The sequence below is a fragment of the Rickettsia endosymbiont of Orchestes rusci genome (assembly GCF_964030945.1).
Taxonomy (GTDB): Bacteria; Pseudomonadota; Alphaproteobacteria; order Rickettsiales; family Rickettsiaceae; genus Rickettsia.
The window spans coordinates 230,686-287,519 of the sequence record NZ_CAXIQG010000004.1 but is presented as its reverse complement, the minus strand read 5'-3'; the positions used below and the strand labels follow the sequence as shown (position 1 = coordinate 287,519).

Here is a 56,834-nt window from a genome sequence, read left to right as displayed (position 1 = left end):
ATGACTAGTATACTCAGGGTAACTTTTATTTTTATCAATGATTGTTGAGCAATGCTAAAAACTTTTATTTTATTAATTATCATAGCGTTATCGTTTACGGCTAAGGCAGAGAATAAAAAATTACCTATCCCTCGTTTCGCTTCAATAAAGTCTAATGAAGTGAATGCGAGGAGCGGACCGACGACAAAATCCTTAATAGAATGGATTTTTATTAAAAAAGGTGAACCGGTAGAAATCATTGCAGAATATGAGCAATGGCGGCAAGTTCGTGATATTAACGGCGAAGGCGGTTGGATACATTCTAGCGTTTTATCGGGAAAAAGATCGGTAATTATTATCGGCGATAAAGAAGCAGAGTTTACTAGAACTGCTAATCCTAATAGTAAAATTATTGCTAAATTAATGCCGAATGTGCGTTGCGCTCTTGATAAATGTAAAGAAGATTATTGCCGGATTCGCTGCAAAGATTATATCGGCTGGGTGTCTAAAAAAGTAATCTGGGGAGTTTATAAGGATGAAAAGAATTATTAGATAATTATAATACGTAGCAACATTGTTTGCGTAGATGGTAAAAGCGTCTTCGATGTCATGCAACAATGCCGGCTTGCTAACTAGGTCCGGAAAAGTAAGAACTAGATACCGTGGGAGGGGCCTCGGTATGACACAACGGCAAAAAAATATAAATATATGATTTCTATATTTAGTAAATTAAAGCAAAGTTTATCTAAAACTTCTAATAAAATATCAGAAGGCGTAGATAAAATTTTTTATAAAAAGAAGTTAGATAAGGAAACATTAGAAGAATTAGAGGAATTGCTAATTGCTTCAGATATAGGAGCTTTAGTCGCAACTAAGATTATTGAAGATTTGAAATCCATAAAATTCGATAAAGCAGTAGATAGCAGTGTTATTAAAGAAACTTTAGCAAAACTAATTCGGCAATTACTCCTAAAATCCGAAATTCCTTTTACTTTAAACGAAAATAAATTAAACGTAATTTTAGTTTGCGGAGTTAACGGTGCCGGCAAAACTACAACTATCGGTAAACTTGCTTCGATTTATCAAGCACAAGGGAAAAAAGTAGCTATTGCCGCTTGCGATACTTTTAGAGCCGCCGCCGTAAATCAGCTAAGTAACTGGGCAGCTAAAGCCAAGGCTTTATTAATTACCGGTACCGAGGCGGCAGATCCTGCAAGCGTTGCTTACCTTGCTATGCAAGAATCGATAAAGCAAAACATCGATATACTTTTTATCGATACGGCCGGTAGGCTACATAACAAAAAAAATCTTATGGATGAATTAACTAAGATTATCAAGGTTATTAAAAAAGTAGATGAGAACGCTCCCGCTCATAGTATTTTAGTGATAGATGCCGTTACCGGTCAAAATGTTTATAATCAAGTAGAGCAATTTAATAGCAGTGCTAATTTAACCGGTCTTATTGTTACTAAATTAGACGGCAGTGCTAAAGCCGGCGTAATTGTCGGTATAGTTCAAAAATTTTCTTTGCCTATATATTTTATCGGCATAGGTGAGCAAATAGACGATTTGAAGATATTTGATCATAATGATTTTGTAAATAGTTTAGTCGGGCGATAAGAGATATATAGCGGCTTTGTATATCAATAATGCCTCCCTTCGCATCTATGGGGCTTTTTTTGTTGCATGGCTCGAAAATTAATAAAAAACTCGTCATTGTGAGGAGGCAATTCAGGAAAAAATAGCAAAAAATGCTATGAAACTTATTATTTTCTAGATTGCCGCGCTCCGCACAAATGCTCGCAATGACGATTCTGGTAGCCATGCAACAACGCCGAATCTATGCGGGAATAACATAAAACAATGCCAAATCAACTAACCCAAAATGCATATTATAAAAAAATCATTACAAATTTCCTCTAAAAGCTATAAAAGGATTTTAGCGCAGCTTCAGGCAGGCGGCGGGAAAGCTCGGCTTATCGGCGGATGCGTGCGCGATGCATTGCTTAATAAAGCTAGTTACGATATTGACATAGCAACTAGCTTGTTGCCTAACGAGGTAATTAATATTTTATCAAAAGCAGGCATAAAAGTTATACCTACCGGTATAAAATTCGGTACTGTCACGGCTATTTTGAATAAGGAGAAATTTGAAATTACTACCCTTAGGAAAGATATTGATTGTAACGGACGGCATGCAAAAGTGCTTTTTACCGATAATTTTGCCGAAGATGCCGCAAGGCGAGATTTTACTATTAACGCCTTAAGCTACTGCCCCTTTGAAAATAAAATATATGATTATTTTAACGGTCTACTAGATTTGAAGTTAAAAAAAGTAATATTTATCGGTCAAGCAAGCCAAAGAATTAAAGAGGATTATTTAAGGATTTTACGCTTCTTCCGCTTTTCTAGTTATTACGCCGACCATATCGACAATGAAGGGCTAAAGGCTTGTGAGAATTTGCAGGATGGTTTAAAGATACTTTCGCGGGAAAGGATAAAAAGTGAAATGGATAAAGTAATAATATCAACGAATGCTAGCAAAGTTTTGGAAAGAATGTTTACTTGCGGGATATTACCGCTAATATTTTCCGTAAAATATTATGAATCAAAACTTTTTGAACAAGCTAATTTTTTTAAACTGCAATTATCTACGCGCTATGCATTTTTATTTTATAAATTAGAAAATTTAAAGTTTAATACACTAATAAGCTGGAAATATTCAAAACAAGAAACAACGGCGATATTATCGATAATTAATTTTATTAATTTATATCAGATAACTGAATTTGATATGAAGAAAATTTGGTTAGAAAATACGGATTACAAAGAATATTTATTTGCTGCCCACATAATAGATAAGTTAGATTTACCGCACATACAAAGATTTATTGATAAATATGATAAGTTACAGCGTCTTAATTTTCCGGTAACCGGTCATGATTTACTAAGAATGAATATAGAAAATAAAGAAATCGGCAAACAATTAGAGCATTTAAAAAATATTTGGCTAGAAAATGATTTTGCTCAAACTAAATTAGAGTTATTGGATATTTTAAAAAAATAAAAAGCGTCATTGCAAGGAGGTACAGCTAAATTCAGAAAGCTTCAGACAAGATAAATTTAAAGACGAGCCTGCGCAGCGTACTAGAGTACGTGAGCACAGGCGAATGTCGAAAAATTTGCTTGTATCAAGCTTTCTGAATGACGCTGTATTGCCTGCGTGGATACCGAAATCGTCATTGCGAGGAGGGACGAAGTCCCGACGCGGCAATCTAGAAAAAAATAGCAAAAAATGCTATGAAACTTATTATTATCTAGATTGCCGCGCTCCACACAAATGCAGCGTTGTTGCATGGATGGTTAAAAACGCTTAAAACTTGTCATACCGTGGCTTGACCCACTACTGTACGAACGTTTAAATAAAGAGGTAAAAATTCTGTCATTCCGTGGCTACGACCACGGAATCCAGCTTATAATATCATAAAAAGATTCTAAAATAAGTCTAATATGGCTTTATTTTCCTGGATGCCGTGATCAAGTCACGGCATGACACAGCCTTTTTTCAACGTTCGTACAGTAGTGGGCTTGACCACGGTATCCAGAAAAAATTAAAAAGCCTGACTGGATGCCGTGGTCAAGCCACGGCATGACATCGCGGTACTTTTAAAGAATACCCAAAATATAGCAATTTCCGATCCATGCAACAACGCCGGTCGAGCCATGGAGTGACACTGTACAGTAGTTTTAAAGAATACTAAAAATGCAACATTATGAAAATTAAAATTTTCTTTCTGATATTTTTCTTACTATTAAATTCCGTTAGCTACGGTGAAATACATAAACCTAAAATAGTTACGAGTATTATGCCTATTGCTAGCATTGTTGCGATGTTAGTTAAAGACGAAGCCGTTATAGATAGCTTAGCCGTAAATAGCGGTTGCCCTCACCATTATCATCTAAAACCTAGTGACCTTGCAAAAGTAAAAAATGCCGATATAGCTATTTATATAGATGAACAGTTTGATAGTTTTGCCGAGAAATTAATGCAAGGTCATAGCAAAAATATTATCAAAATTAGCGATATTAAATCTTTAAAAATCATTGAAGATAATAACGAACCGAACTGGCATATTTGGTTAGACCTTGAGAATGTTAAAATTTTGTTACAAGAATTATCGTTAGTATTAGCACAAAAACTACCTCACTTACGTGCAGATATTAATAAAAATCTTCATATAGCGTTAAAGCAGCTAGAAGATTTAAACAAAATGAAAAACCGTAAATTTGAAGGATTGCAAGACGTGATTTTACTAAGCGATAGCGCAGAATATTTTTTTATTAATACAAAAATTAAAACTCAGAAATTATATAGCGTAAATCAAAAAAGTTTAAAATATGTAAGTAAATTGGAAAAGTTATTAAGCAAATCTACTAATAAATGCTTAATTTTGGATACGCAGCAAGATGCAAGACTTTATAAAAAACTAAATGCTAATATAGTGACGTTGGAAAGCGAAAATTGGTCGATAGTCGATATTAATCACCGGATATTTTACAAGCAATATTTACAAATGATTAATCAATTTGAGCCATGCAACAACACTCCGCCTTTAGCTAGAATGACATACGGCACTTTTTTAGAGCCATGCAACAATGCCGGTTTGAGCCACGGCATAACAGCAAGGCATTTTTAAAACCTTATCCTTGTAATTGATAAATGAGCGGTAGGTTGAAATTAAGCCGATTCAGATAAAGATTCAGTTTGTTCTGTTTTACTTTCCAGTAAAAAGCTTTGGGATTCGGATTCAGACCTTGCAACAATTACTTTAACCCATGTACTAAGCTCAGCATGTAGCCTTACCTCAATCGCAAAAACTCCCGTAGATTTTATTTGCTTATCAAGTATTACGTTTAAGTGCGAGATAGGATGAGCTGTAATTTCAGTCAATTTTTCTGCAATTTCTTTGTTACTAACTGATCCAAAAAGCTTCCCGTCATCCGATGACTGTCTTATAAAAATTAATTTTTGATCTTTTATAAGATTATTAACTTTTTCTACTTCTTCTTTTATTGTCTTATCTTTTTTTTCAAGCTCATGTTTTTGTTGAACAATTAACTCTTTATTGAGTTCAGTAGCTCTAACTGCCAATTTTTGCGGTAGAAGATAATTACGACCGAATCCATCGGCTACTTTAAGAATTTCACCGATTCTTCCTAATTTTCTTACCGGCTTAATTAAAATAATTTCCATTTAATACCTTTCAGTTACCCTATAGTTGTTCTTCAGCTATCCTGAAGAGTTTGGATCGATATCATTCCCGCGGTTGCTCATGAGTGTCTAAGAGATCGTCATTGCGAGCAACTGCAGACGTTGTTTCATGGCTAATAATTTACCGTATTATGGTTATTATAAGTACGGTGTCATACCGAAACACTTTGCAAAAATTCGAGCCACGCAACAAGGCCCGCCTTTAGCTAGAATGACATCGAAAAACAGTATATTTAAATTTGAAATACAAAAGGTAATAATGCTAAAATTCTTGCGACTTTAATAGCATTTTTTAATTTTCTTTGTTTTTTTGCACAAACATTTGTGATTCTACTCGGTAACATTCTTCCACCTTCAGACAAAAATTTTACGAGTAAATCAGGGTTTTTATAATCAATACTCGGTGTGCCGGGAACAGAAAGAGGACACCCTTTACGTCTTCTAAAAAATACTTTTTTAGCAGGTTTTTCACCAATTTTTCGATTTCTTGTTTCTCCTAGGTTATTTCCTAACATTCTTTACCTTAAGTAATTCTATGATATTTTAAAACTAATCCTTACTAACCGTTACGTCAATCACCGGTTCATTTTCTACATTGTGATTTTTTAATATCGGTGAAGATTCACTACTAATTGATTCCACTTTAATAGTAAGGAATCTAATAATATTTTCGTTAAGTCGCATTTTTCTTTCTAATTCTTTTATTACTTCCGAACTAGTGTCTAAACCTAAAAAGATATAATGTCCTTTTTTGTTATTACCTATTTTATAGGCCAAAGTTCTTAAATCCCAATATTCGGTTTTAACAACGGTACCTTTATTATCTTTAACAATTTTAACAAAATCATCGGTAATTTTATCTATATCATTTAGCGATACATCTTGACGTACTATAAAAATTGATTCGTAAAAGCTCATAATATATAAGAATCTCCAGCAAGCAAACTTAAAAATAAAGATTATTTATAACAATTAAAACTATTTAATTCAAGTATTATCTTTAACTAAAATAATATTTCTTGATTTCTTTTTGTATAAAATTTGCTATAAAGCCTTTATAATTTGCTATAATAACTTAAAAATGCCTAAATAAAATTTTCAATAAGGCAATTTTTGAGTATAATTAACTATATTTAATGGAGATTACTTTAAGTGCTTGATAAATTACTGCCTCAAGTTTTAATCATCGAACATAAAGAAAATATCAATATTTCTTTATATAATATTATCGAGAGAGCAGGATTTGATATAATAAAAGCTAATACTCTAGAAAAAGCACTTTCTCTTGCTATTACACCGGCTATAATTATAATCGGTATGCAATTGCAGGAGGAGCCGGCGGCGGTAATAACCGCAATTAGAAAAGTCGATAAATTATTAAAAATACCGATAATTTTTCTATCCGCCTCAAAAGAATCAAATTTAAGTCAGACTGAAATGGATAATCTTATTTCATTTTTGCACAAGCCTTTCTCTTCAGATCAATTAATAAATACGATAAAAAATTTATTAAGGCGTTCTAAAACGATTTTGCAAGATAATGTTGTTAAATTTAAAAATATAAATATCGATCTAAATACCCAAAAACTTTATAAAAACAGTAAGATTGTTCGGCTCGGTCCTACGGAATTTAAAATTTTGCAACTTTTCCTACAATTTCCAACGACTATTTTTTCTCGTCAAAAAATGATAACATATTTATGGGAAGACGATAAAGATTTTAATCCACGTGTTATAGACGTCCATATAAACAGGATCAGAGAGGCACTAGGTGATATCGGCGAGGAAAAAAAATTTATAAAAACGGTACGTTTTGTCGGTTATGGTCTTAACCTGCAAAATAGCGATAGCGAAGAAATATAACTATGCGCTAGGGCAATTAATTTACTAAATAATATATTGAAATTAAGAATTCCTTTGTGTCATGCCGATAAATATGTTAATATAACTTGATAAAAGAAACTTATTACTAAACTAATTTAGGTTGAGTTATGCTAAGTAAAATCAATAAGCCTGCGTTATTTGCTTTAATTTTTTACCCTCTTTTACTTATATTACTTTTGATAAAATACTGGACTAATTACGGAATAGGGTGGACTGAAATTACTTTAACGGTTAGTAGTTATTATATTTACAACATTACGGTAGGAGTCGGTTTACATCGATTATGGTCACATAACGCCTTTAAAATAAATAAATTTGTAGAGTTTATTTTAGTCATGCTGTCGGCAGGAACGCTGCAAGGACCGGCTTTATCGTGGGCATCAAATCATTACAAACATCATACTTATACCGATAAAGCTCAAGATCCTCATAGTCCTTCAAAATTTGATAGTAAGTTAATGGGGTTTTTATGGTCTCATCTCGGTTGGATGCTTATCGGAGAAGGTAGCTACAAATCTATTGATCGCATAACATGGGTAAAGCACGGTAGAAATAAACTATTAAAATGGCAATTAAAATATTATTGGCAAATAGCTGTTTTTATGAATGTTATTGTGCCTTTATTTATCGGTTACTTAATCGGCGGAACGCTTGCATCAGCCTATATGGCGTTTCTATTTATCGGGATAGGTAGAGCTTTGCAACAGCAAGCAACTTTCTGCGTTAATTCTTTATGCCATTTTGCCGGTAGTAAGAAATACTATAAAGGAACAGCCGGAGATGTTTGGTGGATGGCTTTATTCTTATTAGGAGAGAATTGGCATAATTACCATCATGCTTTTCCATCGGATTATCGTAACGGCGTAAAATGGTACCATTTTGACGTTCATAAGTGGATAATATACTTAATGAGTAAAGTAGGTTTAGTATGGGAGCTAGATCGTACGGCAAAAGTAAGAATACAGGCAAAAATGCAAGAAACTTTTAGCTATCTTGCCGACGGACGTAAGCAGCAGCTAAATTTAATGCAAAATAAAGTAGATCAATTAATAGAAAATCTTTGTTTAAAAATTAAAGAACTTGAAGAGTCTTCTATCTCAATTAAAGAGCAATTTAAAAAATCTTTTATTGAACTTCAAGATTCTCTTAAAAATTTAGCGGAGCAGCTACATTCATCAATTCAAGTGACCGAAAAATCTTCGGAAAAATTATTGAAAATGGTGAATAGAAAAATTAGTAGCACGGAGCAAGCTATTTATAAATTATGTAATAAGTTAAATTCTATGCAGGTTTCTAATTAATTTAAAAAACTTAACTCCTGATTGTTACCTTCAAATATTTTCTGGATTCCCGCTTTTAGCTAGAATGACATCAAAAATTCGAGCCATGCAACAACGCCTCTACGCGTATGGGTATCAACTTAAGCGATAAAAATCCATAAAGTCCGTCATTGCGAGGAGGGACGTAGTCCCGACGTGGCAATCCAGGCTATCCCGAATTACATTCGGGATTTAATTAGAATACTAAACAACTTTAGTATAAAAATATGTTTAACTAGATTGCCACGTCGGCACTTTGTGCCTCCTCGCAATGACGATTCCGGTAGCCATGCAACAAAGCCTTCAGTCGCTCGCAATGATGGACTTTATAGACCTTTATCGCTTAAGTTGACACTCATACACCTACGCAGGAATGACCATAAACCACAACTCTTCCCAACTATACCTTTCAATAAATATATTATAATAATTTATAATTGACGTTTTTTTGTAGACATACTTAAATAAAATATTACTATAAGTTTAACTATAGCTAATAAAGATAAATATGGCAGAAGTTAAAAAAAATCCGGAAGAAGTTAAAAAATTCGCTGACCAAATAAAAGAAGCTTTAGTAGGTATTAGCGATGAATATGAACTTGAATCCGAAGAAGCGGAAAAAATCTTTGAAGAACTTAGCGGGAATGAGCAATTTGAGCAAGATATCGAACAGATACTAGCACTTTTAAATGAACAAACTATGGATTTAACTAAATTACAATCACAAATTATTTTATTGATTCGTAAGTATTTTGGCGGGATGAAAAATTTCAACTTTAAAATTAATGAGAAAGTTATTAATAAAAATGTTGCCGATGTAAGTAATTATTTAATGCAACAACATTCTAAGCTTGTCAAGGATGCTACCAAAGGACTTGCTAATCCAAAAGATAAACTGCAAGGCATTAGCAAGGAATCTAGAATAAATTTAAAACGGTTGATGAAAAGTTTCGCTGTTTATCAAATTTATATGTTTATGAATCCCAAAAGAATAGCAGGCGAAACAAAAAAAATGAACTTTGCTTATAATATGATAAAGGGAGGAATGGATTTAGCTAAAAAATATGAAGGCGGTAAACCGCGTGATATAAAAACATATTCCCCCAAGCTGATTAAAAAACTTGAGCAAACTCATATCGGCTTTAGTAAAAAAGGCGGAAGATCGATTTTTTAAGCTAAGAATTAGCAATATTGAAACTATCGGGTTATTTACTTAAAACGGCATTTTAAAGCCGGGCGGCAAATTTAAGCCGTCTAAAGCGCCTGATAAAGAATTCTGAGAATCCTGATCACATTTTTGCTTTGCATCATTAATAGCAACCTTGATTAAATCCTCTAAAATTTCTTTTTCTTCTTCCTTTAATAAAGATGCATCTATTGAAACTTTTTCAATTTCCCCGCGCCCTGTTGCAACTATTTCTACAAGCCCGCCGCCTGCTTTACCGGTATATTTAGTATTTGCCATCTGCTCTTGAGCTTCCTGCATTTTCTTTTGCATTACTTGAGCTTGTTTAAAAAACTGATTAATATTTACCATAATTTTACCCTTTAATTTTTAAGCAATATATCCGAAATTATTGCACTTGGAAAATGTTTTTTAATTAATTCTAAGTCTTTACTTGCTTCTATTTTGTTAGTTAATTGACTTTTTAAATTTTGAATTTCTAACTGTTTAGTAACTAGCACCTCAAATTGTTCGTTGCTCCAACTAAATAGCAATTCGCTAATTTGTTGTTTTACTTTGCTAGTAATATTAGGACCGACGATTCTTAGTTTATTATTAGCAAAACTTTTTATTTCAACTTCATTTAATAATAAATAATAAATTTCCATTTCATTACTTTGATGGAGATATTTAAGGAAATCTATAATTTTATAATCTTCTTTAATCTGAAGTACCTGGTGAGTATTAACAGGGGTGCTAACACTTGCTAGCTCCTCCATAGACGGCAGAGATTGGGAATAAATAGATTTTATTACTAGCATCTCCGTTTCAGTTAATTGATTATAGGAAATTTTAACCTCCTGAATAGCTTTGCTATATATCTGCCAAAGAACCGATAAACGCGAGAAACTAATTTTAGCTAAAATATCTTTAATTTCGCTAAAAGATTCATATATCGGCAAACTATAATTAGGTAACATTTTTATCTTATTAAGATAAGCTATAAAATCCGCTACCGATTCAATAAAAATTTCAAGATTAGCGGAAGACATATAGAGTTTATCCACTAAGGTAATGGCGCTTGTTACGTCTCTATTAATTATGTAATTAAAAAATTCTATGATAACGGCAATATCGACTAACCCAAGTATTCGGTTAATCATTTGGCAAGTGATTAAACTGTCCGACTTTGCCGACATACCGGCAGCTTGATCTAAAATAGAAACCGCATCTCTTGCTGACCCATCGGATTTGGCGGCAATTATTTTTAAAGCTGCAGGCTCTACTTTTAAACCTTCCTTATCTGCAATAAAGGTAAGTAAATTGAAAATTTCCTCAAATGTTAGCCTTCTTAAATCATATCTTTGGCATCTTGAAATAATAGTAGAAGGAATTTTTTGTACTTCGGTGGTCGCAAAAATAAATATTATATGAGGCGGCGGCTCCTCTAAAGTTTTAAGTAGTGCGTTAAAAGCACCTTTAGAAAGCATATGCACTTCATCGATAATGAAGATTTTATATTGCGAGAGCAAAGGTTTATATTCAGCCGATTCTATTATTTTACGTATATCCTCAACGCTAGTGCGGCTTGCGGCATCAATCTCGATTATATCAGGATGGTTATGGTTATTAAAGCTGATGCAATTAGAACATAGCTCACATGTTCTAATATTTACGCCTTCGGTAATTAAGTCGGTGCAGTTAACGGTTTTGGCAATAATACGTGCCGAGCTAGTTTTACCGACTCCTCGAATACCTGTTAAAAGATAACCTTGAGCAAGCCGATTACTAAGAATAGTATGGCTTAAAATTTTTACTAATACTTCTTGCCCTTGCAGCTCAAAGAAGTTGCTAGGACGATATTTTCTAGCAAAAGGAATATATTGAACGGATGATTTCACAGTTAAAACTTTTTGGTATTGCGTACGCAACTTCATTGTGCGGATTACCCAAACGTCATTGCAAAGCCACGAAGTGGTTGCGGCAAGACCTTGTTGCATGGCTCTAAAAAAGTGCCGTATGTCATTCCCGCGAAAGCGGGAATCTAGAAAAATTATAGTCATCCTGAATTTATTTCAGGATCTATTAATGAGATGCTGAAACAAGTTCAGCATGACAAGACTGGATTCCCGCGAAAGCGGGAATGACATCAAAAATTATGAGCCATGCAACAAAGCCTATCCCACGCGGGAATGACATCCCGACCAATTCTTGAAAGGCGAGCAGTATACTACTAGCAGTGACCCACTAAATCTTACTTTGGCTGCTTTCTTCCGAACCTGACCACCTGAATAAAACCAATGCCCACCGCTAGCATAAATAACATAACTTGTTTGTTTTAAAGAAACAAGTATTAACTAACAACAGCATATTTTTTTTCTATCGCAGATTTATCTAATCGCTCCGGCGGACCGAATATTTCAGGGCTTCTTAGCTTAAATAAATCATCGACAAATTTTTGTACTTTAACGATTTTATTGAATGTAATAGTAATAATATTGCCGTCTTCAAATATTTTCATCATTTGCAGCTGTTTCGTAGACTTATTAAAAGTGATCTCGCTACGACGTTCCGTTAAACTATGATAAATGGTAATTTTAAAAATATTGTCTTTATCTATTGCCGATTTAAAAGTGAAATGCTTGTCAAACCCTTCTTTATCTTCTAACAAAAAATTAAATATATTTTCAGTCGTCTTAACTCGGCTTACTTGTTGCATATCATAATCATATACCGATACGTAATTTTTATTGCCGATAATAACAAGTGGAAAAGGTGGATAATAATTACAATGAAATTTATGAGGCTTATTTATTAATAATTTCCCGTCGGCTTTATTGCCGTGCGAATCTTCTTGAGTAAAATCTATGGCTACGGATTTTATTTCGCGTAAATATGTTTTAAATTGTGAAATAGCTTCGTTATTTACGGCACTTGCGGTAGATATATTCACCAAGAAACAAAGAATAATTAAAGAAAATAGTTTTTTCATTTTGATATTTAGGTGTTTTATTTTACAATGTAAAGAAATGCTTTAAAGTGCCGGCTTCCCGCCGCAGCGGCGGCATGGCTACCGGAATCGTCATTGCGAGGAGGGACGTAGTCCCGACGCGGCAATCCGGTATAAACATATTTTTATACTAAACTTGTTTAGTATTCTAATTAAATCCCGAATGTAATTCTGGATAGCCTGGATTGCCGCAGCCACTTCGTGGCTTCGCAATGACGGGTTTTTTATTAATTTTAGAGCCAAGCAGCAACGCCCGCCGCCGCTAGGAAGGACATAAATCTCAATTTCCTAGGTTAGCCTAGTATACACAATACCAATATATAATTCAAACTTAAATATTTTATGAAAATTACCGCCAAAATTGCTGCCTTAAAAGAAAGAGCCGAGAATGAAACGCGTACCGCTATTACCCCTGAAGTAGCAGGGCTTTTGGTTAAAAAAGGCTTTTTGGTTGTAGTGGAAAAGGAAATCGGCTTGCTTGCCGGTTTTTTAGATAAAGACTATAGCGATGTCGGAGCAAAAATTTCGGCAGTTCCTCTTGAGATTATTTCAGATGCCGACATTATATTAAAAGTACAGCCATCGCCTTTAACTGATAAATATAGTGAACTAGTATTTGCCAAACCAAACGCAATTATTATCGGACTATTATCTCCTTATTTAAATCATGATTATCTTGCGCAATTAGCCAAAAAAAATCTGATCGGTATTGCTATGGAGTTAGTACCGCGGATTACTAAAGCACAAAATATGGATGCTTTATCATCTCAAAGTAATTTAGCCGGTTACAGAGCCGTAATTGAAGCAAGTTATCATTTCACTAGGGGCTTCCCGATGATGATGACGGCAGCCGGCACAATCACACCGTGTAAAACGCTGGTGCTTGGCATCGGCGTTGCAGGATTGCAAGCTATTGCCACCGCTAAAAGGCTTGGTAGCGCCGTTGCCGGCTATGATGTACGAATAGCAACAAAAGAGCAGGTAGAAAGTTTGGGAGCAAAATTTGTCTCGCCGGAACTAAGTAATGATTTGCAAGATAAATCCGGTTATGCTTCGGAAGTGTCAAGTGATGACAAAGTTAAACAGGAAGAATTCTTAGCAAAAATAATTAAAAATTACGATATAGTTATTACTACGGCACAGATTCCGGGGAAAAAAGCACCTATATTAGTCACGGAGCAAATGGTTGCTTCCATGAAATACGGCACGGTAATTGTTGATATTGCAACTTCTACCGGCGGCAATGTTGAAGGTTCAAAATTCGACCAAATTATTGTTAAAAACGGCGTTACGATAATAGGATTGTCAAATTTAGCCGGCAAGATCGCGACTGACGCTTCTAAATTATATTCTAAAAATTTATATAATTTATTAATTTATGCATTTCAGAACGGTAAATTTAATATCGACGATGAATTAGTGCAACAAATGCTACTTACTAACGGCGGTCAAATCGTTCATGAAAAATTCCGTATATAAATTAACCACAACTATGGATAAGAATTATCCATAGTTCGCGTTAATTTAGTATATACTGCTTGCATTTATTCTAATTTTTGTAATTTTTCTTGTAAGGAATTTTGTTGCAATCGATTTTTTAGGCTTGGAAAATCAATTATCTCAGCATTTTGATCTTGGCAGCTACATACAAAAATATAACTTTTATCGCCTTTAACTTTTTGCACGCATTGCCCGCAAACTCCTTTCATCATACATTGCATTGAAGCATTAACGCTAACGATCAATTCGGCACTTTTACCGAATACTTCATCCTTTATATTACTTACCGCTTCCATCATCTCGGCAGAACCGATAGCTATTATCCTATCTATTTGAGGAAATTCCGCTTTTTGATTTTGCACATATTTAATGCCGTCTATCACGGTGCCTTTGATGCATAGATTCCCGCCTGCGCGGGAATGACATTTTTGTTCCTCCTCATAACACCAAATTACTCTGTCCGCTATTTCTTCAATTTTTTCTGCATAAAATCTATCGGCTAATTTCTTATAACCGGCAAAATAGGTAATTCGGCAATTATTTTTCTTCAAAGCTTGACCGATACTTAACAATACTGCATTACCAAGCCCGCCGCCGACTAGCACTATATTACTATCTTTTAATATTTCGGTCGGCGCGCCGGTCGGTCCCATCAAAGCAATAGATTCACCTATGGAAAGATGCCTACATAAATTACTAGACTGCCCACTTTCGAGAATTATTAAATGAATTAAATTTTTCTCCAAATCAACATACGCACCGGTAAGAGCTAACGGCTCCATTAATTTGGTTACGTCATCCGAATAATTTTGTAGGCGGAAAAATTGCCCCGGCTTAAAATTTTGTGCAGCTAGCGGCGAGTGGATTACTAACTCGACTATTTTATCCGATAAAATATTTATTTTTTCAATTTTACTATTTAATAAATAATCAAGCTTTCCAAAAAACTCCTTATAATCCCCTGTATACTCGGCTAACCTGAAAAGTTTGTCATTCCGTGACCCCGCCACGGCATCCAGTCTCTTATTTATATTTTCATATCCTTCTTTACTACTAGCAAGTGCCTTAACTACACTGCCGGCATATTTTCGATCACAATCACCAAAGTAACTATATCTTTCTTCTTGCGGTTCTATTTCTGCATTTTCAGTGCCGACTGCCATAATCACGGTTCTGGCTTGTACTTGTACAGCGTCATCTCGATCGCTTGATACAAGCGAATTTTTCTGGATTCGCCTGTGCTCACGTATTATTATACGCTGCGCAGGCTCACCTTTAAATTCACATTGTCTAAATCTTTCTGAATTTAGCTGTATAATGTCATTCCGGCAACGGCGGGAATCCATATACATTTTTTCCGGATTCCCGCCTTCGTGGGAATGACATTGAGGGCGGGTATGACATCGATATTCCACAGATTCAACATAATCATATTTATCAACGTTAATAGCGCGCAGCTGCATATTTTCGACAAAATTTATGCCTACCGCCATAGCATGCAGTAATTCCTCATGATTTAATTTATAAGCAGGAGAATTTTTTAACTCTCCGCGATAATAAATAGTAATTCCTCCGAGCTTAGTAAAAATTTCTCTTATCGCTTGGCGGCTATTTGCTTCTTTAAATAATTTTGCATGGCTAATAAATTCCTCGGCTATTTCTTTGTCCTCTAATGTCCAATCTTTTTCGACATAAGCTTTGCCGTGTTTTTTAACCGCTAACTCATAATTAGCAAAAAACTTTACTACTTGCATTTTATAGTAATAAAAACTTTCCGTTGCCGCATCGAGAGAAGTAAGCCCGCCGCCAATTATCACTATCGGCATCCTAATTACCATATTAGTAATAGATTTCTCTAAAAATGCTCCGCTACTTTGCAGCGTCATAAGAAAATCGGAAGCCGTTTTAACTCCCTTGGGCATAAAATTTGCGGTAAAATTATCCGTTTCCGGAATTTTAGGCTGTCCTGCTCCGCTGCAAAAAGCTATATGATCAAAACCGAGCTCAAACGCTTGGGAGGTAGTTATATTACTGCCAAGGCGCACCGCACCGTAATATTTAAAATTATTATTTCGTTCTAATATTAACCGTAATATATCCAAATTATTTTTATCCCACCGGCTAGTAATTCCGTATTCTGCTACTCCGCCGAAACCTTTCGGGATTCTTTCTGATAATCGCTGTTTATATTCAGCCCAATATTTTACAGGTTCATTAACATCAAAAGGCAGGGGGCTAATTTTTAAGCCGTCTATCGCGACCACATTATGACCGGAGCGTAATAAATAATAACTAAGGCTAAAGCCCGCCGGACCCAGCCCCGTGACTAAAACATTATAGCCGGTTGATTCTTGCGGCAAAGGAACAATAATATTCAGAGGATTCCAACGGGTAAGGAGTAAATATATCTCAAGCCCATAAGGTAAATTAAGCGTTTCTTCTAAAATATTTGACTCAATTAACGGAATATTTACCGGTTCTTGTTTTTGATAAATACAAGATTTTGCACAATCATTACAAATTTTATGACCCGTAGCTGCCACCATCGGGTTATCGATAACAATAATCGCCAGAGCCGCTAAATTAAAGCCTTGCGCTTTAACGTAATTCATCTCGGAAATTTTTTGTTTTAACGGGCAGCCTTGTTTTTGGATGTCATTCCTATCCCTTTTTATGCCATCCCCGCCTTCTCTTATGTCATTCCCGCGCAGGCGGGAATCCATCTCGTCATGCTGAAATCGTTTCAGCATCTCTTTATTAGCTCCTGAAACAAGTTCAGTATGACTATAATTTTCCTGAATTACCGCGTCGGCACTTTGTGCCTCCTCGCAATGACGATTGCGGACAAAACCTTTAGAACAGGAGTCTTTTTCTTGTTTATGGCAATAAATGCAATAATGAGCATGATTTAAAGCTGCATTTAAATTAATAGAAGGATCGAAATAATCAAAACCCTCTCTGACGTTTGTTTGATATTTCGCTATTTTTTTAGGGTCGATTAGGTTATCTTTATCGAGTTTTTGGGGGATGGTGAATAATACACTCTCGTCATTGCGAGGAGGTACGTAAGTACCGACGCGGCAATCTAAAGAGGACTTAACATTCCAAGTGGTGAAATTATTATTTTTCTGGATTGCCACGTCGATGCTATCGCATCTCCTCGCAATGACGGAGAATGATGAACCACTCTCCGATTCCTCACCATAAACCCTACACACCGCATACTGAGCTGCTACATCTAATTCTTTTGAAAACTTCTCTTCCTCTAATTGCCATTTAATTACTTGCTTGGCAAATTCTTTGGAAGTAAAATTTTCTCCTAAAAGCTTAGTTAATGCCGTAAAAATATTCTCAAAATTAATTTCTTTTATTTTTTCGATAGGATATTTCTTTAATGCATAACGTTGAATGAATTTCCTCTTACATTCATAAATTACGTCAAATTCTTTATGCTGCTGTCTTAATTCACTAACCGCTTTAGAAATATTAAATAATTCAGCTAAAAAATCGTCTAAAAAAGGTGCAATTTTTAATAAAAAATCTGAATAATGCTTTGTAGCTATACAATGAGAATTAGATCGCAAAAATAAAATATCGTTATATAGAGACTTATCACCTTCAAGAAGAAAACTTAAAAATATCTGATCTAATTTTTTAAGACCTTCTAAATCTAAATTGTTAAAATCTAGATTAAAACTGAGCTTCATAAGTAATAAATAACTTTTTTAGAAAAGCGTTTATAGATAAGATAGCTTATACAAACGGTAATAAATGCCACTATAATAGATTTAATAACTAGTATTAAATCCGGTAATCTTCCTTCACTTACTAAAGACTGCGCCGGTCTAATAACCAAAAAGAACGGATTAAGCTCAAAGAATATCTTTTTAGATTCCGGTATCATAGAATACGGATAGATGATCGGAATAGTCCAGTAAACTACACTTAAAATAACGTTTAATATCTGTGGAATATCTCGGATATAGGGAGTTAAAAACGCCACCGCAATAGAACCGCTAACTACGCAGACTATTAACGGTAATATAAGGATCGGCATAAAAATTATTTGCCAACTAAATTTTTCCGGAAATAATAAAATAAACGCAAAATACATCGCCGAGAATGAACAAATTAAATTGTAAACTTGCGCTAAACTATCAGCTACCGGAAAGAAAGTTTTTGAAATTCCGACCTTTTTAACTATTTGATCACGCGTTACTAGTGAATTTGATGAGATAGTTAGGCTACTTACTATAAAAGTCCATAAAGGGATACCTCCTACTAAATTCATTATCATGAATTCCCTTGGCTGTTTTAATAGAAAAGCAAAAAAGTAAGAAATTACCATTATATGGACAAAAGGCTGTATCAAACTCCATAAAGAACCCAAAAAAGAATCTTTATTTTGGCGGCTTATAGAAGTTTTAACTAATAATATTACTGATCGCCAGTATTTTTTGGAAAAAAAATACTTTATCATGTATGAGTTTCTCTATTAAAAATTTTAAATATTTCAGTCGGATCACCGTCACCGACAATACTACCCTCTTGTAATAAAATACATCTATTACAATTATCCTTAATAATATCTTCTTGATGACTGACGATTATTGAAATAGGCGTATTCTTAAATTTATTTTTCATCAAACTAAGTGACTTCTCTATAAAATAATTATCACCTGCCGCAAAAATTTCGTCAAGTAAAAGAATCTGAGGATTTTGAAATATTGATACCGAAAAAGCAAGGCGTGATAGCATTCCGGAACTATAATTTTTTATCGGTAAATCAATTTTACTACCAAGCTCGGAAAATTCTATAATTTCTTGCTCAACCTTTTTGCTATATTTATCTAACATGTTACTATATAGCATCAGCATTTTAATATTTTCGCGACCCGTTTGTTCAGGTTCAAAACCGACTCCCATATCAATAATTGCCGCAATATTTCCGTGAACTTTTATTTTACCGGATTTTAACGGGTAAATTCCCGCTATTACCTTTAGAAGAGAGCTTTTACCGGAACCGTTACTACCGATAAAAGCTATTTTTTCTCCTTGATAACAAGAAAAATTAATATCATGTAATATAGGAATATTTAAAGAAAATAATTCTCCTTTGCCTAAAAAAAAATGTTTTAACCCTTGTGCTCGTTTTCTGGTGTCAATCCCTTCAACGCAACCATCCGTTATTTCTATAAATACATTTGAATGTTTAGGTAACATAATAACGCTAATTAGTATTAAATAGATTTATTAATCCATTCTAAAATAGATTTTTTTTCTGACGCGCCTATTTTAATATCGGCTTGTTTACCTTCTTTAAACAGGATCAGCGTCGGGATACTACGTATTCCGTATTTTGAAGGTGTTTCCGGATTCTCTTCAATATCCATTTTTAGAATTTTTACCTTCCCCTGCAATTCTTGGCTTAATTGTTCTATTATCGGTGTTAGCATCTTACATGGACCGCACCATTCTGCCCAAAAATCAACCAATACCGGTAGATCGGATTTTAATACTTCTTCTTCAAAAGACTTGTCCGTTACGTTATTTGCCATAATTACCTTGATTTTTAAATTTTCGATATCGTTCTCGCACGTCCTTGTTGCATGGTTACCGGAATCGTCATGGCGAGCGACCGGAGGCTTTGTTGCCTGGCTCAAATTTTTGATGTCATTCCCGCGAAAGCGGGAATCCAGTCCTTGTCATGCTGAACTTGTTTCAGCATCTTTTTTTAGTATATCCTGAAATAAATTCAGGATGACAGAAAAGTGTTTTTTCTAGATTCCCGCCTGCGCGGGAATGACATCTTTACCTAAACTCAAATTATAAGGCACCCTTTCATAGTTGTAAATAATGAAAATTTTTTATTTTGCATAGATAGTTTTTTTTTGATTATAATATATCTTCATTATCAAGGCCGCTGTTTCTTCTATTGATTTTGTCGATACGTCTATTACAGGCCAATTTTTCTGCTGACAAATTCTTTTAACTTCTAAACATTCTTCTTGAACTATTTTAAAATCCGTATAGTTAGTATTTTCATTAATTTGTAATAGATTCATTCGTGCCTCACGTATTTGAATAAGTCTATTAGGATTAATAACAAGTCCTACTACTAATTGCTCGGTAACTTTTTCCAAAAAATCAGGAAAAGGGCAGTTATAAACATAAGGGATATTTGCCGTTTTTAAGCCGTTATAAGCTAAATATACGGAAGTAGGGGTTTTTGAAGTTCTCGAAGGTCCTATTAAAATAACATCGGCCTCTGCTAGTTCGCTAAGCATTTGCCCGTCGTCATGCCTAATAGCGTAATCAATAGCATTAACCGTATCAAAATAGGTCTTATCGAATTTATATCTATAACTTTGTTCTTTTTCTATTTCTATTCCTGAAAATGCCGACACTTCTTTAATAATTTTACCTATTATCGAAATACACGGAATTTTTAGCTCATAACAAAATTTCATTAATGTTTTACGTAATTCTTGATCTGCAATAGTGTACAAAACCATACCGTGCTTGGAGTCAATTTTATTTAATACCTCTTTCAATAATTCTAGATTTCTAATCATCGGCCAATGATATAATTTTGGTCTAATAGTAGCAAATTGAGCAAGAGCAGAATTTGCTGCATATTTAGCAGTTTGTACGGAAGAGTCTGAAACAAGGTGAATAATCAGCTTTGTCATGGGTTACATATGTTATTGTGGATAATTTTCTTAATAACTTCTTATTATTGTATTAATTTCCATCAAAATAAGCTCTAAACCCTTATTGGATAAAGCTTTTCAGTGCTAATTTTTCTTTAGTGGTTAATTTGTGGATAAAATTGTGAATAAATACCCAAATGCTTTGTAAAATACAGTTCTCAAGAGGTATAAACAAATCTTACACTTAGTTATCCACTATATAGAAGCTACTGTAAATTTATGTGAATAATTGTTATAATCACTAAATAACTTAAGGTAATTTGAAAAAGAATTTTGTTGATAACTATGTTGAAAAGAATTAATCTACATAATATCGTTCCCATATACAACTATAAAGAATATATTTAATATAGTTATTTAGTAGTAACATGAATCAAATTTTTGAGCTTCTGAAGAACAACAATACTAATACTCCTATTTGGCTCATGCGGCAGGCAGGTAGATACTTACCGGAATACATGAAAATCAGGAAAACGGTAGATAGTTTTCTTGAGTTATGCTACGATGTTAATAAAGCAACTGAGATAACCCTGCAGCCGATAAGACGTTACAATTTTGATGCGGCAATAATTTTTTCCGATATTTTAGTATTACCGCATGCACTTGGTTGGGATATAAGGTTTGAAGAAAATATAGGTCCTATATTACGCCGATTCAAATCGCACGATGATTTTAGATATTTAGAAAATGATCATAATAAAAAACTTTTTCCTATCTATGAGATAATCAGAAAAGTAAAAGCTGAGTTACCGAAACATACTTCTTTAATCGGTTTTACAGGTAGCCCGTGGACAGTGATGAGCTATATGTTAGAGGGAAAAGGCAAACAGGATTTTAAAATAAGCAAAAAATTTATTTACGAAAATAAACAATTAGCCAAAGAGCTTTTAGGTTTTATTACCGAAAAAACTGCTTATCACCTCATAAATCAAGCAAAAGCCGGAGCAGATATATTAAAGCTTTTTGATTCGTGGGCAGGAGTTTTGAGCAGCGAAGAATACGTAGATTTTGTATTACAACCTACAAAAAAAATAATAACGGAAATACGAAAATATTTTCCTAATATTCCGATTATCGGTTTTCCGAAAAACTCCGGGTGGCTATATGAAAAATACATAGCGGAAACAGCTATAGATATTATAGCTTGTGATCAGTATGTACCGCTTGAGATAATGAAATCGTGGAGCAATAAAATAATAGTACAAGGCAATTTAGACCCGATAGTGCTACTTACCGACAAGGATATAATTAAAGAAAAAGTGAATAAGATTTTATCGAATTTTAACGGTAAGAAGTTTATTTTTAATCTCGGACACGGTATTATGCCGGAAACCCCTCCTGAAAATGTTGAATTTTTAGTGAATTATGTTAGAGATTTTAAAGTAACATAGCGCCAACTATGGATAATTCTTATCTATAGTTCGGTTTAAAATATTATAGTCTAAAAGGTCTTGTTGTATGGCTCGAATTTTTGCAAAGCATTCGGTGTCATGCCGTGGCTTGACTGGCCTTGTTGCATGGCTCGAAAAGTAATAAAAATCCGTCATGGCGAAGCCACGAAGTGGCTGTGGCCATCCAGACTATCCCGAATTACATTCGGGATTTAATTAGAATACTAAACAAGTTTAGTATAAAAATATATTTATACTTAGATGGCCACGGCGCCAAGAGGCGCCTCGCCATGACGATTTGGGTATCCACACAACAATGCTGATCAAGCCACGGCATACACCATACTTATAATAACCATAATACGGTAAATTATGAGCCATGCAACAAAGCTTCATCAACTATGTATAGCAAAAAAATAAAATAAAATTCGTTTACTTTGACCTCTTATTTGTTATATCATATTTTAGACCTACAATTAACTATCTTTAAGGGAATTTAAAGTTAGGTAAAAATATGAATCAATTACCGATAATAGCAAGACAAGCTGCAGAAATAGCCGAGAAGACACAAAATTTATCGGATAAATTAAAAGATTTAGTAATAGACGGTAGTTGGCAGGCAAGCAGCGGAGGTATTGATCCGTTAGTTTTTGCTATAACAATTTTTGTATTAGCTTCTTTTGTGGGATATTATGTAGTTTGGAAAGTAACGCCGGCCTTACATACGCCCCTGATGTCAATTACTAATGCTATTTCAGGTATTATAGTTATTAGTTCGATGATCGCGGCAAGTAGTGCCGCTTTTAGCTTCTCTAGTTTACTTGGATATTTTGCAACTTTTCTTGCATCTATAAATATTTTCGGCGGTTTCATAGTTACAGAAAGAATGCTTGAGATGTTTAAGAAAAAATGAAATTGTTTATTTATTGGATCGAGCAACAGCGCCGTCTGCTTCACTCACCTATCATTTCCACAGATTCATTATTATCACTGAATTTATTTCAGGATATATTAAAAAAGATGCGCAAAACTTGTTCAGCATGACAAAGATTAGATTGCCGCGTCGGCATAAATGCCTCCTTGCAATGACGATTCTGGGGTTACTTAAAGACGTTGCAAGCTAAAATTTATGATAAAGTTTTTAAAAGCTTTATCATAAACCGGTTAAATAAAATAATAAAAAATTAGCTATTAATTTTGTGATAATAAAACTTTATTTCATTATTTTTAAATACATCCTTTTTATTTTTAAAGCCCTTCTTTAATGAACCGCAGGAAAAATTATTTATACCGGCTTGCGCAGTATCAGGTCCTTCTTGTTTAATTTTTTCCACATCTTTATTACTCGGTATAACTATAGAAGTATGACCGGGTCTTTTAGGATTGATATTTTTATATATTGCGACAACTAAATATCCTTGGTTAGCTAATTTTTGTGCTTGGATAAAATTATTGTCCTTATCTTTATTTTTAATATAATTCCATCCTTGTTTACTTCCTTCTCTCTCATACCAATCGGCTTGTTTATTTGCAAGGAACGGAATAAAATCCGTATCGGTCTTAGGGTGAGGAGGTAAAGAATCTTTTGCTATATTAAGAGAAGATGCTACAGCATAAACAAAACAACTATCATGTGTAATACGACTACCGGTTTTTTTATGCTCACCGGTATATCCTTCTATAATTTCACCGGTTTTGCAATTAATAGTTTCCCCTTTTTGCCATTTTTCTTCAACTTTTAAGGAATTAACTATTTCTAAAATTTTTTTAGCCGGCTCTGCTATAGTTTCAGCTTGAGCTAAGCTACTAATAAAAAATAAGCAAGTTATTATAAATTTAAAAAGTTTAGTCATTATCTCTCTCATATTAATTTTATGCACACTATATATATTTTATTTATTTAAAATATTCAACTATTAATTGTATATATTTGTAATAATTTTAGTGATTTCTTTAAAAAGCATGTTTCCTTGACAAGTGCCGAGCTTTTAGATATGCTGCAAAGCGATAATAGTGTATATTATTAAGTAAATTATACTATTAATCCGCTCTTAAATATTAAATTGTTATTTTCATTTACCCGTGGTTTTTGGGCTTTGCTCATTACACATTTCACTTGAAAATACATTTGCACCCGTAGCTCAATTGGATAGAGTATATGACTACGGATCATAAGGTTAGGGGTTCGACTCCTCTCGGGTGCGCCCCATTACTATCAGGTTTTCAGGGCTTTTCTAAATTTTCTAAAAACTCCGTATGTTCCTTTTATTCGCCTTTTGACTTAATTTTCGAGCGGTGTAATAGCTCGCCAAGCCTCTTCTTAACTGGGTTTCAGAGGGAGGGCGTATGCAAAAAATAGTTACACCTTTTCCTACTTCCACAACTGTAAATGATACTATTTTTTATAATTTAGTCGGTAATTTCATCCCTCCTGAGTGGCGTAATTTGACCTCTAGCGACGGTAAAGTTTTAAGTAAAACCGCACGGCAAGTTTTATCATTGATAGTTTCACGATTACAAAATGATAAGATTCTAGAGGGGGCAAATGATGAATTAAATGAATTGCAGGAAAGTTATTATTATTTTGAGCAACTACTCGGAGTTTGTCAGCGTCGTATTAGGCAGTGCTTGCTTGAATTGTGTGACGGCGGTTTTATTCAGCTTACTTTAAATACGGTGATAAAAAATTACGTAAAATGCCGTAACGTGCCGTGTATAAAACTTGTAAAAAAATTTGAGCCTTACCGGCAAAATTTTTCAGCTGAACCTGAAAAAAATTGCAGCTGTGCTTGTAAAAATTTTCACCTAGACAATATAATAGATAATAGTATATCTATAAATAAATCTAGATATCTCGACGAATCTAATTTTATAAATAAAAATTTAGAAATAAATAATAAAAATGACCTTGCCGAGAACCTGCGGTTAATCCTCATTCAGCCGATTCGGCTGTTTCCTCTAATCCCATTTCTACGCTTATCGATAAGGCAAAACAATGGTGCGGCGGTAAGAAATTATCCGAATTCCATCCGTTAACTGAGGAAGACGGCATTTGGCTAAGAAATAAATCAGGACGTGAGTTTAACCTGCGATATATCAATAATCTACTGATGAGACTAGCCGAAAAACTCCCCGATAATCGATTTTACGGCAAAAAGGCGGTATTAAACTATATGGCTATGGCATTGCTGTATGAAAAGCGTACGGTAGAAGTTGCCAATAACGAAAGCTTTAATTTTGGGCTTGAAGCTGCCGTTAAGAATAGGGAAGAATATTTAAAGAAAAAAGAATATAGCCAAGAGACAACACCGCAAGCACAATTAGAGCGAAAGATAGCGGCAGTTTTTGAACCGGATATCGCTGAGCCTTTATTACGCTCTTGTGAGTTTTCTAAAATTGCCTCGGAGGCTTATCAACTAAAATTAACAAAAAATATTACTTTGTCCGATTATGTTAAAACTCGATTGCTTCAAGAAATACAAGCGGTGTATGGGCAGGAAATACAGCGTTTGGAAATCTTACCTTTTACCGGCAATGCGCCTAAACAAACAGCAAAAACGCTTAGCAACGGCTATATCGGGCTTGCGGGGTTAAATCCTAATTCGATATGGTATAAAGTAAGGCAATATTTGATAGCACATTACGGCGAGGCTGTGGATAAATCTTGGTTTAGTAGATTAGAAGCGGTTGAAGAAAATAACGATTCAAAACAAATAAAACTTAAACCGGAAACACCTTTTATCGGTAGCTGGATTACAGGCAACTACGCCCAAGCACTAAGGGCGGCTTGCGAAAGTTATAATTTTACTTTTGAATTGGTAAGGGCTTAAGAATAATTTAAAAGATACGCTAAAAACTTAACGTATCACCTAAAAATATTTTTAAGCAAAGAGCCTTTAATTTTTTAATTTTAAAAATTCTCTTTAGTTTTATTGTTAAGGGTTTTTGATACTTTTAAATATATTTTTAGGATTTTCTCGGCTAGGTTTTTGTCCATAAGATTTTTGAAATTCTTAGAAATTTTACCGGTAGAGGTAAAAAAGTTACCCCGGTTATTAATTATAATATTCGCTAATAATTCATAATTTCCTAGCCAAGCGATTAACTCCATTCCGTAACAGGGCGAAGCTAACATACCCTTTTTATTATATTTAATAGGTATTAAGCCACATTCTAAGGCTATTATTTCGTTGAAAATTAAAGGTTCAAAACATATTTGATAATCTAAGTTATTATTACAAAATATTAAATCAAGCCTATCCTCCGGCGAATTATTCTTATTAGTTATTTCCGGTTTATTTTTATAATACGTTGTAATTAATTCGTCGTTATATTCTAACGCCTCAGCCTCGCCATTAGTCGTAAAGTCTATTTTACGTATAATATAAAATTTTTTGTTAAGTCGGCTCAAATAGTTAGTAATCATATTAACCTCGTTGTTTGTTATTAGTTTATTAAAAAAGTAAAATACCTTCGGTTTAAGAGCTAGTTTTTGGAAGTTGATAGTCTTGAATTTTATCGCCGGAGACTAAGTGGTTATACTTTAATGCTCGTGTATATGCTCTTTGAATCATATCAAGCATATCCTTTTCTATAAAAGTTTCAGCGTAATCATGAAATTTACCTTCGGAGGTAAAATAGTATATATTATTAGTAATTATAACATCCGTTAATAATTTATATGCCCTTAGCCGAGCAGTATAATGACCTTTCTCTCGATTCTGCAAAGCTAACATATTTTTACCTTGATATTTAAAAGGCATTAAAGTGCATTCCAAAGCTATTGCTTCATTGAAAGTTTTAGGTTCATAATACGTGCCTTGGCAACCTATTTCGCTCCAAAACATTTCGTTGATTTGATCAGCCCAGTCGTTATAGTCATTGGTCGGCTCTAATTCATCTTGATAATATTCGCCGATTAATTCCTCGTTATATTCTACTGTTTCAAAATCATCATTAACCGTAAAGTCTATTTTGTGTACTATAAGTTTGTTATAATCATTTTCATTAGTCATATTAACCTCGTTTTTTATTGTTAATTGTTTATTAAAAAAGTTACGAAGGTACGCTAAATAAATAATTTAGCGTAGCTTAAGCCGGTTTAAATAGGTGCAATCTGTTCAAATATAAGTTCTTCACCCCGGCTATCAGTAATAGCCCCACCTATTGCTAATGCTTTATTAGTAATTTTATGTTTAAATACTCCCTTAAAACAGTCATAAGGTAACCAAAAGTCAGCGTGGTCTTCGTCATCGTCGGATTCTTGTCTTACACGATTGATTTTTAATTGAAAATTACTGCACTTGTTGCCGTACTTGCCGCTTGCTTCTCTCGATATTTTGTTGTTATTTAAATAAATATTAAAACGTTCGCTTAAATTTTCCGACGTTCTTGCTATCACTATGCACGTTATTAGCGTTTCAAATATATCTGACAATTCTTTTACTTCTTTTTCCGTACAACCATTATTATTAGAGTAAATAATTTTGGTTTTAATATCATCGATGTTTAATTTAGTATTAGTAATTTTATATTTAGCCATATTAACCTCGTATTTTATTATTATTATTTATAAGACCTTATCTATAGTGGTTGGCTTTTTGGTAATTGTGTCCACAAGCATAGCTTCTATTTTAATATTTATATTTTCCCGCTTATGGTTAAACGTACCGATAAACAAATCAAAATTTTTAGTTTCTAATTGCTTGCCTTGATAATCGTCGGGGGTGATAGAAAAGTTTTTACGTTCAATAGTAAGGATAAATTCGCCTCCTCCCTGTGAGCATAGGTATTGGTCATTTTCTATATCAACTTGTACTTCGCTAGCTAGTGTTATTCCGGTTACGTATCTTATAATCGCTTCAAATTCCTCCGCAAATAATCCGACTAGCACTTTGTTACAATTGTACTCGGTAACTTTTATTAATTTTAAATTAGCCGGCACTGTCCACTCTTTAGAAATAATCATAAATTAACCTCGTTTTTTATTGTTAATTATTAATTGTTAAGTTTATTAAAGTTTTAAATTTCACAATTTATTAATAGTTAAGTTGTTATTGTGATCTATTTACTTCATAACGATAAAAAAATATTTATTTATAAATTTATTTATTACTATTGTTAGTGTAAATTTTTTACTTATATATAATTATTAGTTTTTTTGTCGTTATCCTATCGATGTCATGAAGTAATTTTGAAGTCAAGGCGGGAAATCATTATTTTTATTATTATTGTAATTATTTTTACTACTGTCTCTTTTTGGCGGTAAAAGGGTAAAAACCTGATAAGAATAAGGATTTGTAAGTTTGTTACAAACTTTATAAAATAGCAAAACAAGTAAAAAATAACTATTTATGATTTTTTATTGTTATTGGTAATAATTATTACTACCGTCTCTTTTTTGCGGTAAAGCAGGGGAATTTAAATATTTGGGCTATATTTTATTATAAAAACTATAAAATAATAAATTTGCTATTTTTCGTTAGCAATTAAATATAGCTAGCAATTATTAATTACTAGCTATATTAATACTAATTATTATTTAACTTATAATTTTTTATTTTTAAAAGAAGGATTAGAAGAATTTTATTAAGAAATACTTAATATTTAATTACTAAACATAATAAAGATATTATTTATATTAATAGTTAGTAATAAGTAATTTATGAATTATCTATATATTGATAGACCAACCGTATTACTTAAGTAAAAAAATAATTAGGTTACTACCCCGGGAAACAATAACGACGCTTATATAATATTTTGTGCTAATTAAATTATTATTATTAAATAAAGCTTAAATTAAACTTATATAGTGTTTATAAAAGAAAAGTTAAGCTTATAAATTAGCTTAACTTTAGGCTTTTTTATCAACGATAGCTATTTAAATAAAATACTTTATCATTGTAAACTTCGGTACTTTTTTTAGTTACTTGTTGAGCGTATTTTTCTAATTGCGTTTCGTAACAGTGAAACCAACCATCATTTAAATCTCTACATAAAGCGATCAAGTTTTTACCCTCATAACTAAAAGGAAGAAAACCTTGTTTCGTAATTAATTCTTCTTTAAAAGTTTGGGTTTCATGTGGTTCATAATATATATTCCAAGCGGTCAAATCCTCATAAATTTTTTGGTATATATTATTAAAATGTTTATTTTTTCTGTAATATTCTATTATTAATTTAAAATTAAATTCTACTTCGCCTTGAAAAAAAGCTCTAGTCAAATCATGTTTGTCAATATTATGAAGCTTATAAAAATTAGTACCGTTAATTTTAACGTTAAACATAAAAAACCTTTTTATTAATTATTAAGTTTATAGTTAGTAATTATTAATATATAAAACGTTATTAGTTAATTAACGCTTTAGACCACCATTACCGTGGGAAATTTTGGAAGTACAGCGGATAAAATAATAATTTTTATAATTTTTTTAATATTTACCAAAATTATAAAAATTTTGTGACTTTTCAGCGGCAATAAGGGGGAAATTGAACAAAACAACGAAATAATAAAGAATAATACTAATTATTATTAACTTATAATTTTTTATTTTTTGAAAGAAAATTAGAAGAGCTTTATTAAGAAATATTTAATATTTAATTATTAAATATAATAAAGATATTATTTATATAAATAGTTAATAATAAGAAAGTAGTTATTTATATATTTATAGATTAATTGTATGAGCAGGAAGAAATTATAGTAATTATAATATTTATTTTCCCCGTTATTCGTTGCCCGGAACATATAAGGAGCATATGAAACTAAAAGCCTAATCAAATCCTTATAGTTATTAGGGTTCTAAGTGTTTAACCCTCTGATGGGATAGCAGAGGGCTAAGGATAATTTAACAAATTAAGGCAAATATTGTTGTTTTTTAGCCACTTTTTGCCGTTTTTTCTTATTTTTTTGCCGGATATGAGACTTAAATCTACGGTAGGGGGTAGTTTGGCTTTAGGAAGGGGGTTGGGGGGAGTTTGAAAAAATTTTTGCGGAGGGAATTAATCGGTTAATAAAAAAAAATTTTCCGTTTTTTGATAAATTTATATTTTTGTAAATAGCTAATCTATTCAAATAATAATTTAACATTCAACCTTGCTATAAAACAGATAATTAACAGCTAAAATTGCTTGGATAAGGTTATGTTTATTTAAAGCAAAATTCCGATGGTTAATTTCAGTAAATAATTCGTTCTTATTCTTTTGTATTCCAAAGCCGTTAAGTGTCGTTTCTAAAAATTTTTGTCTAGCAGGAGAGTCCAATGCATATCCTGATTGCTCTAAATCTTCAAGAGTATAACTATCATCAGTCAGGATATAATAGTCTTTTTCCTGCTTTAGATAAATTTGGATATAATCATTATGTCGATCAAGGTAGGGAGTAGTGATCTCTATGCAATTTGTTAATTGCTGCCAATCTGTTTTATCTTTTAACCATGTATGATAATCATCTATAAAAAATTGAGGCGTTTCAATCACGTAAATAATCCCTTTCTAAAGTTTAGTAGTTTAATCATTAATCAATAACCTACATTAATCAACAGCTGTCTTTATCATAAGTTGAAAGTATTTTATAACAAAAATATTGATCTTCAGCATCTTCTATTTGCTTATTAATATCTTGAATATCAGATTTTAAAAAATCTCTTTGGTTTCTTTTTAGTAATAACTTATCGAAGAAAAATTAAAAAATATTCAAGCTAGTAAGATATTATTATAAGCTTGGGTTAAACTGTTTCTTCTGAATTATTATTAGAATCTATGGCGTGATTAATACGTTAATTTTTTGTTTTACAGCTTTAGCATATCTTTGGATACTTAGAAAATTAGGGATATGATGTCCGCTTTCCATTCTTGCTATTTGAGCTTGAGAAGTAGACATTTTTTTAGCAACATCGTTTTGAGTCATATGAGAGGCAATACGTGCTCTTATTAAAGTTTCTGCTATCTCAAATTCTATTTTCCGTTCTTCATAAGCTTTTGCTACTTTAGGGTTCAATAATAACTCTTTTTTAAATTCCTCAAAGTTTTTCATAACAACCTTCCTTTAATCTAGTTTTAGCTATTAAAATGGCAGCTTTAGGGGTTTTTTCCGTTTTTTTGATAAATGTGTGCAATATAACTATTTTCTTATCTATAGCTAAATAATATATTGATCTTGCTATATTATCTTTACCACGTAACCTTAATTCCCAAAATTTGCCTTCTATATTTCTTGTATGTGGCATCCCTACATTATGTGGGCTAAATTCAATAAGCAATTTGCATACATATAAAAAATCGGCTTGCAGATCGTAAGTAAGCTTCTTTACTTCTTTTTCTGCAACTTTATTTATAAATTCTATAGTCCATTTTTTCATATAGGTAATATATCAAGTTTGATATATTACTCAATAACTTTTTATTAATATTTAATGTATGATGCAAGTATAGCTTCTTTTAAATTCTAAATAATAATCTTATATGAGTATTTTATCATATAAATAGAAAAGCTTAACAATGATTAAGATATATTTTATGATCTCTTCCATTTGTAATCCATGGTAAAAACCTCTATAATACAGGGATTGGAGGTATTTTTGTGATTAAAAATTATAGCTCAAAAAATTACAAATTATTTGATAAATATTTAAATAAAATATCGGCTAGCACGATTAATAAATTCGGCTCTAAGGATAATATTATAATTTTTCTGCAAGAACTTTGCGAAATAGGCAATATCGGTCTTGCAGCTAAGAAGGTAATAGTAGGATCTCCTATACATTTACACAAACTAATTCATGATGACAAATATTTAACTAAATGCGTCAGTCTTGCGCTTAGATACGCATCCGAAAGAGCTGAAGCCGTACTCTATGATCGGGCTATTAACGGCTATGAAGAGGTAACCTATAACCAAGACGGCGAATGTATAGTCCGCAAAAAGAAATATTGCTCCAAGAGCTTACTTGAATATTTAAAAGCTAATTCGCCTAAATATAAAAGCAGCGGTAAGAACGGCAACGCAGTTGAGAATAAGAAACACGATAACGATAAGACACAACAATTAAGCGAAATCGGTAATTTTGAAGTAGAATCTTACGGAGCGGATAGTGACAACGATACAAAAACAAACACGGACTAATAAAGAAGAAAATAAGCAAAGCTTAAAGAATAATAAAAGCTTAAAATTTCCGGTTGATTGGTCGCCCTATCCGTTTCAATTGCCTTTATGGCGTTATTTATATAAGGGAGGTAAGAAGGCAATAGCCATCTGGCATAGAAGAGCCGGTAAGGATATTATGGGCATTAACTGGATAACAGCTAGCGCATTGCGGGAAGTCGGCATATACTGGTATGTTTACCCGACCTATAACCAGGCTAAAATGTCGGTCTGGGACGGCATGACCTTAGCGGGACGCTCTTATATGTCATTTATTCCGGAGGCAGCTATTGCTAAATCACAGCAATATAAACAGCGAATAGTATTTAAAAACGGTTCGGTAATTCAGTTTGTCGGTAGTGATCGCTATAGTAGTATTAGAGGAAGCGGTATTAAAGGAGCAGTGATTTCCGAATATTCTTATCACGACCCAAGGGCGATGAGTTCGGTAATAGAGCCGATGGTAATACGCAATAATTCGTGGCTGCTTTATTTATATACGCCTGCCGATGATCCGAAACTAACACACGGCGAAGAATTATATTTAAAATATAAAGATGATGAAAACGCTTTTTGTGAGATTAAAACCATTGAAGATACTACGGATCATGATAGCAAGCCTTTAGTGGCGGTTGCAAGCCTTAAATCAGTAGACATGACAACTGAAGAAATCCGCCGAGAATTTTATTGCGACTTTGAAGCCTATCGTTACAAACGCGCCGATCAAGGCGGCACTTTTGTTGAGCAGTTAAGACTTGCCGAAGCGGAAGGACGCATAACTCAGCTGCCTTACGATCCGGCTTACAAGGTGAATACTTATTGGGATATCGGCATAGTTGATTACACTAGTATTTGGTTTGTACAGGAAAAGAAAAAGGGTGTAGATATTATAGATTTCTATATTAACAGAGGCAAAGGCTTAGAGTTTTATTTAAATCATTTAAGGCTTCGCCCCTATCAATACGGGCGTAATATACTGCCGCATGATATGAGTAGAAGGCAAATGCCGACCTTAGATACACGATTACAACAAGCAAACGAGATAGCGGAAAAGCTAGGCTTTGTACCTTTTGAGCTAGGACGAAAATACTTACGGGAAGAAATGATAAACAAAGCCCGTAATTTACTTACGGCGAGCTATTTACGAATAGACGAGAGAAAATGCCGAGAAGGGTTAAACGGCTTATATGAGTTTGATGCAAGTAAGCGTGGTACTCATTCAAGCTCGACTAGATGTACCGATATAGTAGAGAGTTTTTGTTATCTGGCAATGGATGCTAAAACCGGCGCGCAGCAGGAAAGCTTTAGTATTAATTATTTACGTTATAATAAAGTTATTAGTGATTATAACGCTTTAGAAAGATAAAAAATAATAAATAAAAGGGATTAAAAAAATGGGAGGATTATTTAAAAAGCCGTTTAAGGCAATTACCGGAGCGATAAGTAAATACGTACCGGGCGGCAAGTACTTAACCGGTAGAGAAACCGAGAGGCAAAAATTCCATTATAACAATGCCTTAAATGAATATAACAGCTATGCCTCGGAAGCACAAACGGCTATTGATAATTTAAGCAACCAATTATACGAATCGGCACAGAGATTGCAAAGTATCGAGCAACAAAAATATCAGCATGGACAAAGTAGCGGGCATTTACACCGGCAGGCGGAGCAATATCAACGAGGCTTACAAAATCTAGAGCAACAAAAGGCAAGTTTAGGATCGGAAGCAAACGAATTGCAGGCAGCCTTTGAAGCTTTTAAAAGTAAAGCTCCGTCGCTTGCCGGTAAAATAAGCGAAATGCAGAAGCTGCCGGGTAATTTCCAATCAATGTTCGAGTCGGTTATGCAGCAAAAGGATAGGCTTAGAGGCTTAACCGAAGAGGAAGCCGGCGGAGAGATAAATAAATATCACGCTAGCGTGGATAATTTAAAGAAGCAGCGAGAGCAAGCAGAGAATAATATCAGGCGGCAAATGGAGGAAATAACAAAGCAGCATACAGGGCTTGAGAGTGAAAAAGCTAATTTAGAAAATAGGTTGTCCTCCTATAGCTCGCAGCAAAATAGGCTATTGCAAGATACCGGCAATTTTAATAATGCCCGTACTCAATTAGCGAGTGTTATACGCAATTATCAGAATGAACAGCAGAGGCTAGAAAATGAATATAACAGCCATAAGTCACAGACTGAAAACCTACATAGTCAGCTAGATAATTACAGCAATAGCGCCCAAGCACATTTAGATAATTTGGGAAATGCGGTAGGTTTTCGGGCAAATAAACTTAAAAAAGCTAACAGGTTAACCGGTTTGACCCAAGGAGCAGCACTTGCTGCTTTAACATTTGGTGCGGGTATGTATCTCGCTCCTGCCGCTGTCGCCGGTAGTGCGACCGGAGCAGCAGCAACAACCGGAGCTACGGCAGGTGCAGCCGCTACATCCGGGTCTTTCGGTGCTTCTATGCTTGGCTCACTCGGAACGGGCTTACAATATGCCGCGCCTTTGCTTGGTATCGGTCATTATATGAATATGATGAATAAAGGCAAAAGTCTTGGAGGACTTGAGAGAGCAACGTTTGAGAGAGGAGCAAGAGGATACGGTAATACGCCTTTCTCACAGCAGCAGGATTTATTCGGTAACAAAACCGCAATTCCGGAGCTTGGCGGCTTAAAACAATCACTATCGCATTTTAATATGCCGACAATACCGAAATTACAGGATTTGCCGCAGCTTGGGGAGTCGTTAGGTAAAATTGCCTCGCTCGGAGATATTGAGTCTTTAAGTTTAGGGCTACCGCAAATGACTTCAGCAGACGGCAAAAAATACAGCTCGGAAGTATTATATGATATGAATTTTTTGAAGAAACTTAAAAAAGTATCGAGAAGTTTAGGAACACCTTATTTAAGAGCAAATACAAATTATCCCTATTCCCAAAGAGTAAATAGTTATGCGTGATGAATTAAGTAATAAAATAGAATATTTTGAGACTTTAAAAACTAAGCGAGAGAAATGGAACGCCGTGTGGGACGAATTAAAAAAATATGTCTGTCCGCAAACCACCGGCAATAAGGAAATATTTGATTCAACTTCCATCTGGTCAAGGGAGCAATTAGCTTCAGGCTTACAAAGTTTAATGGTTAATCGAGCTATTAAATGGTTTAATATTAATTTGTTAGAGCAAGAAGGTAGCGAGGATGAACAACCATTAAATGAGCTGCCGGAAGTTAAATTATGGTTGGAGACGATAGAAAATACTATCTTAAATATTTTTAATAATCCGGGATCGAATTTTTATAATCAAATACACGAGTTTTTTTTAAATCTTGCGGCATTCGGCACTAGTATATTTTACGTCGAAGAAGAACCGGATTTGCGGTCAGGGCTATTTTTTCGCAATATTAGTTTAACAGAATGTTATTTTGAAGAAGATAAATACGGCTTTGTTAACTCGATGTATCGACTTTTTACGGTGAACGTCAAGACAGCGGCAAACAAATGGTCTGACTTTGCGCCGTTTAAAGAGAAGCTACTAAAAGACCCCGATGAACAAATAGAGATATTACATATCGTAGCTCCTGCCAATGAGAAGAGCAAAACTAATCGTAAAACCACCCAACACGGCTATAGCTCGGAATATATTTATTTAGCTGAGCAAAAAATTATATCCGAATCAGGATATTCATATTTTCCTTTCTTTGTAACCCGCTGGATTAAAGAAGAAGGTGAAGTATACGGCTATGCGCCTGCTCATCACGTTTTACCGGATATTAAGCTGTTAAATTCCTTTAGAAAAACCGGTATACAAGTTGTACAAAAACAGGAGCAACCTTCTTGGTTAATACCGAAGGACGGTTATCACTTGCCGCTTCGTGATACGCCGGGAGCAAGTAATTTTTTTCGCAACGGCACGCTTGACAAGATAAGCCCGCTAAATAGAGTGGAAAATCCTATGTGTACGGAGCTGCAACAAGATAAATGCCGAGATGCGATATTTAAGGCTTCTTATATTGATATATTTCGCATGCAGAAAGAAAATAAAGAAATGACGGCGACGGAGGTGCAAATAAGAAATGAGGAGCAAATGCGGATGATGTCGCCGATGGTCGGCAGAATTGAAACGGAGTTTTTAAATCCGCTAATTAGAGCTATCTACGGAATCTTAGCCAAGTATAACAAATTACCGATATTAGAAGGAATAAATGCTCTACCCGACATTGAAGTTAGTTATGTCTCACCTTTAACTAGGGCGCAAAAATCATCGGCGGTTAATAGTATTGAGCAAGTAATAGGATTCTTCCAACGTAGCGGTATTAGTAATTTCTGCCCGGAGATTTACGACAATATCAACTGGGATTTATGTTTTAAACTACTTGCCGAACATAGAGGGATACCGCAATCAATCCTTAGACCGGACAAAGAAGTAATGCAAATCAGACAGCAGAGAAAAGCAGCGCAAATGCAACAACAGCAGATGCAACAAATGGGAGCGGGAAATGAAAATTTTAATTGAAGCAGGTAAAGCAAACGAACTAGAGGAAACCGATATTAACCTTACTATAAAAAAGGCTAATGATTTAATTAAAATTTATAGTAGAATATTTACCTCAAATGATGGTAAAATGATCTTAGAAGATCTAGCGAATATGAGCGGCATGTATCGCAGTAACTTTATAGCCGATAATGATAGGCACACCGCTTATTTAGAAGGACAGAGGGCTTTGTTTTTATATATCTGTTCGCAGTTGGAAAATAACATTAATAATATGGAAGAAAATTTATGAGTAATATAGTCAGTTTTGATTACGCTATTAAAAATTTATTAAGAAATAAAGGCGATTATGACATAGTCGAGGGGTTTATTTCGATTATTCTTAAAGATGCAGGATATAGTGCAGTAAAAATAAAAGCAGTACTTGAAAGTGCAAGTAATAAGGAAAAAGAAACATTAAAGTCTAGTGTAGCAGACGTCGTAGTTGAAGACGAACAAGGACATAAATATATAGTGGAAATAGATCGCTCACATACTGATCTTTTCCTCAAAAAAGCTTGTTTTAACAGCAGCCGTTTAATCGTCGATAGTATTTCTAAAGGTGAGGATTACGCTACTATCAAAAAAGTATTCCATATTAATTTATTATACTTTCCGTTTGCTAATATGAAAGTACCGTTATATCACGGTAAAACTATTTTTAGAGAGGTAGACCGTGAGCATCCTATGCACTTGCACTTAGCCGACATGGGCGGTAGAATATTTGACAATTATAATTTGTTTCCGGAGTATTTTGTAATATCTGTACCTTTATTTGATGATGTTGTAAAAGATGAAATGGATGAATGGCTATATATGACCAAACATTCAGAAGTAAGAGAAGATTTTAAATCACCTTACATGAAGAAAATAGCCGAGAAGCTTAGCATACTTAAGATGACTCCTAAAGAATTAAAAGCTTATCGAGACTATATGAACAAAACCTTAAAAGAACGTGATTATATTGTCTCTGCTGAAGAAAAAGGTAAAGCTGAAGGTAAAGCTGAAGGTAAAGCTGAAGGTAAAGCTGAATTACTAAAAATGATGATAAAACAAGGCAAGTCTGTTAAACAAGTAGCAGAATTTACAGGGTTATCTGAGGAAGAAATAGAGAAGCTAAAAGAGGAAAAAGATGAGTGAAAACCAAGATACTATACAAAACGATTTTGAGGCGGAGGGTGTTACGTCCTGGCTTTCCACTTTACCGGAAGATCTGCAAAAAGCAGAATCGTTGAGTAAGTTTAAAGATGTTTCGTCGTTGGCGAGTAGTTATTTGGAAGCCGAGAAGGGCTTAAATAGTCGTGTTGCTATTCCAAAGAATGATGCAGCTGATGAAGAATGGAATAAGTTTTATGCTCGTTTAGGTTTGCCTGAAGATAAAAAATATACTGATAAAAGAACTACGGAAGATGAAGAGTATTTAAAGCAATATGAAGAGATGTTTTACCAAAGCGGTCTGAGCAAAAGGCAGGGAGAGAAGCTGCTCGGCAGCTTGTATAATTTCTCGATGGATCTACAAAAAAAGCAGCAAGAGGAAATAGAGGGATTGCGCCGTTCAAATATAGATTGGTTAAAAAAGCATTATAATGACGGTTTTGATAGTAAAATGCAGGTGATGCAGGCGGCTTTGTCTAAATTCGGCACGAAAGAATTGGCGGGATTAATAGAAGAATCAAGCTACTCTCCTGCCCTGGTAGACTTGCTCGTTAAAGTCGGCGAAACGTTAAAATCCGACTCACTTATAACAGGAGCAGAGAAGCCTACAATTACAGGAGCGGAATCGGCATTAAAAGAGATTAAAAGACTTGAATCCGATGAGGGTTTTATGGTAAAATTTAAAGATAAAAATCATACCGGTCACACTGAAGCAGTGAATCAGATGGAGCAATTATACGATATTGCTTATAACAAGAAGTGATAAATCACGAGTGATAACTTTTTTTAAGGTCGCAAGCTAAATAAGCCATGCGGTAACCTCTTATAAAGAAAGCCACAAATAATTATCAACGATATTAATATCCAGATATTTAATTATTTAGGTTTAACAATTTTAAGAGGTTACAAACATGGAACAAATCACCGATGGTCTAAAAGAGCAATTCGCTCGCAATATCGGACTCGTTATTCAACAAGAAGGCTCAAAACTCCGTAAGTTCGTTACAAATGAAACTCAAGAGACGGAAGTAATATATTTTGAGACGATGCACACCCACGAAGCTTTGCCAAGGCATAGAACGGCAGCAGGCTATCATGAACCCGGTGACGGTAATGAGAATAAACTTGAAAAACTAACCGAATTTAAAACTCCAAGAATTACTAGACGCCAAGCAACAGCGCAAGCCTATTATTGGACGGCTGCCATGGATAGAAACGATAAGCTTAATTTGCTAAGTGACCCGACGTCTAAATTCCCAAAACTTGCAGGCTGGGCAATAGGTAGGAAACAAGATCAAATTATTATCAATAGCTTTGCCTCGCCTGTTAACGGCGGTAGAACGGGGCAAAATCTCATCTACTTTGATGTAGCAAATAACGTTATTCCGGTAGGAGTAAAACTTGTTGATGCGACGCTTGCACTGCATGCAAATAGCTTAGCAGGCGTTCATAACGGGCAGCAAGGAGCAAACGCCAAGGAAGCAATGCGAACCGGCGGATTAACAGTCGAGAAACTACTTAAAACTCAACAATTACTTAAAAAACACAGTTTCGGTGCAGATGAAAAATATTATTTAGTTTGCTCCTCTCATCAAATCGGCAATTTACTCCGAGATAGCCAAGTAACAAGCTACGATTATAACAGCGTTAAAGCCTTAGTAAGCGGGGAAATAAACTCATTTGTCGGCTTTAATTTTATCATTACCGAGATGCTAGGAGGCATAAGAGGTACGACCAACTCCATAAGAGATTGTTACGCCTTTACGGAAAGTTCTATAAGATTCGGTAGTGTTACCGGTTCAGTTGAGCGGCAAATAGATAGGTTAGTGCAATATCACTATGCACCGAGTTTATACTATTCCGAAAGCTTTGGGGCTACTCGTACGGAAGAGGGGCAAATAGTTTGCATTAAATGCTTAGAGCCGGCTGATGTTGCAGGACATACGGGAGAACATTGGCAGGCAGCAGCAGATGATGCGCATTTTAACGGCGCAGTGCATGCAAGTATCGTCCCACGGCAGATGATTGGAGCGCAATGTCGTAATGTCGATAATACGGCAAATATTGTAGTTGATGCATTAGAGCCGTTACTATTGAAATAAAAAGCCGTAAATTATGAAAGAAGAAATAATCCGCAAAGCATTAGTATTGTTAGGTTCAAATAGTAATATTCAGGGTAATATTTCCGGCGGCAATGCTGCTAATAAAGCCGAGAATCTTTGTGAAGAGTTTGTAGAAGCTTCTATTGAGGAAAATGTCTTGTCGGTTAAATGGGGATTTGCATTAAAACGTATTGATAACATCGAAGGGGAAGAAAGTAGCTTTAAGCCGATACCGGGGATAAATGACTGTGTAAAAGTAGCAGTGATAGTTCCTTCTAACTTAGAGTTTTATATTGAGAGTGGAAGAGTATATTTTAAAGGCGGCAAATTGACTTCGATTTTTTATTACTCGCAGCAGAGCATAGAGCTTTTACTTGATAATGATAAAACGGCTTGGCGTCAGATACCGCAAAGCTTCAAATTGCTTTGTAGTTTAGGACTTGCCTCGCAAGTAGCTTTTGCGATGTATTCAGATAGTTTATTTGCCGACGGCTTAAAAAGACAATATTTAATCAGGCTTGAGGAAGCAAGACGTATCCACTCTATCGGTTACAATTTAATCAATTCCGGTGAAATATAAAACCGTATTTCATGGATAATTTCAAACTATCAATATTCTTATTTGCGTAACTGATAAATAACTTTTATGCCTGAGCAATTCATCTATTCACAAAAAAATAACTTTTCAGGCGGTGAGCTAACGCCGACTATTGAAGGACGCACCGAGCTTGGACTATATCAAAACGGCGTGAAGAAATTAATTAACTTCATGCTGTTACCTTCAGGCGGTATTATGCGCCGGCACGGTACGCAGTTTGTACATTTATTTAAGGATAATGTACCACGGAAAATAATAAGTATAATGTTCTCAAGGAAGTTATCTTATTTGCTGATTTTTGAGGCTCATCGAGATAAAACGATCTGCTCGTTTTTTGTCGGCGGTGAACTGTTTTTAACAACTAAAATACTTAAAGATAACGGCGTAGATTTTACCTTCCGAATTAAAGATTTTTCCTATTGCTGTTTTCAAGGGATAGCATATATAAGTTTCGGTATTAACAGACCGATATTTAAATTCTCAGTCGATCCGGCAATTGTTGAAAAGTTTTATACTCATATTCAAAATTCAAATCAAGCAACGCAGGAAACGGGTTATAACAGTAGCATAGATAGAGCTATAAATTTCCCCGATAAAGAGAAGATGTTTATAATCGAACCGCTAAAATGTCATGTGAATTATTATAAGCAAAATAACCAAGCAATACAAAAACCGTTTAACGAAGTAATATATAATGCTGAAATTGATAAAATAAACGATGAACTAAAAAAGCTGCATACTCAAAGTGCCGCTAATATCTATGAACAACAGCAAGCACAAATATATGCCACTCACCTAGTAACATTTGAGAATCGCTTATGGTGCTTTGGCGTTAATAAAAATATTCACTCGATTTGGGCAAGCTATAAGGGCGACTTTAGCGATTTCCGTATGGCGTATAAAACTTTGCTAGAAGCCCGTAATCCGTTAACAGCCTTCTCTGCAACATTCCCTTCAGCTACTTTTGATAATGTTTTATGGTCAATTCCTTTTTCTTCGGAGTTATTGCTTGGTACTACGGACGGCATATATTTAGTAAAAGAAGGGGATCGAGCTAAAGGCGAGTTTATCAAAATCAACAAAGAGCTAGACATACCCGTCTCACCTATAAAACCGATAGTGGTAGGCAAGACTATATTTTTTGTCGAAGGCAGTAATTGTAAAATTAACAGCTTGTATTATTCTCAAGAAAAAGGCGGCTTTCAACTATCCGATATTACCGCTTATGCCGAGCATATATTTAGTAGCGGTATCAGGCAAATAATAGGAATTAACAGCCCGTTTTCAATGATTTTCGCAGTACTTAAAAACGGCTCATTTGCTAGTTTCACCTATTCGCAAGATTTAAAAATAATGGGCTGGAGTCAGCACTTTTTGGGAGGTAACGGCATAGTACTTGGGATTACCCCGATATATGCCGATAATGAAGATAAGTTATATTTCCATGTTCGGAGACACGATGATATAGGTACGGATTCAAAAGAATATCTAGAAGCGTTACATACTAAATATTTTACTGCTAAAAATAATGAGATGCATAAGCCCGTATATGCAGACTGTCACATTAATATTAGCAGGCCGGGCGAGCAATTAATAGATCATAGTATCATGCAAGCTTTAAAGGATGATAGTAGTGTAGAATTTAGAGGCGGCATTACTAAGCTGGAAACTATAGTGCAATCTCAAGCAGCAAATATTTTAAAGCTAAATATTGATAATATCGATATCGGTAATAATTTTAAATATAGTGATAGATTAGTTAAAGATTTAGGAGCAGATTATGAACCGGTAAAGCTCTTCCTAACGAAATACTACAAAGAGCAAATGCCGGCAATTATGGAGCTGCTTGGCGTTTCTTTTGCCTTTTATCGTATTTTCTCAAAAATCTATGCCGGCTTAGAAAATGTTTTTAGCGGTGAGCCTGCAAGCTTAGCTGAAGCCGAGCAATTACTTTATGAAGGGGAAAAACTTGTCGGTGATATAATCCAAACTATAAATAATATAACACAACAAAATTGGCAAGTTCCAACAAGTTTGAGTAATAACGAATTAATCGAATATCTACCCAATAGTGCATTTTCATTTTATCCTGCCATCTGTCTAAAAATCAAACAATTAAATCTTGATTCTATAAAAACTACTTTACGACTTGCGAAAGAAATAATTAAAGCCGCAAAAAACGTTATTGATTTACAGTTTGAGCAGGAACACGAATTAAACGAGCTACAGCATAATCCATTAAGATATGGACAGATTATAACAAACAGCATCAAAAAAATGTTCGAAGTCTTTTGCAGTTTTTCTAATTTGATTTTTTAATTTAAACCAATAATGCTCAATTGGATTTAAATCAGGAGAGTAAGTAGGTAAAAATAAAATACTACAACCTACAGATTCTATTAGCTCTTTGACCTTGGAATTCTTATGGAAATTAATATTATCCATAACAACCACTTGACCTTGTTTTAATTCTTTGATCAAAAAATCTTCAACATAACTCTTAAAAATTAGTGTATCACAAGTCCCTTCAAAAACTATTGGAGCTATTATTTTACCATTGCAAAGCCCTGCTATCATACTTACTCTTGTTTTATGTTGGTAAATTTTCTTATCGTAATATCTTTTACCTTTTAGGCTATAACCGTACTCCAAGCATGCATTATCTTCTATTCCGGATTCATCCATAAACACTAAATCTTCTTTTGAAATAGTTTTGATTCTAGCTATAAAATCATTCCTTGCTCCATCGTCCCTTTTGGGGTGCGTAAAAGTTTTTTTTATAACTATATCCTAGTGCTTTTATACCTCGCCAAATTGTCGTTGCTGACCATTTATTTGATATTTTTGCTAATTCTTTTAGGCTTTTATCGGCATTATTATCTATAAATTCCTTAAACTCCGGCATATTTGTTAGCTTTTTATTATGACCTTTTTGATAGCCTACTCTCGGCTGAATATCTCCTTCTTTCTTTTGAATAGCTTGCCATTTGTATAATGTTTGCCTAGATATATTTAATAACTCCTTAACTTTACTTACTGACTTAACTTTATCTATTAACTCTAATGCTTTTGTTCTTAGTTCGTATGGATATGCTCGGACCATCTCTTTCCTTTTTCGCACATAGATTTACTTATTTTATGCTACTTGTCAATACCTTAATGGATTATGCTATACGTAGAAGCGTGGCAAAATTAAATAAAAAATTACTGCTATATTATGCAAACCGGGACAATGATAATAAGCAGGAGTTATCGATTAATATCAAGAAATTCTTTAAGCAAAAAACTATCGGTTTTTATAGTGAGTTATTAAATATCACTCATCCGACATTAACGGAGTATTTATTCGGTAATGATATTAAAAAGTTTATAACCGACCAACTAACATCTATTAATCAAAATACCGACGAAGAACAGTTAAAGGAAAAAATTACCGCAATAGTTAAACAGCTACTTAGCAGGCTTGAACAAGGATACGGCAATAGAAAATTTGAGGAAATAGTTTCCGATAAAAGACGGGAAGAGATTTGTAAGTTGCTGCAATCAATAATGCTAGAAAAAAACTTAAATGACAAAAATAAAGAGTTTTTACTTAATGATGAATTAAGCGAAATTATCGGTGCAATAGTTGAAAGTTATGAATTTGCCGAACCGGTTTACGGCAGCGAAAGAAGTGACGGCTCGGAAAATGCGCAAAGCGAAGATGATGAAGAGGAAAAAATAAGCGATGAAGTATATACTTTCATGCAAGAGCTAAAGGAAAATTTAAGTAATTTTCAGCGAAGTATCATTGAATATTGTGGGCTGATTATGCCAAATAACAATGCTGCTTTACTTAAAAATATCTTAGAAGATGAAAATAGCATCAAGCTTGAGAAGTATTTATTACTATCGAAAAAATATATGCCGTTATTTAAAAAGATGTTCCCACGCTTAGGACAACATGAAATAGGTGTAATAGCCAAGCACTGCCTGCCGTCTTTTCAGCAAGTTCAGCTTTCGGGTATTTTACAGATCTATCAAAATAACCTAGTTGCTATTATCGGTGATGAGGAATTACACGGCGTAAAGATTTTAGATAATGAACTAATTAAACTAAAATATCCTGTTAGATTTTTATCAGTGGGATTTAACTATTCTTCGGTGTTACAGACATTTCCGTTTATTTTCCCTGATGAGGTTGAGCATGCACCTAAAAGTAGCGTAGAGATCGGCTTGAAGCTATTTAACACTAAAGGCGGCTATATTGAGGAAAAACTACCTAACGGCGAGATTAATAAGCAGCATATTAACAGTAGCTACTTAGATACCGACAATTTAATCAGATTTGCGAGTGTTAAGAAATATTTAGCAACTAAGGAAGTATGTAACATACTAGCCACACCTTACAAATCGGGTTGGGTAAATTTTGTTTTAAATTCCGGAATTCAAACCGATGTAGATTTTACTTTTGTCGTCAATAAACCATATCCTGCCAGCATTCTAAAAATATATGCTAAAGCAAAGATACTCGCAAATTATAAGGGGTTATAAAGTGAGAAAAAAATAAAGAAGCCAAAAATAAAGAAATTATTAAAAGCAAAAAACCACCGCTAATTCACAGTGGTTAGATGCCGACCGGGTTAGCCCAATCCTTAAACATTATACTATAATTTATGGTATTAATTCAAATAAATAATAAAAAGATCGTTAAAACATTATGTTTAATTTTCTGGAATTTTTTGGCGGCGGTGCAGGGGTGTTTGCCACGGGAGCGTCTTTACTTAATAGCTATGCACAATTAAGGGCTAATAAGGAACAGGCAGCAAATGCCTTGTACAGCCAAAGGCATGCTTTAAGAGCAGCGGGGGAACAAGAAAGGTTTGACTTTCGACAATTACAGGAACGCAAGGCAGAATATAGCGAGATCTGTAATTATCACGTTGATATGCTTCGGCAAAACCAATTATCGAATCGGCAGCAGCTAGGGTATAATATCCTCAAAAGCGGTATCGGTATTACTAGCACGGATTCGGCAGGTTTATTATAGCGTCATCAGGCTTATATGGACGAAATGAAAGCTCGGTCTGTCGAAGCTGAATATTATAGTGGCAGGCCAAGATCAAATATCAATTCAGCAATGTCAGATTTAAACAAAGAGTTAATAAACCGCAATATAAGCGGCATAAAATCAGCTGCACCTTGGCAAAATTTGGGTACACTTATTGGCGGTGTTAGGGATTTGGCGAGTATTGCTAGAACCGGAGAGTAGATCAATGAAATGGCAAGCAATAGCGGGTGTTACAAGTCAACTTAACGAGGAAGCCAGAGGCTATTTAGTCCGTAAGCTTGAGAAAGACGCCAGTGTTCAAATTCCGGATATTTGGTCGGATTTTATTAATGATACTACCAAACATTTACATCAATCACAAAGCAATCTTGAAATCGCTAATGATGAGAAGACAGGCAGTTTAACTGCTCTGACACAATTTGATGAGCTACATCCGGATTTTTTAGAAAATAACAAGCCGTTTTTGAAATATACTCTTGATAAATACGATCAAAGAGCGGCGGGGTATCTAGCGAATGTTAAAAATCCAATTACTAAGAAAATCCTACAAAGCAAAATCGGTGATTATCGAGTAAATTTGGCAGATAAGGTTAGCAATACCGAAGTAAGGTTAATTGACGGCAAACGTCATAATATGGCTATTGAAGCAATAGAGAAATCAAAAAGTGCTACTTACGATAATCCACAGCTTTACGAGAGTCACTTACAGGACTGCTCCATTGCCGTAAATTCATTATCCTTACTACCGCAAGAGAAAGAGCAGTTATTACACCAAGCCAAAGAAGAACTAGCGGGAGCGGCAGCAATGGGAGTAGTAGCACATTCACCGGAAGCTATATTAAATAATAATATAAATCCTCCTTGGAAAGAGCATCTGTCATTTGAGCAAAGAATAAGGCTAGAAAATCAAGCTAACAACTTAATTCATCATAAACAATTAATGATGCAACAGGAGGTAAAATCATCATGGAAGTCTCATTTAGCTAGCATCCTTGAAATCGGCCAAGGTATTAAAGCCATAGATAATCTGCTGCGAGTAGCTTTTAGTAACGATGATCCGAATCTTTATAAGCTAAAGCAGGATGAAGCAGTTCATAAAAAAGCCTTTTTTATAACGCAGCAATTAAAAACAGCTCCTTTAAATGAAGGAGATAACATTTTAGCAGCAATTGCACCTAAAGCTGGCGATCTTGATTATGATAGTAAAGAGAAAATATACCACACATTAGTAAACTACCATCATGAGCAGATAAGGTTAGCAAGTACTGATCCAGCTGCTTTTGTTGAGCAATTATTTAAAGATGAGATACCGCAAAATCTATCCATGGAACAGCGTTATATACTCCGCAAGCAGTTACAAGAGCAGAAAGGCATTCCCTCTTATGCGCAAAGATATTTGATGAATGTTGAAAGCAATGAGTTTTTAAGAAAGCTAAATAGTGGTGATATTAACGAAATTAAAAATACGGTAAATAGTATTATCGGGCTTTGTGATGGTAACGGCAATCGATACGGACTTGAGATTATGGATGAAATTTTAGCCACTAATAAAAATGATAAATTAGCATTATTAATCCATCATTATGCCGAGAATAGATTATATAACCGCGATACTGCTCAGGCATTTATGGAGATGGTAGGAGCAAATAATTTATTTAGTAAAATTGAAGAGAAAGAGTTTAACAAAATCATCGAAGAGGATGAGGATATAAACAAATGGGCTAATAATTTAAAATGGCAGAATATCCAAAGCGGTTCAGAAATAGAACAAATGAAACACGGCATTAAATATTTAGCAGCTTATTATCATTCACAACAAGGTTTATCACCGGAAGCAGCGGTAAATAAAGCGAGAGAAAAACTTATTGATGAAGTATATATGAATATCGAAAGCAAACAGTTACAGATCCCAAGGCAAATAATAGCCGGTAATATGATCCATAATTTGGATGAAGATTATATTGAAGCAAATCTTGTTGAGCTGCAAAAAGGCATTATTAACGGCACTGTGCCGTATGATTACCACACTAGCTTTGGAATATCCGGGGAGGATGCTATAGGTGAAGAGGCAGCTGCTCGCATAAGGGCAGAAGTGCTTAGGCACGGTAGATGGAAAATGACCCCTGACAAAAAAAGTGTCTATTATACTTATTTAACGAAAGAAGGCAGCTATTTACCGGTAATGGCAGGAAAGAATCAGTTATTAAAATTTGATTTAGTTGATTTAAATAATCCGGCTAGCTTAGAGAGACAAAAGCAAAATTTTTTAAACGCCATCTCCAATACCCCTTATGAAAATTAAAGGAAATAGCCATGTTTGGTAAGTACCCGCAAGTTTATATTCCTGATTTACCGGAGCATAAAAGCATAATTGATATTGCCGGCAGTAGCAAAATGGACGTCCTTAGAGCCGCAGCACATCAGGCTTACGATGATAGCCCGAGCTTAAGCAGTATATTTAATCCGGAAAATATAGAATATTTTACCGGTCTTCAGCTACGAAGTATGAGGATATTAGTTTCAGACGATTACTCTTATGAGAAAAAAATTACCCAAGAAGAATTTGAAGCAAAATATAAAGATACAAGATTAAAATACGATCCTAATTTTACTGAAGATGAAATAAAAAGTATTTTAGAGAAAGACAAGCAGCGAGAAATAAACGAATATATAATTTCCAAAGGCAAAGGCGGACTCGTTGAAGCAATTGGCAAGTTTGGCGTAGAAATAGTGGCAAGTAATTTATCGCCGATAAATATAGCGGCGTCTTTTGTGCCGATCGGCGGGCAAGCTAGATGGGCGGCAGCAGCCTTAAAATATGGAGCGTTAAAAACAACCCTCACTAAGGGTTTTGTAGGCGGAGCGGCAGGACAAGTATTTCTTGAACCTATTACCCATTATGAGCGAAATCGCGAGCAAAGAGAATATGGCTTAAAGGATAGTGTCGTTAATATTCTGCAAAGTGGTTTATTCGGCGGGGCATTACATGGTCTAGGCTATTCGGCTAAATATTTAAAAAACCGTTATTTTGTCACGAGCGAAACTTTAGCTCCGGAAGTTAAAACCGATCATCCCATAGTAGATAGTCAATTTAAAGAAAATACTTTAGCAGTACTTGCAGAAACCGATCCACAACAATTAGCTACCGAACCCCACAATACTGAATCTTATAACCTTGATTCCAATAATTCTGCTTTAAATGATTCTACTACTCTTTCACCCGTTCCTATTCTTGCAAAATTACAGGCGGCAAAATTAAAATTAATAGGCAAAGTCGAACAACTATTTCCGCAGTATTTTAATCAATATAAAAAATTAGCTACCCTAGAGCAATCATTACATGAACAGTTTTATACCGGCAATAAGACAGAGGAGTTGCCGAAACATTTAAAGAAGAGTTTACAACAGGAAAAGGCAAAGTTGAAAACATTGAAGGAGCAATATATTAACCGGCCTGAATTTCAGAAATATTTAACTGAAGAAAAGAAATTAAACAACCGGATAAAAGTTAATCTAAGAAAAGAGCAGTATGAGCTGCGAGCTTATGATTTATCGCCTGAAAATTTATATATAGCACGTAACCAAATAAACGAGGGAAAACATATAAATCTAGATAATCCACACGAGGCAGTGTCTATTTATGAAGGAGATGGATCAGTAGAAGGAGAAAGAACAGCAAGAAAAACAAGAAAAAAAAGAGGAGCAGAAGAAGAAACAACTATAGACAATGCTACAAATACTGAAATAGCTAGCTTAGCAGAGCAAGTAGCTTCGCTTAAAGATGAAGTAGCAAATTTACCTGAAGAGCATAAAGCTAGCTATAAGGAAGAGCTAATTACCGAGGAACAAATTGAAAAGCTCGTCGGTGAAGTAATTAACAGAATAAAAAAACGAGGAAATGAAAAATCACTAGCAGCTCTTTTAAATACTCTTTCGATAGTTGATAAGGAGTTAGTCGGGAAATTAAAAACTCTTCATAAGGATTATACCGGGAACAGAAAATTAGCACTATTGGAGCGAAATAAAGAGATCGACATGTTTGTAAGTGACTTTAAAGAAAAAAGTTTTTTAAGAAAAAGAGACAATGCTTTAAAATTAATTAAGCAAGCTGAAGGAGAGAGTTTTATTCGTAGGTTTGTCAACAAGACCAGAGGCACTCTAGAGTATTTGCGACAAGTGTGTTTAAGGCAAGTAGCAGTAGAGCGGGAGTTTTTATACGGATTGCTGCGAGATTTAGAACAAGCCGGCTTAACTGCCGATTTCAGCAACAAAAAATATGAGGCTGATATAGTGCAGGAGTTGTGGAATATAACCCATCCGAACAAAAAAGATACTCGTAGCTATAGAGCTAAAGATATTGCATCTATTATTTATAAATGGCAAATGAAAGCAATTAATCGTGCCAATTTGGCGGGAGCTTATATTATCCCGATAGAAGGCTATATTACCAGGCGAACTCATGATGCAAAAAAGCTACTGGAAGCAGGCTTTGAGAAGTGGTTAAAGTTTATAGAGCCGTTACTTGATCATAAAAAGACCGGTAAAGTTGATTTTAGGAAAATATATAATAATCTAGCAACCGAAACGCATTTAAACGATGTAGACGAATATTTAAGCTTCACTTTTAAACGAGTTAAAGACAAGAATAAAGGCAGTAGCAGTACCAAGGATAATATAGCCGATATGACTCCGGAAGACAGAAAGCTACATTTTAAAAATGAGCAGTGGAAAGCGGAATTATCGTTTAAACGCAATAAAACAGCGAATAAAAGCGGCGGCATCGGTAATGTAGCCAACAAGGTATCGGCATGTCGAAAGCTACATTTTAAAACTGCCGAAGCAGAACTAAAATATTTATATGAGTTCGGTAATTACTCTCCTCCTAATGTTGTTGACAAAGTTTTAAATCCCCTAATACCTACAAAATCATTTATAGCTGAATCTATTGTTAGTAACTTAAGCAAACTTAGTAAAAGCATCGGCATTTTAGAAACTATGGGATCAAATCCACAAGAAATGTTAAATACTTTAAGAGAAACTGCTACCGGCGAATTACAAGCAGCAGCCACTAAAAATGCCGGCAAGTTACAAGCAGCTTCCACTAAAAATACCGCTATATTTAAGGATTTAGAAGGGTTAAAGGGTAATAGCAAATTTGATAATCAATTAGCTTTAATGTTAGGGGTGCGTTCTGAAGTGCCGCGAGTAGATAGGATACTCGGAGCTTACCGTGCTTGGAAATGTATCAGTAGTCTCGGCAGTACGGTAATCAGCTCTTTTGCCGATGCTGCTACTTTTGTTGCTGAATTACAAAATAACGGCATCCCCTTCCTTGAGTCCTATCGTAATATTATTCAAGTGTTTAGCTCTAGTTTTAACCCTAAACAAAAGAAGGAATTTGGTATGCTACTCGGTGTAGGGGTCGACTCACTATTTGGCGGTATTTATTCAAGACTAAGCGGCGAGGGAGAAGTAGCGGGCAGTATAACAAAATTAATGAACGCTTTTTTTAAGTTAAATTGTATGGAATGGTGGGACAATGCTTGGAAGGGGGCTGTTGCTAACGTACTATCTCATAATTTGGCTATGGAGTTGTCAGTAGAAAAACCATTTAGAGCTTTATATACAGGACTACAAACTTTATTAGAGCGATATAATATTAACGAAAATAATTGGCATTTATATAAAGAGCTTATCCAAACTGTCGAAGGTAAAAAATATTTAATCCCCGATGTTAATTTATTAAATTCATTACCCGATAAGCTCATTAACGCCCATTTAATACTTGAGGGCAAGGGAATAAACGAACTTAATAGGACAAGATTTAAGCAGAATATAACCAATAACCTTCGTAGATACTTAATTGATCGAGTAGATACGGCAATTCCTACCCCTCATACTGCGGAAAGGAACGCCGTGCAACTCGGCAATCTCGGCATACAGCAAGGTACACCGATAGCGGCGGTCGTTAAATGTCTGATGCAGTTTAAAACCTTTGCTTATACTTATGCGGCAAGATCACTTAAAGCTGCAACTATCGATCAAATCCCGATTCATGAGCAACGAGGCTACGGCTTATTTGATAAGGGTACTTGGCAAGATTTAGGTAAATCTTTAGAAAACCCTACTACTTTAAAAATACTCTCGCAATTATTAATGGGTACTACCGGACTTGGCTATTTATCGATTAATGCCGGAAGGTTACTACGAGGGCAAGAATTACTCGCCCCAAACGATGAAGGAGCATTTACTGCTTCTGTACTTAAAGGCGGCGGGCTTGGCATATATAGCATAATCCATTAAGGTATTGACAAGTAGCATAAAATAAGTAAATCTATGTGCGAAAAAGGAAAGAGATGGTCCGAGCATATCCATACGAACTAAGAACAAAAGCATTAGAGTTAATAGATAAAGTTAAGTCAGTAAGTAAAGTTAAGGAGTTATTAAATATATCTAGGCAAACATTATACAAATGGCAAGCTATTCAAAAGAAAGAAGGAGATATTCAGCCGAGAGTAGGCTATCAAAAAGGTCATAATAAAAAGCTAACAAATATGCCGGAGTTTAAGGAATTTATAGATAATAATGCCGATAAAAGCCTAAAAGAATTAGCAAAAATATCAAATAAATGGTCAGCAACGACAATTTGGCGAGGTATAAAAGCACTAGGATATAGTTATAAAAAAAACTTTTACGCACCCCAAAAGGGACGATGGAGCAAGGAATGATTTTATAGCTAGAATCAAAACTATTTCAAAAGAAGATTTAGTGTTTATGGATGAATCCGGAATAGAAGATAATGCATGCTTGGAGTACGGTTATAGCCTAAAAGGTAAAAGATATTACGATAAGAAAATTTACCAACATAAAACAAGAGTAAGTATGATAGCAGGGCTTTGCAATGGTAAAATAATAGCTCCAATAGTTTTTGAAGGGACTTGTGATACACTAATTTTTAAGAGTTATGTTGAAGATTTTTTGATCAAAGAATTAAAACAAGGTCAAGTGGTTGTTATGGATAATATTAATTTCCATAAGAATTCCAAGGTCAAAGAGCTAATAGAATCTGTAGGTTGTAGTATTTTATTTTTACCTACTTACTCTCCTGATTTAAATCCAATTGAGCATTATTGGTTTAAATTAAAAAATCAAATTAGAAAAACTGCAAAAGACTTCGAACATTTTTTTGATGCTGTTTGTTATAATCTGTCCATATCTTAATGGATTATGCTGTAGCTCGCTCCTGCCGCTGCCGCGGGTAGTGCGACCGGAGCAGCTGCAACCGGTGCCGGAGCTGCTACATCCGGGTCTTTCGGTGCTTCTATGCTTGGGTCACTCGGAACGGGGTTGCAATATGCCGCGCCTTTGCTTGGTATCGGTCATTATATAAATATGATGAATAAAGGCAAAAGCCTTGGGGGGCTTGAGAGAACAATATTGGACGGCGGAGGAGCAGGAGGCTATAATAATTCCGCTTCCCTAGGGCAATACGGCTTATTCGGCAACAAAACCGCTATTCCGGAGCTTGGCGGCTTAAAACAATCACTATCGCATTTTAATATGCCGACTATACCGAAGATACAGGACTTGCCGCAGCTTGGGGAGTCTTTAGGTAAAATTACCTCACTCGGAGATCTTGAAACTTTAAATTTAGGGCTACCGCAAATGACTTCGGCGGACGGCAAAAAATACAGCTCGGAAGTGTTATATAGTGCGGATTTTCTCAAGAAACTTAAAAAAGTCTCGCACAAATTAGGAGTGCCGTATTTAAAGGGAAATATAGCAGCGGCAAATAATAAGAGGAGTAATATAATTTATGCGTGATGAATTAAGTAGTAAAATAGAATATTTTGAGACAATAAAGACCAAACGGGAAAAATGGGGGACTGTCTGGGACGAGCTAAAAAAATATGTCTGCCCGCAAACCACAAGCAATAAAGAAATATTTGACTCTACTGCCATCTGGTCAAGGGAGCAATTAGCTTCAGGGCTACAAAGCTTAATGGTTAATCGGGCTATTAAATGGTTTAGTATTAATTTGTTAGAACAAAGCGGGGGCGGCGAAGACGAACAACAATTAAACGAGCTACCGGAAGTTAAATTATGGCTGGAGATAGTAGAGAATAATATATTAAATGTTTTTAATAATCCCGGATCAAATTTTTATAATCAAATACACGAGTTTTTTTTAAATCTAGCGGCATTCGGGACAAGTATATTTTACGTTGAAGAAGAGCCGAGCTTGCAATCGGGTTTATTCTTTCGCAATATCAGTTTAAGAGAATGTTATTTTGAGGAAGATAAATACGGTTTTGTTAATTCGATGTATCGTTTGTTTAATATGAACGTTAAAACAGCTGCTAGCAAGTGGGCAGATTTTGCACCGTTTAAGGATAAGCTGCTTAAAAGCCCTGACGAACAAATAGAGATATTGCATATCGTCGCCCCCGCAGATGACAGCGGTAATAAGAAAAGTTTAGCTTATAGCTCGGAATATATTTATTTAGCCGAACAACAAGTAATAGCCGAGTCCGGTTATTCCTACTTTCCGTTTTTCGTCACAAGATGGATCAAGGAAGAAGGGGAAGTATACGGCTATGCTCCTGCTCATCACGTGTTGCCGGATGTTAAGCTGTTAAACTCCTTGAGACAAATTACGCTGAAAGTAGCGCAGAAGCAACTAGACCCGCCTTTATTAGTGCCTAAGGATGGCTATTATTTGCCTCTCTATACTACACCGGGATCTGTTAATTTCTATCGTAACGGCATGGCGGATAAAATAGTACCGCTTACCGGTATGGAGAATATCTTACCGACCGAGATAGAACAAAACCAATGTCGGGATGCCGTATTTAAAGCCTTCTATATTGATATCTTTCGCATGCAGAAAGAAAATAAAGAAATGACCGCTTTAGAAGTGCAAATAAGGAATGAGGAACAAATGCGGCTAATGTCGCCGATGGTCGGCAGAATTGAAACGGAGTTTTTAAATCCGCTAATTAGAACTATTTACGGGATATTGCTTAAATATAATAAATTGCCGTTATTGGAAGGCGTAGAGAATACGCAAATAGATATTGCTTATACTTCACCGCTAACGAGAGCGCAAAAGTCATCGGCAATTAGTAGTATGGAGCAGGTTATAGGATTTTTCCAACGGAGCGGCATTATTAATTTATGCCCCGAAGTTTACGACAATATCAACTGGGATTTATGTTTTAAATTATTTTTTGAGCTACGAGGCGCGCCGCAATCGGTATTAAAGAGCGACCGGGAAGTAATGCAGCTAAGGCAGCAGAGAAAAGCAGCGCAAATGCAACAACAACAAATGGGACAAGCCGGCAATGAAAATTTTAATTGAAGCAGCTAGTACGGAGCTAGATAATTCAGATATTAACCTTACTATAAAAAAAGCCAAAGATTTAACTGAAATTTATAGTAGAATATTTACCTCAAAGGATGGTATAATGATCTTAGAGGATTTGGCAAATATGAGCGGCATGTATCGCAGCAACTTTATAGTCGATAATGATAGGCACACGGCTTATTTAGAAGGACAGAGGGCTTTGTTCTTATATATCTGTTCGCAGCTGGAAAATGATATAAATAATATGGAAGGTAATTTATGAATACGCAAACACAAAGATATTTAGACCCTACAAATGATAGCTTATTTAAAAAAATTTTTCATGATTTGGGAAGACTAAAGGAATTTATCAATAATATACTTGATTTGCCGGAAGGTTATAGAATTAAAGAAATAGAATTTATACCGGTAGAGCAATTACCTAATATTGACAGAGGAAAGAGGAGCGTATTTGATTTAAAAGTAAAAGATGAGTCGGGTAATTGGTATATTATTGAGATGCAAAAAAGAAACGAAAGCGATTATTTAAAAAGAGTACAATATTATTCCGCTCATTCATATACTCAACAACTTACGGCAGGAATAACACATAAAGATTTATTGCCGGTGGTAGTTATTTCCTTAATGAAGACTAAAGTATTTGACAATGAAGTACCTTATATAAGTTTTCATAAAATGACAGAAACTAAAACGAATAAACAATATTTATTTGATTTTTCATATGTATTTATTGAGCTTAAAAAGTTTAAGAAAGATCAATTAACTAATATTGCCGATGAGTGGTTACATTTATTTAAATGTGCAGAAAAAGAACATAAACCCCCGGCAAATATTAAAAGCAAGAAGGTGTTAGAGGCTTATCACGCTATAGAATTACATAACCTTACTCCTGAAGAGTACGACGCATATATAAGAGCAAAATTACTAGAAGACGCCGAGGATATAGCTTTAGCTGAACATTTTGAAAAGGGTAAGGAAGAAGGTATTGAGAAAGGAATAGCAAAGCGAAATATAGAAATAGCAAAAGAAATGCTAGCTGATAATGAGCCGATAGAAAAAATAATTAAGTATATAAAACTTACGAAAGAAGAAATAGAGCAGTTGAGAAACGAAAAAGCGGAATAGTTGTTAAGTGATCGTTACCCGCTACGCAGTTAACGATCTTAACAATATTGTATCATTAAACAATTCAACCCACAAGAATTATTTTATAGATAGGTTGAAAAAATAACCTTCTTTTAATGAGGAATAAAAAATATGCTAGAAGAACAAAATACATTACAAGACGATAATATAGGGGAAGCTGCGACCTCTTGGCTTTCTTCTTTGCCTGACAATTTACGCAGTTCTGAATCTTTAAGTAAATTCAAGGATATACCGGCACTAGCAAGTAGCTATTTAGAAGCCGAGAAAAGCTTAAATAGCCGTGTTGCTATTCCGAAAGCTGAAGGCTCTGATGAAGATTGGCATAAATTTTATGCTCGTTTAGGCTTGCCGGAAGATAAAAAATATACGGATAATCGAACGGCAGAAGATGAGCCATATGTAAAACAATATGAAGAGCTATTTTATCAAAGCGGCTTAAGTAAGCGGCAAGGCGAGAAATTGCTTGCAGGGTTATATAATTATTCTATGGATTTGCAGAAGAAACAGCAGGAAGA

64 protein-coding genes, 1 tRNA gene and 1 other RNA gene (2 of these 66 only partly in view) are annotated in these 56,834 nt (G+C 34.6%); 40 read left to right on the top strand and 26 right to left on the bottom strand.

All coding sequences use genetic code 11. The features are described from left to right. The 4 genes in view from AAHM91_RS04990 to ftsY are tightly spaced (at most 43 nt apart) and all read left to right on the top strand, a layout consistent with a single transcriptional unit that may run on beyond the window. Positions 1-8, top strand: the 3' end of a protein-coding gene (locus tag AAHM91_RS04990; protein WP_253308299.1) for a cation:proton antiporter domain-containing protein. Its footprint begins 1,720 nt before the window's first position; only the last 8 of its 1,728 coding nucleotides appear in the window; its start codon lies off the left edge, out of view; the stop codon is at positions 6-8. Positions 9-51: 43 nt separating this feature from the next. Then, positions 52-531, top strand: coding sequence for an SH3 domain-containing protein (locus AAHM91_RS04985; protein WP_342270087.1), 480 nt, complete (start codon positions 52-54; stop codon positions 529-531). A 34-nt stretch (positions 532-565) separates the two neighbouring features. Next, positions 566-691: a hypothetical protein gene (locus tag AAHM91_RS04980; RefSeq protein ID WP_341793377.1), complete on the top strand. Its 126-nt coding sequence runs from the start codon at positions 566-568 to the stop codon at positions 689-691. Beyond that, entirely contained in the window at positions 688-1,599 is a 912-nt protein-coding gene (gene ftsY, locus AAHM91_RS04975) for a signal recognition particle-docking protein FtsY (RefSeq protein WP_342270086.1), read from the top strand. Before AAHM91_RS04980 ends, ftsY begins: the two co-directional genes overlap by 4 nt. Here ftsY and AAHM91_RS04970 read toward each other — a convergent pair. After that, the gene (locus AAHM91_RS04970) at positions 1,520-1,804 is read right to left on the bottom strand and encodes a hypothetical protein (protein ID WP_342270085.1); all 285 of its coding nucleotides are present in this window, start codon (positions 1,802-1,804) and stop codon (positions 1,520-1,522) included. The genes ftsY and AAHM91_RS04970 overlap by 80 nt on opposite strands. 60 nt (positions 1,805-1,864) lie before the next feature. Here AAHM91_RS04970 and AAHM91_RS04965 point away from each other — a divergent pair, with 60 nt between their 5' ends. Continuing rightward, positions 1,865-3,046: a CCA tRNA nucleotidyltransferase gene (locus AAHM91_RS04965; protein WP_342270084.1), complete on the top strand. Its 1,182-nt coding sequence runs from the start codon at positions 1,865-1,867 to the stop codon at positions 3,044-3,046. 80 nt (positions 3,047-3,126) lie between these two features. On the opposite strand, the gene AAHM91_RS10950 is transcribed toward AAHM91_RS04965, so the two are convergent. After that, on the bottom strand, positions 3,127-3,336 hold the full coding sequence (locus tag AAHM91_RS10950; protein WP_410526159.1) for a hypothetical protein: 210 nt from the start codon (positions 3,334-3,336) through the stop codon (positions 3,127-3,129). A 416-nt stretch (positions 3,337-3,752) separates the two neighbouring features. Between AAHM91_RS10950 and AAHM91_RS04955 the strand changes: the two genes are divergently transcribed. Further along, on the top strand, positions 3,753-4,676 hold the full coding sequence (locus AAHM91_RS04955; protein ID WP_342270083.1) for a metal ABC transporter substrate-binding protein: 924 nt from the start codon (positions 3,753-3,755) through the stop codon (positions 4,674-4,676). Positions 4,677-4,717: 41 nt separating this feature from the next. Here AAHM91_RS04955 and rplI read toward each other — a convergent pair whose 3' ends face one another. Next, positions 4,718-5,233 carry a 50S ribosomal protein L9 gene (rplI, locus tag AAHM91_RS04950; protein WP_342270082.1) on the bottom strand — a complete coding sequence of 172 codons (516 nt, stop codon included), beginning with the start codon at positions 5,231-5,233 and terminating at the stop codon, positions 4,718-4,720. A gap of 127 nt (positions 5,234-5,360) precedes the next feature. Between rplI and AAHM91_RS04945 the strand changes: the two genes are divergently transcribed. Continuing rightward, positions 5,361-5,534 carry a hypothetical protein gene (locus tag AAHM91_RS04945; protein WP_342270081.1) on the top strand — a complete coding sequence of 58 codons (174 nt, stop codon included), beginning with the start codon at positions 5,361-5,363 and terminating at the stop codon, positions 5,532-5,534. Here the strand turns inward: AAHM91_RS04945 and rpsR are convergent. Both rpsR and rpsF read right to left on the bottom strand, forming a co-directional pair. After that, positions 5,485-5,766: a 30S ribosomal protein S18 gene (rpsR, locus tag AAHM91_RS04940; protein ID WP_253308293.1), complete on the bottom strand. Its 282-nt coding sequence runs from the start codon at positions 5,764-5,766 to the stop codon at positions 5,485-5,487. The genes AAHM91_RS04945 and rpsR overlap by 50 nt on opposite strands. 34 nt (positions 5,767-5,800) lie before the next feature. After that, positions 5,801-6,169, bottom strand: a complete 369-nt coding sequence (gene rpsF, locus AAHM91_RS04935; protein WP_342270080.1) for a 30S ribosomal protein S6 — start codon at positions 6,167-6,169, stop codon at positions 5,801-5,803. A 234-nt stretch (positions 6,170-6,403) separates the two neighbouring features. On the opposite strand from rpsF, the gene AAHM91_RS04930 reads away from it, so the two are divergent. The 4 genes from AAHM91_RS04930 (at position 6,404) to AAHM91_RS04915 (ending at position 9,628) form a co-directional block, all read left to right on the top strand. Then, on the top strand, positions 6,404-7,114 hold the full coding sequence (locus tag AAHM91_RS04930; protein WP_342270079.1) for a response regulator transcription factor: 711 nt from the start codon (positions 6,404-6,406) through the stop codon (positions 7,112-7,114). Between the two features lie 128 nt (positions 7,115-7,242). Continuing rightward, the gene (locus AAHM91_RS04925) at positions 7,243-8,436 is read left to right on the top strand and encodes an acyl-CoA desaturase (protein WP_342270078.1); all 1,194 of its coding nucleotides are present in this window, start codon (positions 7,243-7,245) and stop codon (positions 8,434-8,436) included. Between the two features lie 174 nt (positions 8,437-8,610). Next, positions 8,611-8,895: a hypothetical protein gene (locus AAHM91_RS04920; protein ID WP_342270077.1), complete on the top strand. Its 285-nt coding sequence runs from the start codon at positions 8,611-8,613 to the stop codon at positions 8,893-8,895. A 67-nt stretch (positions 8,896-8,962) separates the two neighbouring features. Beyond that, positions 8,963-9,628, top strand: coding sequence for a DUF5394 family protein (locus AAHM91_RS04915; protein ID WP_253308289.1), 666 nt, complete (start codon positions 8,963-8,965; stop codon positions 9,626-9,628). A 39-nt stretch (positions 9,629-9,667) separates the two neighbouring features. On the opposite strand, the gene AAHM91_RS04910 is transcribed toward AAHM91_RS04915, so the two are convergent. The 5 genes from AAHM91_RS04910 to AAHM91_RS04890 all read right to left on the bottom strand — a co-directional run bounded on the left by AAHM91_RS04910 (position 9,668) and on the right by AAHM91_RS04890 (position 12,872). Beyond that, a complete protein-coding gene (locus AAHM91_RS04910; protein ID WP_341793389.1) occupies positions 9,668-9,991 on the bottom strand; it encodes a YbaB/EbfC family nucleoid-associated protein in 324 nt (107 codons plus the stop codon). 11 nt (positions 9,992-10,002) lie between these two features. Next, a complete protein-coding gene (gene dnaX, locus AAHM91_RS04905) occupies positions 10,003-11,556 on the bottom strand; it encodes a DNA polymerase III subunit gamma/tau (RefSeq protein WP_341794206.1) in 1,554 nt (517 codons plus the stop codon). Between the two features lie 284 nt (positions 11,557-11,840). Beyond that, an RNA gene (gene ffs / locus AAHM91_RS04900) (signal recognition particle sRNA small type) lies at positions 11,841-11,939 on the bottom strand. Between the two features lie 33 nt (positions 11,940-11,972). Beyond that, positions 11,973-12,611 carry an outer membrane lipoprotein carrier protein LolA gene (locus AAHM91_RS04895; RefSeq protein ID WP_342270076.1) on the bottom strand — a complete coding sequence of 213 codons (639 nt, stop codon included), beginning with the start codon at positions 12,609-12,611 and terminating at the stop codon, positions 11,973-11,975. Between the two features lie 90 nt (positions 12,612-12,701). After that, positions 12,702-12,872 (bottom strand): hypothetical protein, encoded by a 171-nt coding sequence (locus AAHM91_RS04890; protein WP_342270075.1) that lies wholly within the window; start codon positions 12,870-12,872, stop codon positions 12,702-12,704. Between the two features lie 99 nt (positions 12,873-12,971). Between AAHM91_RS04890 and AAHM91_RS04885 the strand changes: the two genes are divergently transcribed. Then, positions 12,972-14,108: an NAD(P) transhydrogenase subunit alpha gene (locus AAHM91_RS04885; protein ID WP_342270074.1), complete on the top strand. Its 1,137-nt coding sequence runs from the start codon at positions 12,972-12,974 to the stop codon at positions 14,106-14,108. A gap of 65 nt (positions 14,109-14,173) precedes the next feature. On the opposite strand, the gene AAHM91_RS04880 is transcribed toward AAHM91_RS04885, so the two are convergent. The 5 genes from AAHM91_RS04880 to AAHM91_RS04860 all read right to left on the bottom strand — a co-directional run bounded on the left by AAHM91_RS04880 (position 14,174) and on the right by AAHM91_RS04860 (position 20,821). Beyond that, positions 14,174-17,836: a palindromic element RPE3 domain-containing protein gene (locus tag AAHM91_RS04880; protein WP_342270073.1), complete on the bottom strand. Its 3,663-nt coding sequence runs from the start codon at positions 17,834-17,836 to the stop codon at positions 14,174-14,176. Next, positions 17,833-18,609 (bottom strand): ABC transporter permease, encoded by a 777-nt coding sequence (locus AAHM91_RS04875; RefSeq protein WP_253308283.1) that lies wholly within the window; start codon positions 18,607-18,609, stop codon positions 17,833-17,835. Before AAHM91_RS04875 ends, AAHM91_RS04880 begins: the two co-directional genes overlap by 4 nt. After that, positions 18,606-19,352 (bottom strand): ABC transporter ATP-binding protein, encoded by a 747-nt coding sequence (locus AAHM91_RS04870; protein ID WP_253308282.1) that lies wholly within the window; start codon positions 19,350-19,352, stop codon positions 18,606-18,608. Before AAHM91_RS04870 ends, AAHM91_RS04875 begins: the two co-directional genes overlap by 4 nt. 17 nt (positions 19,353-19,369) lie before the next feature. Then, a complete protein-coding gene (gene trxA, locus AAHM91_RS04865) occupies positions 19,370-19,687 on the bottom strand; it encodes a thioredoxin (protein WP_253310091.1) in 318 nt (105 codons plus the stop codon). A 309-nt stretch (positions 19,688-19,996) separates the two neighbouring features. After that, positions 19,997-20,821 (bottom strand): pyruvate, water dikinase regulatory protein, encoded by an 825-nt coding sequence (locus tag AAHM91_RS04860; RefSeq protein ID WP_341793395.1) that lies wholly within the window; start codon positions 20,819-20,821, stop codon positions 19,997-19,999. A gap of 389 nt (positions 20,822-21,210) precedes the next feature. On the opposite strand from AAHM91_RS04860, the gene hemE reads away from it, so the two are divergent. Continuing rightward, on the top strand, positions 21,211-22,233 hold the full coding sequence (hemE, locus tag AAHM91_RS04855) for a uroporphyrinogen decarboxylase (protein WP_342270072.1): 1,023 nt from the start codon (positions 21,211-21,213) through the stop codon (positions 22,231-22,233). A gap of 6 nt (positions 22,234-22,239) precedes the next feature. Here the strand turns inward: hemE and AAHM91_RS04850 are convergent, their stop codons facing one another. Then, the gene (locus tag AAHM91_RS04850; protein WP_342270071.1) at positions 22,240-22,389 is read right to left on the bottom strand and encodes a hypothetical protein; all 150 of its coding nucleotides are present in this window, start codon (positions 22,387-22,389) and stop codon (positions 22,240-22,242) included. Here AAHM91_RS04850 and AAHM91_RS04845 point away from each other — a divergent pair. From AAHM91_RS04845 to AAHM91_RS04835, 3 genes are all read left to right on the top strand, one after another. Next, a complete protein-coding gene (locus AAHM91_RS04845; protein WP_342270070.1) occupies positions 22,356-22,556 on the top strand; it encodes a hypothetical protein in 201 nt (66 codons plus the stop codon). The two genes, AAHM91_RS04850 and AAHM91_RS04845, sit on opposite strands and share 34 nt — an antisense overlap. Before the next feature lie 191 nt (positions 22,557-22,747). Continuing rightward, positions 22,748-23,146: an NAD(P) transhydrogenase subunit alpha part 2 gene (locus AAHM91_RS04840; protein WP_253308278.1), complete on the top strand. Its 399-nt coding sequence runs from the start codon at positions 22,748-22,750 to the stop codon at positions 23,144-23,146. A gap of 13 nt (positions 23,147-23,159) precedes the next feature. Continuing rightward, positions 23,160-23,357, top strand: coding sequence for a hypothetical protein (locus AAHM91_RS04835; RefSeq protein ID WP_342270069.1), 198 nt, complete (start codon positions 23,160-23,162; stop codon positions 23,355-23,357). Between the two features lie 60 nt (positions 23,358-23,417). Here the strand turns inward: AAHM91_RS04835 and AAHM91_RS04830 are convergent, their stop codons facing one another. Then, on the bottom strand, positions 23,418-24,086 hold the full coding sequence (locus tag AAHM91_RS04830; RefSeq protein ID WP_342270068.1) for a hypothetical protein: 669 nt from the start codon (positions 24,084-24,086) through the stop codon (positions 23,418-23,420). Between the two features lie 277 nt (positions 24,087-24,363). Here AAHM91_RS04830 and AAHM91_RS04825 point away from each other — a divergent pair. The 3 genes from AAHM91_RS04825 (at position 24,364) to AAHM91_RS04815 (ending at position 26,063) form a co-directional block, all read left to right on the top strand. Further along, positions 24,364-24,437 (top strand) — tRNA-Arg (locus tag AAHM91_RS04825). 142 nt (positions 24,438-24,579) lie between these two features. Next, a complete protein-coding gene (locus AAHM91_RS04820; RefSeq protein WP_342270067.1) occupies positions 24,580-25,269 on the top strand; it encodes a hypothetical protein in 690 nt (229 codons plus the stop codon). Between the two features lie 74 nt (positions 25,270-25,343). Next, positions 25,344-26,063: a DnaA N-terminal domain-containing protein gene (locus tag AAHM91_RS04815; RefSeq protein WP_342270066.1), complete on the top strand. Its 720-nt coding sequence runs from the start codon at positions 25,344-25,346 to the stop codon at positions 26,061-26,063. 80 nt (positions 26,064-26,143) lie between these two features. Here the strand turns inward: AAHM91_RS04815 and AAHM91_RS04810 are convergent, their stop codons facing one another. The 8 genes from AAHM91_RS04810 to AAHM91_RS04775 all read right to left on the bottom strand — a co-directional run bounded on the left by AAHM91_RS04810 (position 26,144) and on the right by AAHM91_RS04775 (position 31,595). Beyond that, a complete protein-coding gene (locus AAHM91_RS04810; protein WP_342270065.1) occupies positions 26,144-26,659 on the bottom strand; it encodes a hypothetical protein in 516 nt (171 codons plus the stop codon). A gap of 52 nt (positions 26,660-26,711) precedes the next feature. Next, positions 26,712-27,248 (bottom strand): hypothetical protein, encoded by a 537-nt coding sequence (locus AAHM91_RS04805; RefSeq protein ID WP_341792621.1) that lies wholly within the window; start codon positions 27,246-27,248, stop codon positions 26,712-26,714. 86 nt (positions 27,249-27,334) lie between these two features. Beyond that, positions 27,335-27,775, bottom strand: a complete 441-nt coding sequence (locus AAHM91_RS04800; protein WP_342270064.1) for a hypothetical protein — start codon at positions 27,773-27,775, stop codon at positions 27,335-27,337. 27 nt (positions 27,776-27,802) lie between these two features. After that, on the bottom strand, positions 27,803-28,201 hold the full coding sequence (locus AAHM91_RS04795) for a hypothetical protein (RefSeq protein ID WP_253308272.1): 399 nt from the start codon (positions 28,199-28,201) through the stop codon (positions 27,803-27,805). Positions 28,202-29,102: 901 nt separating this feature from the next. Then, positions 29,103-29,522, bottom strand: coding sequence for a hypothetical protein (locus AAHM91_RS04790; protein ID WP_342270063.1), 420 nt, complete (start codon positions 29,520-29,522; stop codon positions 29,103-29,105). Positions 29,523-30,318: 796 nt separating this feature from the next. Then, on the bottom strand, positions 30,319-30,714 hold the full coding sequence (locus AAHM91_RS04785) for a DUF1828 domain-containing protein (protein WP_342270062.1): 396 nt from the start codon (positions 30,712-30,714) through the stop codon (positions 30,319-30,321). A gap of 280 nt (positions 30,715-30,994) precedes the next feature. Continuing rightward, positions 30,995-31,270, bottom strand: coding sequence for a helix-turn-helix domain-containing protein (locus AAHM91_RS04780; RefSeq protein ID WP_341792615.1), 276 nt, complete (start codon positions 31,268-31,270; stop codon positions 30,995-30,997). Next, entirely contained in the window at positions 31,257-31,595 is a 339-nt protein-coding gene (locus tag AAHM91_RS04775; RefSeq protein ID WP_342270061.1) for a type II toxin-antitoxin system RelE/ParE family toxin, read from the bottom strand. Before AAHM91_RS04775 ends, AAHM91_RS04780 begins: the two co-directional genes overlap by 14 nt. A gap of 221 nt (positions 31,596-31,816) precedes the next feature. Here AAHM91_RS04775 and AAHM91_RS04770 point away from each other — a divergent pair, with 221 nt between their 5' ends. The 10 genes from AAHM91_RS04770 to AAHM91_RS04725 all read left to right on the top strand — a co-directional run bounded on the left by AAHM91_RS04770 (position 31,817) and on the right by AAHM91_RS04725 (position 43,075). Beyond that, a complete protein-coding gene (locus AAHM91_RS04770; protein WP_342270060.1) occupies positions 31,817-32,359 on the top strand; it encodes a hypothetical protein in 543 nt (180 codons plus the stop codon). Then, the gene (locus AAHM91_RS04765; RefSeq protein ID WP_342270059.1) at positions 32,328-33,743 is read left to right on the top strand and encodes a hypothetical protein; all 1,416 of its coding nucleotides are present in this window, start codon (positions 32,328-32,330) and stop codon (positions 33,741-33,743) included. The genes AAHM91_RS04770 and AAHM91_RS04765 overlap by 32 nt, the downstream gene beginning before the upstream one ends. Before the next feature lie 28 nt (positions 33,744-33,771). Beyond that, on the top strand, positions 33,772-35,328 hold the full coding sequence (locus tag AAHM91_RS04760) for a coiled-coil domain-containing protein (RefSeq protein WP_342270058.1): 1,557 nt from the start codon (positions 33,772-33,774) through the stop codon (positions 35,326-35,328). Then, positions 35,321-36,883 carry a portal protein gene (locus AAHM91_RS04755; protein WP_342270057.1) on the top strand — a complete coding sequence of 521 codons (1,563 nt, stop codon included), beginning with the start codon at positions 35,321-35,323 and terminating at the stop codon, positions 36,881-36,883. Before AAHM91_RS04760 ends, AAHM91_RS04755 begins: the two co-directional genes overlap by 8 nt. Then, on the top strand, positions 36,867-37,154 hold the full coding sequence (locus AAHM91_RS04750; protein ID WP_342270056.1) for a Bbp19 family protein: 288 nt from the start codon (positions 36,867-36,869) through the stop codon (positions 37,152-37,154). The genes AAHM91_RS04755 and AAHM91_RS04750 overlap by 17 nt, the downstream gene beginning before the upstream one ends. Then, positions 37,151-38,041 (top strand): Rpn family recombination-promoting nuclease/putative transposase, encoded by an 891-nt coding sequence (locus AAHM91_RS04745; RefSeq protein WP_342270055.1) that lies wholly within the window; start codon positions 37,151-37,153, stop codon positions 38,039-38,041. Before AAHM91_RS04750 ends, AAHM91_RS04745 begins: the two co-directional genes overlap by 4 nt. Then, a complete protein-coding gene (locus tag AAHM91_RS04740) occupies positions 38,034-38,819 on the top strand; it encodes a hypothetical protein (RefSeq protein WP_342270054.1) in 786 nt (261 codons plus the stop codon). Before AAHM91_RS04745 ends, AAHM91_RS04740 begins: the two co-directional genes overlap by 8 nt. Positions 38,820-38,967: 148 nt before the next feature. Further along, positions 38,968-40,158, top strand: a complete 1,191-nt coding sequence (locus tag AAHM91_RS04735; RefSeq protein ID WP_341793361.1) for a phage capsid protein — start codon at positions 38,968-38,970, stop codon at positions 40,156-40,158. 13 nt (positions 40,159-40,171) lie between these two features. Then, positions 40,172-40,738: a hypothetical protein gene (locus tag AAHM91_RS04730; protein WP_341793362.1), complete on the top strand. Its 567-nt coding sequence runs from the start codon at positions 40,172-40,174 to the stop codon at positions 40,736-40,738. Between the two features lie 66 nt (positions 40,739-40,804). Continuing rightward, positions 40,805-43,075, top strand: a complete 2,271-nt coding sequence (locus AAHM91_RS04725; protein ID WP_342270053.1) for a phage tail protein — start codon at positions 40,805-40,807, stop codon at positions 43,073-43,075. Here AAHM91_RS04725 and AAHM91_RS04720 read toward each other — a convergent pair. After that, a protein-coding gene (locus AAHM91_RS04720; RefSeq protein WP_342269478.1) for an IS630 family transposase occupies positions 42,995-43,859 on the bottom strand; the annotation gives its coding sequence in 2 pieces (ribosomal slippage) (positions 42,995-43,534 and positions 43,536-43,859; 864 coding nt in all). The two genes, AAHM91_RS04725 and AAHM91_RS04720, sit on opposite strands and share 81 nt — an antisense overlap. 80 nt (positions 43,860-43,939) lie before the next feature. Between AAHM91_RS04720 and AAHM91_RS04715 the strand changes: the two genes are divergently transcribed. The 11 genes from AAHM91_RS04715 to AAHM91_RS04665 all read left to right on the top strand — a co-directional run. Continuing rightward, positions 43,940-45,289, top strand: a complete 1,350-nt coding sequence (locus AAHM91_RS04715) for a hypothetical protein (protein WP_342270052.1) — start codon at positions 43,940-43,942, stop codon at positions 45,287-45,289. A gap of 166 nt (positions 45,290-45,455) precedes the next feature. Then, a complete protein-coding gene (locus AAHM91_RS04710; RefSeq protein WP_342270051.1) occupies positions 45,456-45,785 on the top strand; it encodes a hypothetical protein in 330 nt (109 codons plus the stop codon). A gap of 24 nt (positions 45,786-45,809) precedes the next feature. Beyond that, entirely contained in the window at positions 45,810-46,007 is a 198-nt protein-coding gene (locus AAHM91_RS04705) for a hypothetical protein (protein WP_342270050.1), read from the top strand. 4 nt (positions 46,008-46,011) lie between these two features. Next, positions 46,012-48,108, top strand: coding sequence for a hypothetical protein (locus tag AAHM91_RS04700; protein ID WP_342270049.1), 2,097 nt, complete (start codon positions 46,012-46,014; stop codon positions 48,106-48,108). Positions 48,109-48,119: 11 nt separating this feature from the next. Further along, entirely contained in the window at positions 48,120-52,109 is a 3,990-nt protein-coding gene (locus tag AAHM91_RS04695) for a hypothetical protein (RefSeq protein ID WP_342270048.1), read from the top strand. A 53-nt stretch (positions 52,110-52,162) separates the two neighbouring features. Beyond that, positions 52,163-53,027, top strand: a protein-coding gene (locus tag AAHM91_RS04690; RefSeq protein ID WP_342269478.1) for an IS630 family transposase whose coding sequence is annotated in 2 segments (ribosomal slippage) — positions 52,163-52,486 and positions 52,488-53,027 — 864 coding nt in all. Because the reading frame shifts where the segments join, the coding sequence is not laid out codon by codon here. Positions 53,028-53,129: 102 nt separating this feature from the next. After that, the gene (locus tag AAHM91_RS04685; protein ID WP_342270047.1) at positions 53,130-53,630 is read left to right on the top strand and encodes a hypothetical protein; all 501 of its coding nucleotides are present in this window, start codon (positions 53,130-53,132) and stop codon (positions 53,628-53,630) included. Further along, the gene (locus AAHM91_RS04680) at positions 53,623-55,167 is read left to right on the top strand and encodes a portal protein (RefSeq protein ID WP_342270046.1); all 1,545 of its coding nucleotides are present in this window, start codon (positions 53,623-53,625) and stop codon (positions 55,165-55,167) included. Before AAHM91_RS04685 ends, AAHM91_RS04680 begins: the two co-directional genes overlap by 8 nt. After that, positions 55,151-55,435: a Bbp19 family protein gene (locus AAHM91_RS04675; protein ID WP_253307815.1), complete on the top strand. Its 285-nt coding sequence runs from the start codon at positions 55,151-55,153 to the stop codon at positions 55,433-55,435. Before AAHM91_RS04680 ends, AAHM91_RS04675 begins: the two co-directional genes overlap by 17 nt. After that, the gene (locus AAHM91_RS04670) at positions 55,432-56,298 is read left to right on the top strand and encodes an Rpn family recombination-promoting nuclease/putative transposase (RefSeq protein ID WP_342270045.1); all 867 of its coding nucleotides are present in this window, start codon (positions 55,432-55,434) and stop codon (positions 56,296-56,298) included. Before AAHM91_RS04675 ends, AAHM91_RS04670 begins: the two co-directional genes overlap by 4 nt. Before the next feature lie 132 nt (positions 56,299-56,430). After that, on the top strand, positions 56,431-56,834 hold the 5' portion of the coding sequence (locus AAHM91_RS04665) for a hypothetical protein (protein ID WP_342270044.1). The gene runs 382 nt beyond the window's last position; only the first 404 of its 786 coding nucleotides appear in the window; the start codon lies at positions 56,431-56,433; its stop codon lies off the right edge, out of view.

Bases quoted from the DNA above. Each gene is read 5' to 3' on its own strand.
- AAHM91_RS04985 (WP_342270087.1), top strand. From the start codon at position 52: ATGCTAAAAACTTTTATTTTATTAATTATCATAGCGTTATCGTTTACG.
- AAHM91_RS04980 (WP_341793377.1), top strand. From the start codon at position 566: ATGGTAAAAGCGTCTTCGATGTCATGCAACAATGCCGGCTTGCTAACT.
- ftsY (WP_342270086.1), top strand. From the start codon at position 688: ATGATTTCTATATTTAGTAAATTAAAGCAAAGTTTATCTAAAACTTCT.
- AAHM91_RS04970 (WP_342270085.1), bottom strand. From the start codon at position 1,804: ATGGCTACCAGAATCGTCATTGCGAGCATTTGTGCGGAGCGCGGCAAT.
- AAHM91_RS04965 (WP_342270084.1), top strand. From the start codon at position 1,865: ATGCATATTATAAAAAAATCATTACAAATTTCCTCTAAAAGCTATAAA.
- AAHM91_RS10950 (WP_410526159.1), bottom strand. From the start codon at position 3,336: ATGCAACAACGCTGCATTTGTGTGGAGCGCGGCAATCTAGATAATAAT.
- AAHM91_RS04955 (WP_342270083.1), top strand. From the start codon at position 3,753: ATGAAAATTAAAATTTTCTTTCTGATATTTTTCTTACTATTAAATTCC.
- rplI (WP_342270082.1), bottom strand. From the start codon at position 5,233: ATGGAAATTATTTTAATTAAGCCGGTAAGAAAATTAGGAAGAATCGGT.
- AAHM91_RS04945 (WP_342270081.1), top strand. From the start codon at position 5,361: ATGGCTAATAATTTACCGTATTATGGTTATTATAAGTACGGTGTCATA.
- rpsR (WP_253308293.1), bottom strand. From the start codon at position 5,766: ATGTTAGGAAATAACCTAGGAGAAACAAGAAATCGAAAAATTGGTGAA.
- rpsF (WP_342270080.1), bottom strand. From the start codon at position 6,169: ATGAGCTTTTACGAATCAATTTTTATAGTACGTCAAGATGTATCGCTA.
- AAHM91_RS04925 (WP_342270078.1), top strand. From the start codon at position 7,243: ATGCTAAGTAAAATCAATAAGCCTGCGTTATTTGCTTTAATTTTTTAC.
- AAHM91_RS04915 (WP_253308289.1), top strand. From the start codon at position 8,963: ATGGCAGAAGTTAAAAAAAATCCGGAAGAAGTTAAAAAATTCGCTGAC.
- AAHM91_RS04910 (WP_341793389.1), bottom strand. From the start codon at position 9,991: ATGGTAAATATTAATCAGTTTTTTAAACAAGCTCAAGTAATGCAAAAG.
- dnaX (WP_341794206.1), bottom strand. From the start codon at position 11,556: ATGAAGTTGCGTACGCAATACCAAAAAGTTTTAACTGTGAAATCATCC.
- AAHM91_RS04895 (WP_342270076.1), bottom strand. From the start codon at position 12,611: ATGAAAAAACTATTTTCTTTAATTATTCTTTGTTTCTTGGTGAATATA.
- AAHM91_RS04885 (WP_342270074.1), top strand. From the start codon at position 12,972: ATGAAAATTACCGCCAAAATTGCTGCCTTAAAAGAAAGAGCCGAGAAT.
- AAHM91_RS04880 (WP_342270073.1), bottom strand. From the start codon at position 17,836: ATGAAGCTCAGTTTTAATCTAGATTTTAACAATTTAGATTTAGAAGGT.
- AAHM91_RS04875 (WP_253308283.1), bottom strand. From the start codon at position 18,609: ATGATAAAGTATTTTTTTTCCAAAAAATACTGGCGATCAGTAATATTA.
- AAHM91_RS04870 (WP_253308282.1), bottom strand. From the start codon at position 19,352: ATGTTACCTAAACATTCAAATGTATTTATAGAAATAACGGATGGTTGC.
- trxA (WP_253310091.1), bottom strand. From the start codon at position 19,687: ATGGCAAATAACGTAACGGACAAGTCTTTTGAAGAAGAAGTATTAAAA.
- AAHM91_RS04860 (WP_341793395.1), bottom strand. From the start codon at position 20,821: ATGACAAAGCTGATTATTCACCTTGTTTCAGACTCTTCCGTACAAACT.
- hemE (WP_342270072.1), top strand. From the start codon at position 21,211: ATGAATCAAATTTTTGAGCTTCTGAAGAACAACAATACTAATACTCCT.
- AAHM91_RS04850 (WP_342270071.1), bottom strand. From the start codon at position 22,389: ATGACGGATTTTTATTACTTTTCGAGCCATGCAACAAGGCCAGTCAAG.
- AAHM91_RS04840 (WP_253308278.1), top strand. From the start codon at position 22,748: ATGAATCAATTACCGATAATAGCAAGACAAGCTGCAGAAATAGCCGAG.
- AAHM91_RS04830 (WP_342270068.1), bottom strand. From the start codon at position 24,086: ATGACTAAACTTTTTAAATTTATAATAACTTGCTTATTTTTTATTAGT.
- AAHM91_RS04820 (WP_342270067.1), top strand. From the start codon at position 24,580: ATGCAAAAAATAGTTACACCTTTTCCTACTTCCACAACTGTAAATGAT.
- AAHM91_RS04815 (WP_342270066.1), top strand. From the start codon at position 25,344: ATGAGACTAGCCGAAAAACTCCCCGATAATCGATTTTACGGCAAAAAG.
- AAHM91_RS04810 (WP_342270065.1), bottom strand. From the start codon at position 26,659: ATGATTACTAACTATTTGAGCCGACTTAACAAAAAATTTTATATTATA.
- AAHM91_RS04805 (WP_341792621.1), bottom strand. From the start codon at position 27,248: ATGACTAATGAAAATGATTATAACAAACTTATAGTACACAAAATAGAC.
- AAHM91_RS04800 (WP_342270064.1), bottom strand. From the start codon at position 27,775: ATGGCTAAATATAAAATTACTAATACTAAATTAAACATCGATGATATT.
- AAHM91_RS04795 (WP_253308272.1), bottom strand. From the start codon at position 28,201: ATGATTATTTCTAAAGAGTGGACAGTGCCGGCTAATTTAAAATTAATA.
- AAHM91_RS04790 (WP_342270063.1), bottom strand. From the start codon at position 29,522: ATGTTTAACGTTAAAATTAACGGTACTAATTTTTATAAGCTTCATAAT.
- AAHM91_RS04780 (WP_341792615.1), bottom strand. From the start codon at position 31,270: ATGAAAAACTTTGAGGAATTTAAAAAAGAGTTATTATTGAACCCTAAA.
- AAHM91_RS04775 (WP_342270061.1), bottom strand. From the start codon at position 31,595: ATGAAAAAATGGACTATAGAATTTATAAATAAAGTTGCAGAAAAAGAA.
- AAHM91_RS04760 (WP_342270058.1), top strand. From the start codon at position 33,772: ATGGGAGGATTATTTAAAAAGCCGTTTAAGGCAATTACCGGAGCGATA.
- AAHM91_RS04755 (WP_342270057.1), top strand. From the start codon at position 35,321: ATGCGTGATGAATTAAGTAATAAAATAGAATATTTTGAGACTTTAAAA.
- AAHM91_RS04750 (WP_342270056.1), top strand. From the start codon at position 36,867: ATGAAAATTTTAATTGAAGCAGGTAAAGCAAACGAACTAGAGGAAACC.
- AAHM91_RS04745 (WP_342270055.1), top strand. From the start codon at position 37,151: ATGAGTAATATAGTCAGTTTTGATTACGCTATTAAAAATTTATTAAGA.
- AAHM91_RS04740 (WP_342270054.1), top strand. From the start codon at position 38,034: ATGAGTGAAAACCAAGATACTATACAAAACGATTTTGAGGCGGAGGGT.
- AAHM91_RS04735 (WP_341793361.1), top strand. From the start codon at position 38,968: ATGGAACAAATCACCGATGGTCTAAAAGAGCAATTCGCTCGCAATATC.
- AAHM91_RS04730 (WP_341793362.1), top strand. From the start codon at position 40,172: ATGAAAGAAGAAATAATCCGCAAAGCATTAGTATTGTTAGGTTCAAAT.
- AAHM91_RS04725 (WP_342270053.1), top strand. From the start codon at position 40,805: ATGCCTGAGCAATTCATCTATTCACAAAAAAATAACTTTTCAGGCGGT.
- AAHM91_RS04710 (WP_342270051.1), top strand. From the start codon at position 45,456: ATGTTTAATTTTCTGGAATTTTTTGGCGGCGGTGCAGGGGTGTTTGCC.
- AAHM91_RS04705 (WP_342270050.1), top strand. From the start codon at position 45,810: ATGAAAGCTCGGTCTGTCGAAGCTGAATATTATAGTGGCAGGCCAAGA.
- AAHM91_RS04700 (WP_342270049.1), top strand. From the start codon at position 46,012: ATGAAATGGCAAGCAATAGCGGGTGTTACAAGTCAACTTAACGAGGAA.
- AAHM91_RS04695 (WP_342270048.1), top strand. From the start codon at position 48,120: ATGTTTGGTAAGTACCCGCAAGTTTATATTCCTGATTTACCGGAGCAT.
- AAHM91_RS04685 (WP_342270047.1), top strand. From the start codon at position 53,130: ATGCTTGGGTCACTCGGAACGGGGTTGCAATATGCCGCGCCTTTGCTT.
- AAHM91_RS04680 (WP_342270046.1), top strand. From the start codon at position 53,623: ATGCGTGATGAATTAAGTAGTAAAATAGAATATTTTGAGACAATAAAG.
- AAHM91_RS04675 (WP_253307815.1), top strand. From the start codon at position 55,151: ATGAAAATTTTAATTGAAGCAGCTAGTACGGAGCTAGATAATTCAGAT.
- AAHM91_RS04670 (WP_342270045.1), top strand. From the start codon at position 55,432: ATGAATACGCAAACACAAAGATATTTAGACCCTACAAATGATAGCTTA.